The organism is Streptomyces sp. CB01580, assembly GCF_001905795.1.
Classification (GTDB): Bacteria; Actinomycetota; Actinomycetes; order Streptomycetales; family Streptomycetaceae; genus Streptomyces.
In genome coordinates this window covers 265505-322903 of sequence record NZ_LIXJ01000002.1, presented here as the reverse complement: position 1 = coordinate 322903, position 57399 = coordinate 265505, and the positions used below count along the sequence as shown (strand labels likewise).

Sequence of the window (57399 nt, the reverse complement as noted above, 5' to 3'; positions counted from 1 at the left end):
CGTCCGGACGACCCGGGATTGACCACCGTCAGGTGGCGTCGGCGTCGAATGGCGGGTGATCGTCCTTCACGGGCTGCGGACGCTTCTTGAGCAGGTCCGGAGTACCGGCGGACCCGCCCGCACCGCCGATCGCCGAACCGCTCGACGCTCCGCCGCGGGAGTCGGCGGATTCCACGGCCGCGGGCTCCCTGCCGTTCACCGCGTCGGTGACCTCGGACAGGTCCTTGCGCAGGTCGAAGCTCTCGCGGATCTCCTTCAGCCCGAGCTCGTCCTCGCCCGCCATGAGCTGCTTGCGGACGAACGTCTTGGGGTTGAGGTCCTCGAACTCGAAGTCCTTGAACTCCGGCCCCAGCTCCGCGCGGATGTCGTGCTTGGCGCTCTCCGAGAACTCGCGGACCTTGCGGATGAAGCGCGAGGCGTCCTGAATGACCTTGGGCAGCTTGTCCGGGCCGAAGATCAGCATGCCCAGGATCGCGAGCGTCAGCAGCTCCATGACGCCTATGTCATTGAACACCTTGTCGCTCCTCGTGTTCTCCGCGACCAGGGCGGTTGCGGTCCGGACCGGCTCCACGGTACCCGCCGTGACTGCCCGCGCGGTAGCGCCCCACGGCCGTCAGCCGCCGGTTGCCGACCCGAGCGTCACAGAGATGGACAGCTCTCTACCGCCGCGGGTCAGTCCGAGGTCCAGACGGTCGCCGGGCCGGTGCGCCCGGATCTTCACGATCAGTTCCTCACCGCTGTGCACCCGTCGGCCGTCGACCTCGGTGATGACGTCCCCCGGCCTGATCCCGGCCTTGGCGCCGGGCCCACCGGGCGTCACCGCGGGCTTGCCCTCCGCGCCCTCGGCCCCGACCTTGGCGCCGTCGCCGGTGTACTTCATGTCGAGCGTGACACCGATCACGGGGTGAGTGGCCCTGCCGGTGTTGATCAGCTCCTCGGCGACGCGCTTGCCCTGGTTGATCGGTATGGCGAAGCCGAGCCCGATGGACCCCGACTGTCCGCCGTCGGTGCCGGAGCCGCCGTCGGCGGCGCGGATGGCGCTGTTGATGCCTATGACATGTGCGTCGGTGTCGACGAGCGGTCCGCCGGAGTTGCCGGGGTTGATCGGGGCGTCGGTCTGCAGCGCGTCGACGTAGCTGATGTCGCTGCCGTCGCCCTTCTCGCCGCCCGCGGTGATCGGGCGGTCCTTGGCGCTGATGATGCCCGAGGTCACCGTGTTGGACAGCTCGAAGGGGGCTCCGATGGCCACCACGGGGTCACCGACCCGCACGTTGTCGGAATTGCCCAGTGGCAGCGGCTTGAGACCGGACACGCCGGTGACCTTGACCACCGCGAGGTCGTAGCCGCTGTCCTTGCCGACGACCTCGGCGCGCGCGGTCTCGCCACCGCTGAACGTCACGGTGATCCGGCCGGTGGAACCGGCGGGGGCCACGACGTGGTTGTTGGTGAGGATGTGGCCGGACTTGTCGAGCACGAAACCGGTGCCGGTGCCCGCTTCGCTGGTACCGCTGACGTGGAGCGTGACCACGCTGGGCAGGGCGCTGGCGGCGATGCCCGCGACGCTGTCGGGGGCCCGGCCGCCGTCGTTCCGGCCGGCCTGCGGGAGCTCGACGCGGGTGAGGCCGCCGTTGCGCTCGACGTAGGCGCCGATCCCGCCGCCGATCCCGCCCGCCACCAGCGCGAGCAGCAGCGCGCCGACGAGGACGGAACCCCGGCGCTTCTTCTTGCTCCCGCCGTCGGCGCCGAGCGGCGGGCCGGGGTGGGTCAGCGGCTGGCGCGGGGCGCCCCAGGGGTCGTACTGGAGCCACTGCGTCGACTGGGCCGGGGGTGCCGGCTGCGCCGACCGGGCACCGGGCTGCGGGAGCGGGGGCGCCTGGGGTGTGAAGCCGGGCGCCGGTGCGGTACTGATACCCGCGCCGTTCGTCCCCGCGTACGGCGCGGGCACGGGGGTGCCGTGCGCCGGGGTCGGGACCGGCCGCTGCACGGGGGGCGCGGGCGCCCAGGGGCCGGGTTCCCCGTACGGCGGGGTGCTGTACTCGTCGGGCTCGTGCAGCGGCCGCATCGGCTGCGCCGCCGGGGCGGGCGCAGCGGGCCCGGCCCCGGGGGACGCGGTCCCGGTCGTGGAGGGCGACGCCCCGGGCCCGGCCCCGGGGGACGGGGACGCCTCGGGGGACGGGGCCCCGGAGTCGCCCGGAGGGTCCAGGTGCGCCGGGTGCGAAATGTGCGCGGTCTCCGGCGTGTCGGCGGGCGGCGTGGCGTCCTGCGGGGAGGACGGCCCGTCCGGCTCGGGGCGGGTGGCATGCCCCGGCGCGGGCCGGCTCCACCACTTCGCCTTCGGCCCGGTGGACTTCGCGTCTTCCATGTTCTCCCCGCAACTGCCGCGACCGGGCACCGCGCCCCGGGCGGGGCGCCCCTCCCGGAACTCCACCCGGAATTCAACCAGGTTTGCGATTGTCTGCGCAGACCTCGTTCAGCGCCGGGAGGCGTTCACCGTCGGGAGGAGAGCGGCGTGCCCTGGTCCGCGGAGGTCGGGAGAGCCGTGGCCGGAGGAGGCGTCCAGGACGGCGGCACGGACGGCACGGGTGCCGTCGGCGTCGGCGTCGGGGCGAGCCGCCCCAGCACCTGGGCGAACAGCGGGGTGGTCCCGGTCGGACGTATCAGCGGTGGCGCCGACACCTGGGGCAGGGCCTGGACGTCGAGGGTGTTGTGCAGGAGCCCCGGGCCCCCGGAGAGGTCCGAGAGAACCGGGAGGCGGTTGGTGGAGGCGGAGAGCGCGGGAGCGGCGTACGGCGCCGGCGTGGTCTCCGGCACGGTCGGCGGGGCGGCGGGGGTGCCCGCGCGGTCGTACGTCTCCGTCGTGGTGGGGGCGCTCTGACCGCTTCCGCCGCGGCGGAAGCGGTCAGAGCCGCCGCTCTCGCCGCGGGCGGTGTCGGGCGGGGTCACGGTGTTCCCGGCGCCGGCCGCCCTGGCCGGGGTGCTGGTACCGGCCCCCGTCTGGAGGGCGCCGCCGAGGGCGATGGCCGCCAGCGACACGGCACCGGCGGCGGCGAAGGCGAACCTCCGGCCGCGCGATGCCGCCCGGTCCGGCTCACGGCCGGCCTCGTGGATCCGGAAGCCGGTGCGGGCGGACCCGCCGGGCAGCCGGAGATCCGCGCGGGCGGTTGCGCGCGGGAGGACGGCGGTGGAGCCGTGCCCGTCGTCCGGGAGGTAGCCGAAGCCGCCGAGCCCCGGACCGTGCCCGGTGGCCGTACGGCTGCCGGGCCGACGGCTCACGGGCAGGAATCCGTCGGTGAACCGCCCGGAGTCGCCGAACGGTCCTCCCCGGCCGTCGTCGTCATTCCCCGGGCCCCCGGGAAGGCCCTGCAGCCGGGCGAGGAACCCCTCGGACGGCGAGGGCGGGGCCGACTGCGCGAAGACACTCTTCAGGCGGCGCTGGGCCGCCGCCTCGGCCTTGCACTTGGCGCAGGTCGCGAGGTGGGCCAGCACCCGTTCGCGGGCGTCGTGTTTCAACTCGCCGTCGACAAGCGCGGCGAGCCGGTCCCCCAGATGCTGTTCCGCGGGGGTCGGACCCGTGCCGCTCACGCCGTTCCGCCCTCCCCTGCCAGAATCGCGCCCGCCAGCGACGGCTGCTCGACGCGCCGGGCCCCGGGCGAACGGTGCTTCAACGCCTTGCGCAGGTGCGAACGGCCGCGGTGGATGCGGCTGCGCACGGTGCCGAGCTTCACACCCAGCGTCGCGGCGATCTCCTCGTACGAAAGGCCCTCGATGTCGCAGAGCACCACGGCGGCACGGAACTCGGGCGCGAGGGTGTCCAGCGCGTGCTGCACGTCCGCGTCGAAATGGGCGTCGTTGAAGACCTGCTGCGGGGACGGCTCACGGCTCGGCAGCCGCTCGGCGGCGTCGTCGCCGAGGGAGTCGAAACGGATCCGCTGCTTGCGGCGGACCATGTCCAGGAACAGGTTGGTCGTGATGCGGTGCAGCCAGCCCTCGAACGTGCCCGGCGTATAGGTCGACAGCGACCGGAACACGCGGACGAAGACCTCCTGCGTGAGGTCCTCCGCGTCGTGCTGGTTGCCCGTCAGACGGTAGGCGAGACGGTAGACCCGGCCGCTGTGCGTGCTGACGATCTCTTCCCAGGAGGGCGGTGTCCACGCCTGGGAGTCCGCATCTGAGGCGAAGGTCGCGGTCGGCGCGGAGACGGCGGAAGAACGGTCAGCGATGTCGGTCACGGATTTCGGCTCACCCGCCGACCTGAGAAAGCGCTTCAGCACTCCTCCCCGATCCGCAGGCGCAGCCGCACCTCCCCTATCGGCTCTGGTGGTGTCCAGCGGAGCCCCTACCATAACCACCTCGCCCGTTAGCTCCGGATAAGCCTTTTTCCTGCTGGGGGCCGGGGAACTCCCCGGAACCGCGCCCCGTGGCCCCGGCCCGGTCCTCCGGGCCGTTTTCCACGGGCTCTCCCCGCCCCCGTACAACGTCCGGTCCCATCTGCGGGTTCCCGGGCACAGCGGATACAGTCACCGTTGCGCCAACTACGGGGACAGGAGAGGGTCATTACCGCCAACCGGCAGACGAGCTGGGCGTTCGCCGACGCCTTTGTCGCCGAGGACGAAGCGATGCTCTGGGCCAGGGACCGGGCCCAGGAGACGGGGCTCCGCCCGGTGTCACCAGGCACCGGCGCCGCGCTGCGCTTGCTCGCTGCCACGACGGACGCCAAAGCCGTGGCCGAAATCGGCACCGGAACCGGTGTCTCCGGACTCTATCTGCTGTACGGAATGCGGCCCGACGGGGTGCTCACCACCGTCGATCCGGAGCCCGAGCGTCAGCAGTTCGCCCGTGAGGCGTTCCGCGCGGCGGGCTTCGCCGCCAATCGGGCCCGCTTCATCCCCGGGCGCGCCCTGGACGTGCTGCCGCGGCTCGCGGACGGCGGCTACGACCTGGTGTTCTGCGACGGGGACCGGCTGGAGAGCCTGGACTACCTCGCCGAATCGTTGCGCCTGTTGCGCCCCGGCGGGCTGGTCTGCTTCGAGGGCGTCTTCGCGGACGGCCGCACGGTCGACGCCGCGGCGCAGCCCACGGAGGTGCTGCGGCTGCGGGAGCTGCTGCGGGCGGTGCGCGAGAGCCAGGAGCTGATGGGGACGTTGCTGCCGGTGGGCAACGGACTGCTGTGCGCGGTGCGGCGGGGCTGACGAGGCGTACGCGCGGAGCGCGACGGGTCGAGGCCGGAGCGTACGGCCAAGGGGCGCCGGAGCGTGCGACCGCGGACGGTGCGTATCGCCGCGGCCGGATGATGGCGGCGCGGTCGCATGGTGACGGCAGGCCACGCGTTGGTGGCGGCTGCGTGAGGGAGGGCGGAAAACCGGTCACGAAGCGTCACTGCCCCGGCACGGGTGACCGTGCCGGGGCAGTGACGAAGTGTGGGCGCCTCTGCTTCAGCCGACGACCTTCTTGAGGGCGTCACCGAGCGCATCGGCCTCGTCCGGAGTCAGCTCCACGACAAGCCGACCGCCGCCTTCGAGCGGAACGCGCATGACGATGCCCCGCCCCTCCTTGGTCACCTCGAGCGGGCCGTCGCCCGTCCGCGGCTTCATGGCCGCCATGCTCGTTCCCCTTCCTGAAACCAGCTCATCGCAACCGGCGGCCCCATGACAGGCGCTGTGTCACCGGCATCGAACACATTGCTTCCTGGCCATTATCCCGCATCACAGACCCCAATGACCAACATCAGTAGGCATCGCTTGCGCAACGCGCGCTCCCAAAACCACCCAATTCGACGATCAGGCTGCGATACTCCGTCGCTTCGCCCCCTCACCGGAGCGTGGTTGAGCACGATTGTTAGACGCAGGTCACATGTTCGCCGGTGTCCGGGTCGGCCATGCTTTCCCGGACAGCACATCGTCCGAGGCGTAGAAGGAGACAGCGAAATGGCCGACGAGACGGCGAACAGCGTGCTCTACGAGGTGAGCGACGGACTCGCGACGATCACGATCAACCGCCCCGACGCGATGAACGCCCTGGACACCGCGGTCAAGGTCGCGCTGCGCGACGCCCTGCGGTCTGCGGCGGCCGACGCCGCCGTACGGGCCGTGCTGCTCACCGCGACGGGACGCGCCTTCTGCGTCGGCCAGGATCTGAAGGAGCACGTCGACAAGCTCGACGAGGCCCGTGGGTCCGGCGGCGGCAACGCGCTGAGCACCGTGCGGGAGCACTACAACCCGATCGTCCGGGCCATCACCGAAATGCCCAAGCCGGTCGTGGCCGGGGTGAACGGTGTCGCCGCCGGTGCGGGTTTCGGATTCGCGCTCGCCTGCGACTACCGGGTGGTCGCGGACACCGCTTCCTTCAACACGTCCTTCGCCGGGGTCGCGCTCACCGCCGACTCGGGCGTCTCCTGGACGCTGCCCCGGCTGATCGGGCGGAGCCGCGCCGCCGATCTGCTGCTCTTCCCGCGTTCGATCTCCGCGCGGGAAGCCCATGAGCTGGGCATCGTGAACAAACTGGTGCCCGCCGCCGACCTGGCGGCCGAGGCGGTCGCCGTGGCCCGCGCCCTGGCCTCCGGCCCGACGGTGGCGTACGCCTCGCTCAAGGAGTCACTCGCCTTCGGCGCCTCCCACGGCCTGAGCGAGGCGCTGGAGAAGGAGGACGAACTCCAGACGCGGGCGGGCAAGTCCGAGGACCACACGATCGCGGTGCGGGCGTTCCTGAACAAGGAGAAGCCGACGTACCTCGGCCGGTGACCTGCTGAGCCGTCTCCGGCGTACGTACGGGCATACGCGCACGGCCGACGACGCGGGGCGGGGCGGGGCCGGGGCGTCCGGCTCCGCCCCGGCCCCGGTCAGGAAGCGGAGCCGGATGCCCCGCCGCCGCGCGCCACGCAGTCGGCCAGGTGGTCGTCGACCAGGCCGCACGCCTGCATCAGGGCGTAGGCCGTCGTCGGTCCGACGAATCGGAGGCCGCACTTCTTGAGGTCCTTGGCGAGCGCCGTGGACTCCGGGGTGACCGCGGGGACGTCCTGGACGGTGTGCGGGACCGGGCGGCCGACCGGGTCGGGGGCGTGGGACCAGATCAGCTCGTCCAGTTCGCCGTCGCGCCAGCCGGCCAGCACCTTGGCGTTGGCGAGGGTCGCCTCGATCTTCGCCCGGTTGCGGATGATTCCGGCGTCGGCGAGGAGGCGGTCCTGGTCCGCGTCCGTGAACTCCGCCACGGCGGAGATCTTGAACCCGGCGAAGGCGGAACGGAAGCCCTCCCGGCGGCGCAGGATCGTCAGCCAGGACAGACCCGACTGGAACGCCTCCAGGCAGAGCCGTTCGAAGAGGGCGTCGTCGCCGTGGACGGGGCGGCCCCATTCGGTGTCGTGGTATGCGAGGTAGTCCTCGGTGGAGAGCCCCCACGGGCAGCGCGGGCCGCCGTCCGGTGCCGTCATCGTGCCGCCGCTCATCGTCGGGGCTCCTCTCCGGGTCGTTCCGCCCCCCGGGGCTCGTGGCGCCGTGGGTCGCTCTGCTGGGAATCGTGCTGCTGCGGGTCGTGCCAGGGGTCCTGCTCCGGGTCCCCCTCGGGCCCGGTGTCCTGCCGCGAGGTCTCCCACGGCGCCTCGGAACGGTCCTCGGGCCGCTCCGGCGGCTGCCTCGTCACGTCCTCCGGCCGCTCCTGCACCGGATGCGCACCGGCCTCCGGCCGTTCGAGGAGACCGGGGGCGGAGGCCGCGGCCGCCTGCGCGCCTGCCAGCGCCGACTCCAGCTCCACGATCCGCGCGTCCCGCTCGGCGAGCTCGGCGCCGAGCCGGTCGAGCGCCTCGTCGACGTCCGTCATGCGGTAGCCCCGCACGGCCACCGGCAGCCGCAGCGCCTCGACGTCGGCGCGGCCGACCGGGCGCGTCGCGGGCAGCGGGTCCGTCAGCCGCTCGGGAGCAACGTCCTGGAGGACGGCGGCCTTTCCGCCACCGACCACCGCGAGGGTCACCGTGGCCACGACCACCACCATCGTCAGCAGCAAGAACCAGAACACGCGCATCTCCCCTGGAGCGGAAACCTGTCCGCGTCCGATCGTGCCACGCCCCACCGACAACCGGTGCCGCGTGCTTCCCCGTGCGGCGGTGCCACGCCCCACCGACAACCGGTGCCGCGCGCTTCCCCGTCCGGCGGCCCGGCGCATCCTCGCCCGGCGGGCCCGTACCGGGGCGGGGGCACTAGGGTCGCAGGCGACCACGGGCGATCTACCAGAGGAGAAACGCGGGATGCGAAGCGGTGCGCTCAGGCTGGGACGGCGCGAGTTCGACGCGCACGAGCCGGTGATCATGGCGATCGTGAACCGTACTCCGGACTCCTTCTACGACCAGGGCGCCACGTTCCGGGACGAGCCCGCGCTGGCCCGGGTCGAGCAGGCGGTCGCGGACGGGGCGTCGATCATCGACATCGGCGGGGTGAAGGCGGGTCCCGGCGCGGAGGTGACGGCCGAGGAGGAGGCCCGCCGCACGGTCGGGTTCGTCGCGGAGGTGCGCCGCCGCCACCCGGACGTGGTGATCAGCGTCGACACCTGGCGCCACGACGTCGGCGAGGCCGTCTGCGAGGCCGGCGCGGACGTGCTGAACGACGCGTGGGGCGGCGTCGACCCGAAGCTCGCGGAGGTCGCCGCGCGGTACGGCGCCGGTCTGGTGTGCACGCACGCGGGCGGTGCCGAGCCCCGGACCAGGCCGCACCGGGTCGCGTACGACGACGTGATGGCGGACATCCTGCGGGTGACGGTGGGGCTGGCCGAGCGGGCGGTGGAGCTCGGGGTGCGGCCGGACGGGATCATGATCGACCCGGGTCACGACTTCGGGAAGAACACCCGGCACTCCCTGGAGGCGACGCGCAGGCTCGGCGAGATGGCGGAGACCGGCTGGCCGGTCCTGGTCTCGCTGTCGAACAAGGACTTCGTGGGCGAGACGCTCGACCGGCCGGTCAAGGAGCGGGTGATCGGGACGCTGGCGACGACGGCCGTGTCGGCGTGGCTGGGCGCCCGGGTGTACCGGGTGCACGAGGTGGCGGAGACCCGGCAGGTGCTGGACATGGTCGCGTCGATCGCGGGACACCGGGAGCCCGCCGTGGCGCGGCGGGGACTGGCCTGACGGACCGGCCCGACGGACCGGCTCCCGGGTGCGCGGGCCGACGGGTACGACCTGCCCGGCGGCCGCCGGGCACGGGACGCCCCACCGGCGCGGTCGCGCCGTACCGGCACGTCCTACCGGCCGACCTCCTTGGTCACCAGGTCGACGGCCTCGTCCACGTCGTCCGTGACGTGGAACAGCAGCAGATCCTGGTCGGACGCCTTGCCCTGCGCCACCACCGTGTCCCGCAGCCAGTCCACGAGCCCGCTCCAGTACGCGGTGCCGAACAGCACGATCGGGAAGCGGGTGACCTTGCCGGTCTGGACGAGGGTGAGCGCCTCGAAGAGTTCGTCGAGGGTGCCGAGGCCGCCCGGCAGGACGACGAAGCCCTGCGCGTACTTCACGAACATCGTCTTGCGGACGAAGAAGTAACGGAAGTTGACCCCGATGTCGACGTGCGGGTTGAGACCGGACTCGAAGGGCAGCTCGATGCCGAGCCCGACGGAGATGCCCTTGGCCTCCCGCGCACCCTTGTTCGCGGCCTCCATGGCGCCGGGGCCACCACCGGTGATCACCGCGAAGCCGGCCTCGACCAGGGCCCGGCCGATCCGCACGCCCGCCTCGTAGTCCGGTCCGCCGGGCCGGGTCCGGGCCGAGCCGAAGACGCTGATGGCGCTCGGGAGCTCGGCGAGGGCGCCGAAGCCCTCGACGAACTCCGACTGGATGCGCATCACCCGCCACGGGTCGGTGTGCACCCACTCGGAGTCGCCCTCGGTGTCCAGCAACCGCTGGTCCGTGGTGCCGGGCTGCACCTGTTCCCTGCGGCGCAGTACCGGCCCGAGCCGCTGCTCCTCGGGGACGTGCGCTCCTTCGGGGTTGCCCATGACCTGCTCCCTCCGACGACGGTCGACAGCCATCCGTCGTCCGTGATGACCGTCTCTGTCAGGTCAGCCTAGATCCACGGAGGTTACGCGCGGGCGAATCCCTGAGGTCAGCCGGTCAGCCAGGAGCGAAGCCGCTCCTCGCAGTGGGTGATCCGGTCGGTCCGCACGTGCTCGTCGCGCTTGTGGGCGAGGAGCGGGTCGCCGGGTCCGTAGTTCACCGCGGGGACGCCGAGGGAGCCGAAGCGGGAGACGTCGGTCCAGCCGAACTTGGGCCGGGCGGTGCCGCCGACCGCCGCCATGAACGCCTTCGCCGCCGGGTGGGAGAGGCCGGGCATGGCCGCGCCCGAGTGGTCGTCGACGACGAACTCGGCGACGCCGCAGTCCGCGAAGACCTCGCGGACGTGGGCCAGCGCCTCCTCGGCGGTGCGGTCGGGGGCGTACCGGTAGTTGACGACGACGGTGCAGGCGTCGGGGATGACGTTGTTGGCGACACCGCCCTCGATCCGTACCGCGTTCAGGCCCTCGTGATATTCGAGGCCGTCGATGACCGGGCGGCGCGGCTCGTACGCCGCGAGGCGCGCCAGGATCGGGGCCGCGGCGTGGATGGCGTTGGACCCCATCCAGCTGCGCGCGGAGTGGGACCGCTCCCCCTCGGTGCGCAGGAAGACCCGCAGGGTGCCCTGGCAGCCGCCCTCGACCTCGGCGTCGGAACCCTCCAGGAGGACCGCGAAGTCGCCCGCCAGCCAGTCGGGGTGGGCCTCGGCGACGTGTCCGAGACCGTTGAGGTGCGCGGCGACCTCCTCGTTGTCGTAGAAGACGAACGTGAGGTCGCGGTTGGGCTCGGGCACGGTCGCGGCGATCCTCAGCTGGACGGCGACGCCCGACTTCATGTCGGAGGTGCCGCAGCCCCAGAGCACGCCGTCGTCGTCGAGCCGGGACGGCACGTTGTCGGCGATCGGCACGGTGTCGATGTGCCCGGCGAGCACGACCCGCTCGGCACGGCCCAGGTGCGTCCGGGCCACGACGTTGTTGCCGTGCCGGTCGACGGTCAGGTGCGGCAGCGTGCGCAGTGCCGCCTCGATGGCGTCGGCGAGTTCCTTCTCCTGTCCGCTGACCGACGGGAAGTCGACGAGCCGTGCGGTCAGCGCGGGGCCGTCCAGAGTGAGATCAAGGGTGCTTTCGGTCATGGCACCGACCATAGCGACCACGCCCGGCAGCCCCGGCCCTGTGCCCGTCCGGGCCTCGGGCCCCGTTCGGCCGTGCTGCCCGTTCGGCCTGTCCGGCCTGTCTCACCTCGTTCGGCCCGTTCGGCCTGTCCGGCCTGCCCCTCCTGCCCCTCCTGTCCTGCTTGTTCGGGCCGTCCCACTTGTCCGGTGGGCCGATCCGGCGTCTCTCCTGCCCGCTCGGCGAACGATCCCTGGGGCCCTCGGTCCCGGACAGGTACTCCAGTACGGTGGCCCCGTGTCCCGGACCCTCACCCCAGCCCGCCGCCGCACCGGCCTCGGCCGTCTCTTCCGTATCGTGGCCGCTCTCGTCGTGCTCGCCGCCCTGGGCGGCTACGTGCTCATCCAGTACATCACCGGCAGAACGGTCGCCCAAGGGTGCACCGTGGAGTCCACCGACGGCTCGACCGGCGAGAGCCGCACGTACCGGCTGAGCACGGAGCAGGCCTCGAACGCGGCGACGATCTCCGCCGTCGGCACCTCGCGGGGCATGCCCGAGCGCGCGGTGACGATCGCGCTGGCGACCGCGTTGCAGGAGTCCGCCCTGCGCAACATCGAGCACGGCGACCGGGATTCGCTGGGACTGTTCCAGCAACGGCCCTCGCAGGGCTGGGGCACCGAGCAGCAGATCATGGACCCGGTCTACTCCGCGGGCGAGTTCTACCGGCATCTGGCCGAGGTCCCCGGCTATTCGCGGCTGCCGCTGACGGTCGCCGCGCAGCGGGTCCAGCGCAGCGGCTTCCCGCAGGCGTACGCGAAGCACGAGCCGGACGCCGCGCTGCTGTCGGCGGCCCTGACCGGCCGTGCACCGGCCACGCTGAACTGCAATCCGCCGCGGACGACGGCCACGGCCTCCGACGCCACGAAGGTGCGGACGGAGCTGGTACGCGCCTTCGGCAAGGACGTGCTGCCCTCGGCGCAGCCGTCGGCGAAGGACACGCCGGGCGCGGGCGGCGCGCCCTCGACGAGCACGATCGCGGTACCGGTGCGAACGGCCCCCGACGCCGGGGAGGACGACGCGACGCGGCGCGGCTGGGAGCTGGCGCACTGGGCGGTCGCGCAGTCCGCGTCACTCGGCCTGGACGAGGTCACGTACGCGGACCGGGTGTGGAAGGCCGGGGCGGGCTGGCGGACGGAGCACGGGGGCTCCGACGGCGACAAGGACGGCGGCAGGGAATCGAACACGGAGAGGGTCCGGATAAAGCTCGCGCGCTAGTACGGGCGGTCACCCGGAGGTGTCGTCCGGCCGGCTCGTGACGTCACCCCGCGCCCACCCTTTCCCGGCTGCCCGCGACACCCCGAATCACCCTGCCAGCAAAGGGAAGTGACTGGACGTCAGCCCGACGGGGAACAGGGGATCCACCCATGCCTCCCCGGCATGGGGACCGTGGCACGTTACCGATTCTTTACCTCGGCGCACCGCAACCTCTCCCGCCCCCATGACGGTTGTCATTGCGTCCGATCAACGGACAGACAGATTCCTCACTCCGTCGAAGGAGCATCATGTCCCTCCCCCTGACCCGCCGGATCACCCGTGCCGCTCTGCTGCTCGCCGCGGGCGCCGCCCCCGTGATCGGCGCGGCCGGAGCCGCGGGTGCCGCGCCGCTCCCGCAGACGCCGGACCTCGGCGGCCTGACCTCCGTCGACGGCTCCGGCCTCGGCAAGACCGTCGACGGCGCGTCGAAGCAGGGCACCAAGACGGCGAAGGAGACCGGCGGCAAGATCGTCGGCACGACCCTCCCGGCCGCGGGCAAGACCGTCGACAAGGCGGGCTCCGAGACCGTCCCGACCGTGCAGAAGACCGCCGGTGGTGCGGCGGGCACCGCGGGCGAGGTCCTCGGCGGCACCGCGGGCTCCGCGACCAAGGGCGGCCTGCCCACCACGGGCCTGCCGATCGGCTGACTCGACCGGCCGAATCCGGTCGCGTCGACCGATCCGGTCCGTCGTCACCTCACACGCGAGGGGCCGCGGGAGTCACGGCGTACGTGCACTCCCGCGGCCCCTCGCGCGCGCTCCCCGAGCCCTGAGCCCTGCCGGGCGGCCCGCGGCCCGGTCGCGGGCCCGGCCGTGGGTCCGGCCGTGGGTCCGGCCGTGGGTCAGCCGTGGGTCAGCCGCTTGACCGCGGCGGCCACCCGCTCGTCCGTCGCCGTGAACGCCACCCGCACGAAGCGGTCGCCGGCCGGCCCGTAGAAGTCCCCCGGCGCCACCAGGATGCCGAGCTCCGCCAGGTACGCCACGGTGTCCCAGCAGGGTTCGTCCCGCGTCGCCCACAGGTAGAGGCTCGCCTCGCTGTGCTCGATCCGGAAGCCGTGGGCCTCCAGCGCGGTGCGCAGGGCGGCGCGCCGCTCCGCGTACCGGGCGCGCTGCTCGGCGACGTGCTTGTCGTCACCGAGGGCCACGGCCTCCGCCGCCTGGACGGGGGCCGGGGTCATCATTCCGCCGTGCTTGCGGATCAGCAGCAGCTCGCCGAGCACGGACGCGTCGCCCGCGACGAACGCCGCGCGGTATCCGGCCAGGTTGGAGCGCTTGGAGAGCGAGTGGACGGCGACCAGGCCCTCGTACGTACCGCCGCACACGTCCGGGTGCAGTACGGAGACGGGCTCGGCCTCCCAGCCCAGTTCCAGGTAGCACTCGTCGCTGAAGACCAGGACGTCGTGCTCGCGCGCCCACGCGACGATCCGGGTCAGCTCGTCCTTGGTCAGGACGCGGCCGGTCGGGTTGGACGGGGAGTTGAGCCAGAGCAGCCTCAGCCCGGCCGGGTCCAGCTCCGTGGGGTCGTCGTAGGCGACGGGCTCGGCGCCGCAGAGCCGGGCGCCCACCTCGTACGTCGGGTAGGCCAGGCGCGGGTAGGCGACCTTGTCGCCCGCGCCGAGACCGAGCTGGGTGGGCAGCCAGGCCACCAGTTCCTTGGAACCGACGACCGGCAGCACGTTCTCGTGCGTCACCCCGACCGCGCCGAGCCGCCGCCCCACCCAGCCGGTGATCGCGTCACGCAGTTCGGTGGTCCCCCACACCGTCGGATAGCCGGGGCTGTCCGCGGCGTCGACGAGCGCTCGCCGGATCAGCTCGGGCACCGGGTCGACGGGCGTGCCGACCGACAGGTCCACGATGCCGTCCGGGTGTGCGGAGGCCGTCGACTTGTAGGGCGCGAGCTTGTCCCAGGGGAAGGCCGGGAGACGGGAGGAGAGGGAGGAACGGGGGGTGCGGGTGGAGCCTGCGGACACGATCTCTGCTTTCTCGTACGGGGGCCGCTGAAGCCCACGGGAACCGCTGCGACCGCCGGGGCGCGAAAACACCTCGGTCCCGTACGGGACGAGCCGTACGGGACCGGGCGACGCACGTGCGGCCCGCCGATTACTGGTTCTGCGGCGGGAGCGCGGCGATGAACGCGTGGTCGCGCTCGATCAGGCCCAGCTTGGAGGCACCACCCGGCGACCCGAGGTCGTCGAAGAACTCGACGTTCGCCTTGTAGTAGTCCTTCCACTCCTCCGGGGTGTCGTCCTCGTAGAAGATCGCCTCGACCGGGCACACCGGCTCACAGGCTCCGCAGTCGACACATTCGTCCGGGTGGATGTACAAGGACCGCTGGCCCTCGTAGATGCAGTCGACGGGGCACTCTTCGATGCAGGCCTTGTCCTTCACGTCGACACAAGGCTGCGCGATGACGTAGGTCACGCTGTCGTTCCTCCTCGGTAGGGCGTTGGCTCTCGCGCGGGAGCGCGGCGTCGTCGATGCCCACCCCTAGTATCTCCGTTCCCGGGCACGAACCGAACAGGAGGGGCGGGCAGAGCTGTGGAATTCACCGTCGGCGGACGACTCGAAGTCCGAATTGCGCCGATTGACGTGGGCAAACGGGTATCAGTCCGGCGCACTTCGGCGCAGGGGGCGCAGAGCCCGAAGTTCACGGACACGGTAGGTGTTCTCACATCATGGGAACACGGTGTGCTGTCGATCACAACGAAGAACGGTGAGTCCGTCCGCATCGCGGAATCGGATCTCGTCGCGGGCAAGGTCGTCCCCGCCGCCCCGGCACGTCGGCGCGGTGTCCCCGCGGCCTCCTTCGAGGAACTGGCGCGGGTCTGTGCCCGGGCCTGGCCCCCGGTGGAGAGCGAGGCCCTGGGCGACTGGCGGCTGCGGGCCGCGCAAGGGTTCACCCGGCGCGCCAACTCCGTGCTGCCGCTCGGTGATCCCGGCGTTCCGCTCGACGAGGCGCTCCGGTACGTCGAGCGGTGGTACGGCGAGCGCGGACTGCCCGCGTACGTCCAGGTCGCGACCGGTGCCGAGGGCACCCAGGAACGGCTCGGCGCGGCCCTGGAGGAGCGCGGCTGGCGGCGCGAGGCGACGACGGAGGTACGGGTCGGCGCGCTGGCGCCGGTCGCCGATCTCGACGCGGACGTGACGCGGGTGCGGCTGAGCCGGGACCTCGACGAGGCGTGGCTCTCCCGCTACCAGCGCTTCGAGACCCCGGGACGCCCGGGACCGCATGTCCTGGAGGTGCTGCGCGGCGGCCCTTCGGTGTGGTTCGCGTCCGTAGCGGCCGGCGACGCGGACGGAGGTGCCGAAACCTCGGCCGGGGCAGCCGGCGACGCGGGCGGAGGTGCCGAAACCGCGGCCGGGGCAGCCGGAGCTCCTGCGGCGATCGGGCGGTGCGTGGTGGACGGGCGGTGGGCCGGGTTCATGGCCGTGGAGGTGGACCCCGCGCACCGGCGCCGGGGGCTCGCCACCGCCGTGATGACCGCGCTGGCCCGCCGGGCGCTGGACGAGGGCGCCTCGGCGGCGTGGCTCCAGGTGGAGTCGGACAACGAGGCCGCTCGGGCGCTGTATGACGGCATGGGGTTCGCGGTGCACCACCGGTACCACCACTTCCGGTCGGCATGACGGGGCGAGGAGTCCGATGAACGCTCACCGGCCCGGTCCGCACGGGCGGCCCGACGACCCGGACCGCCGGGACGAGCTGTTCCGGCGGTTCGCCGCCGAGGCGCGCGCCGAACGGCCGGACCTGGCCGAGCTCTGCCTGTTGCTGGCCGCCGTGGCCGACCCCGCCCTGAGCGCGACCGGGATCGACATGGCGCAGATCGAGCTGGACGAGCTGGCGGGGCGGCTCCCGTACGGGCTGCGGGACGCCCGGGCATGGGCCTCGGCGCTGGCGGAACTGCTCGGCGAGCGGTGCGGTTTCGCGGGCTCGTCGGCGGACTACCGGCGGCTGGAGTCGTCGCTGCTCCACGAGGTGCTGCGACGGCGGCGCGGGCTGCCGATCCTGCTGTCGGTGGTCTGGATCGAGGTGGCCCGGCGGGCGGGCGGCCCGGTGTACGGAGTGGCGCTTCCGGGTCATTTCGTGGTCGGGTTCGGCGATCCGTCGCAGCGCGTACTGGCCGACCCCTTCGAGGGCGGCCGTCCACTGACCGGGCAGGACGCGGAGCTGCTGGTGGCCGGGACGACGGGGGCGCCGTTGGAGGAGTCGATGCTGACCCCGGCCCGGCCGCTGGAGATCGTGCTGCGGATCCTGAACAACATCAGGGCGTGGGCGGCGGCCCGCCCGGAGCACACGGACGCGGCGCTGTGGGCGGTGGACCTCTCCCTGCTGCTGCCCTCGCATCCGGCCCGGCTGCGTTACGAGCGCGCGCAACTGCTCGTGCAGAGCGGGCAGTTCCTGCGCGGGGCGGCGGAGATGGAGGAGTACGCGGACGTGGTCGCCGGGATCGAGCCCGAGGCGGCCCAGGCGATCCGCCAACGGGCGCGGGCGGCAAGGGCGTTGCTGAACTGAGGGCTGTTTCGCCCGCACCCGCCGTGCCTCCCTCCCCCGCGCCTCCCCGGCCGGGACGTCGGACCGCACACCGACCCGCACGCCGACCCGCCCGTCCCACCGCTCGCCCCGGGCCAAGGGGGCGGAACGGGGCGGGGCAGGTGGTCAGGTCCGGTGCGCCGGGGCGGAGCGGGGCGGGGCCAGGTGGTCAGGTCCGGTGCGCCGGGGTCGTGGTGCCGGTCCAGCGGAGCAGGCCGAACAGGAGCTGCATGGCGCCCGGCTCGGGGCCTGGAGCGTGGACTCGCTGATGCCGACGATGCGGTCGTACGAGCCGTCCACGGCGTCGATCACCGACGGCGACGGGATGATCGCGGTGGCGATCCGCTTCACCGGCCCGGCCGGCGTGAAGGCGCCGGCGCCGATGCCGCGCAGGGCGGTGCGCCGGGACGGCGCCGAGGGCACCTGGAAGGCAGCGGACATGGTCCACCTCCGAAACAAGCTACTTAGGCATGCCTGACCCGACTCAAACGGAATTCGACCTTCCAAGAGGGGCCCACCCTTCCCCCCGGGCCGGTGTGGACCCGCTGACCTCGTTCGCGGAGGGGCTCGGCCGCGCAGAGGCGACGGAGGACGAGCGACCCGGATTCGGTGCGTCTCCCCGGTCCGCGTACGCCGCCAGGTGGAGCCACGGACGGGCCTCACGACGAAACCCACCGGGACACCGCCCGCCCCGCGCCCTCGCCGGCCGCCCACCAAACCGATGGGCAGCCCCCAACAGCCGCTGCCGACCACGGAGTCGACACCTGACACCGAGTCATCCGACACGGCCGCGACCATCCGACCGGGACACGTCGACCCTCGGCAAACGGGTGGAAGGCCGCCGCTCAAACCTCTCGACGCGCCGCATGCAATCCAACGGGTGATTATCGGCGCTTCGCCACCCGATGAGCCCATGACGTCGCTCGAATGCGGCGCTCCCCGATGGCGCGCGACCGCATTAGGGCTGACGGTGGATCACGTCGCCACTGCTCCACACCGAGTCGGCACCCCGTCACTCTTCGCAGTCGCGACTGGAAGGAATGTGTTCAGATGCGCTCTGCCCGCACACTGTTCGCTACGGCCGCTGTCACGGCGGCCTTCGCCATCACCGGTCCCTCCGCCTACGCCGTGACCACGGCGGGGGACACGGCACAGGCGCCCGGCTCCTCGTCCTCGCGCGGCGACGAGCACAAAGGACACGGCTCCGACCATGGCGGTCGCGGGGACGACGACAATGGCGACCGCGGCGGTCGCGGCGGTGACGAAGGTGGCCGAGGCGGCGACGAAGGTGGCCGAGGCGACGACGAAGGCGGTCGCGGCGGTGACGAAGGCGGTCGCGGTGGCGACGAGGGTGGTCGAGGAGGCGACGACAACGGACGCGGCGACGACGAGGGCCGTCCGCAGGGCGGCGTCAACACCGGTGGCGGCTTCATGGCCCAGGTGACCACCGAGGACGGGGGCGGTCGAGGCGGCGACGAAGGCGGTCGCGGTGGTGACGAAGGTGGCCGAGGCGGCGACGAAGGCGGCCGAGGCGGTGACGAAGGTGGCCGAGGCGGCGACGAAGGCGGTCGCGGCGGCGACGAAGGCGGCCGAGGCGGCGACGAAGGCGGCCGAGGCGGCGACGAAGGCGGCAAGCCCCGCGGTGGCATGGACACCGGTGGCGGCTTCATGGCCCAGGTGACCACCGAGGACGAGGGTGGCCGAGGCGGCGACGAAGGCGGTCGCGGCAGTGACGAAGGTGGCCGAGGCGGCGACGAAGGCGGTCGCGGCGGCGACGAGGGTGGCCGAGGCGGCGACGAAGGCGGTCGCGGCAGTGACGAAGGCGGCCGAGGCGGCGACGACTCCGGGCGTGGTGACGACGAGGGCCGTCCGCGCGGTGGCGTCAACACCGGTGGCGGCGGGACGGCGATGACCGGCAGCAGCCTGGCCGCCGGTTCGGCGCTGCTGCTCGGCGGCCTCGGCGTCGGCGCGTACAAGCTGCGCCGTCGTCGGTCGGCGGGTGACGCGGTCGTCTGACCGGGTTGGCCACGGCCCGACCCACTACCCGTCAATCGGTCGCTCATGTTGTCGCGGCCGTCGCCCCTCGGGGCGACGGCCGCGGCGACTTCGTTTCCGCCCCCTCCACTCGGCCCCGTTCCCCGCCCCCGCTCCTTGCAAGCGAAAGGCGCACTCCCATGTCCGCCCCGCAGCCACCCGGTTCCGCCCCCGGCCGCAAGGCCCACGCCTCCCGATCACGCCACCACCACCTGCTGTGGCCCGCCATGGCGGCCGGGCTCGGCGCGATCATGATCTACAACTCCTTCGGCGACGTGGCCGACGGCAAGGTGCCGCCCCCTCCCACCGCCGCCATGGCGCCCGCGATGCCGGCCCCGCCCGAGGAAGTGCTCGGCTCGCACGCGCCGCCGCTCCCCGCTCCCCAGGGCGACGGCCCGGCCATGCTGCGCTCGGTCCCGACGCGGCTGCGCGTCCCGTCCCTCGCGGTCAACGCGCCGTTCACCGAACTGGCCCTCGGCACCGACCGCCGGCTGAACGCGCCACCCCCGAACGACAGCAACCTGGTCGGCTGGTTCAAGGACGGCGTCACGCCCGGCGAACGCGGTACCGCGATCGTGGCGGGTCATGTCGACACGAAAACCGGACCCGCCGTCTTCCTCCAGCTCCGGTTCCTCAAGCCGGGGTCCACGGTCGACATCACCCGCGCCGACAAGTCCGTGGCCACGTTCAAGGTGGACTCCGTCGAGACGTTCAAGAAGGCGAAGTTCCCGGACGACCGGGTCTACGGCGACACCCCCTCCGCCCAGCTCCGCCTGATCACCTGCGGCGGCGTGTACAACAAGAAGGCCAAGGACTACGAGGACAACGTGGTGGTGTTCGCCCACCTCGACTCGTCCAAGAAGGGCTGACGGCCGCGGGCCCTCGACGACTCCCGCCCGGCCCCGTACACCCCGGAAAGGCGTACGAGGACCGGGCGGGGCCCTTGCGTACGGCGACAGTTGACCGCCACCGCCGTGCATCACATCGTCGTCAGTACCGCAGACCGCCGCCGTCGCGCCTGACCGCCGCGACGAAGGGCGTCCACGCCGAAGCCGAGAAAACGACAGCCGGACCATGCGGGTTCTTGCTGTCCCGCACAGGGACACAGGCAGCGCAGCCATCGTTCACTTCAAGGCAGTCACCGCTGGTGCCACCGCTGTACGAAGACTTGCGCCACGCGGGCAGGGACGGGGCGTCCGGGACGATGTGCTTACTGCGCTGCGGAACGTCCCGCGCGGCATGCTCCCCCAGCTCGCCGCGCTCGCCTCGCAGTGGCTGGACATGGAGCACACGGCCGACGACGTACGCGCGGCGGCCCGCCGCAGCCTGCCGGGGATGGACCGGATCATCCACCGGCCCGGCGGCCTTCTGCGGTACGTACTCTGCGACCCATACAGCGTGTGCCGCGGCACTGCCTCCGGGTCCGCCGGAAGTTCCGAGCCGATCCACTGCTCGACACTGCGCCACGGGTCCGGAACAGCTGGACGGAAGCACTCCTTCGGCCCCAGCAACGAGCAGGTCGTGCAGATCCCGGGCGAGCCTCGACCGTTCCTCGCCGGCGGCGAGTCGGGCGACCGTCGCGCGTGCCTCGCGTGCCTCGCGCGGCTCGGCACGTCATGCCGGACACATGACGGCGGATACGGGACCCGCCCCCCCGGCCGGGGGTCCGGACGGGGGGGCGGGTGCGGGTGTGGTCTCCCGGGGCGTACACGAGCCGCCGGGGCGGGGGACGGTCAGCCGTTGCCGTCGAGGCCGATCGTGGCGGTGCGCTCGGCGGGGGTCTTGCCGAGCAGCGCACTCTGCATGGCCGCCGCCACGTCGTCGGCGTTCAGCTGGTGCTTCTTGCCGTCGCCCTTGGTGATCAGGATGCCGTCGAAGACGCCGTCGCACAGGGTGTCGATGGCCTTCTTGTCGTAATGCTGGACCAGCCTTCCGTCCACCGGCACCATCGAGAGGATCTGCGGCAGCGACTTGGCGGGGCCGAACTGGATCTGCTTCGGCCCTGCCTTGATCGTGATCAGGCCGGACATCGCGGGCTGCGCGAACTCCTTCATCGCCCGGTCCAGTTCGGCCTGGGTGATGGTGGGTTCACGGCTGGTGACGGGCAGTTGGATCGTGGACGCCTTGCCGGTCTGCACCTGGGCCCGGTACGCGTCGCGCACCGAGATCATCGACTGGTTGACGTCCAGACCCTTGCCCGCCTTGCCGGGTACGGCGATGGCCTTGTTGGGCTCGAACTTGATCGTGCCGTCGCTCGCCGAGCCGGAGACGCCCGCCAGGTCCGTCAGCGCGACACCCAGCTTCTCCTCGTCGACCGGGATCACCGGGTCGACGACGCGCTTCTGACCGAAGAGGGAACCGATGACGGACATCGGGTTGTAGTCGCTGCCGGCGGCGGCGCGCACGGTCTCCTGGCTGTCCAGGGCGAGTCCGGCCTTGTCCGGCACGAGTTCGGTCTTCTTGCCGTCCACGGAAAGCTGGAGGGGCGCCACGGCACGCTTGCCGAGGGCGGCGTCCAGCTTCGCGACGGCCTCCTCCTTGGTGCCGCCGCCGATGTCCACGCCGAGGACGGTGGTGCCCTTCGGGACGTCGGAGTGGTTCATCAGCAGCCCGGCGCCGTACGCGACGGCGGCCAGACCGACGACGCCCGCGCCGAGCAGCACCAGCTTGGAGCGGCCCTTCTTCTTCGCGGGCGCGGACGCCGGGGCGGAACCGGCGGGGGGAACGGGCGTCGGGGCGGCGGAGCCGCCCGAGCCCAGCGGACCCGTGCCCATCGCCCCGTCCTCGACCCGGGGCGCCGCGTCGGCGCGCCGGGCGGAGAGCCCACCGGGCCCGCCCGCGCTCGGGAACGAGGACGCCGGGCGCGGCTCCGGCGTGATGACCGGAATGCCGCTGGTGAGTGTGTCACCGGAGACGTTGCCGTCGGATCCGGCACGCACCGCGGCGGCGAACTGGGGCGTCAGTTCCGCCGTGTCGTCGGACAGTCGCGGCACCGCGCCGCCACCGGAGCCGGTGCTCGTGGCGGTGTTCGGGCTCAGGGGTGAGGCGCCGCCGGCCGGTCCCGCGGTGAGGCCGACCGGGCCCGCCGCCGGGCCCTCGGGAGCCCGGACACCGAACTCGTCGAGCGCGCTGCCGCCGGAGCGGGGCGCCTCGGGGGCGGGGGTGTGCTGCGGACCGTCGGAGAAGTACGGCGGCTCGACACGGGGCGGGGTGGCCGCGGCCCCCTCCCGGGCGTCCGCGCCGCTCGTCGGGGCACCGGTCGCGGCACCGCCACCGGCCGGGGCGCCTGGCGTGCCACCGGCGACCGGGGTCTTCGGGCCGGTGACCGAGGTGTTCACGGGCGGCTTGCGCGGGGCGAACCAGTCGCTGCTGCTCTTCTCCCTGCCGGCCGGCCTGTCAGAGGCCGGTTCCGAGGGCGTGGCGGCGGACGCCGCTTCGGCGTCGGGCACGGCGTCCGGCACGTCCGCCGCGGGCGAACCGGGGCGCGGGATGCTGCTGGTGCGCTCCATGTCGGCGGCGTCGCCTTCGTTCACGGGCGTGCGCATCACGACGGGCGGGATGGGACGCGAGCCCGGAATGTTGATCCGGATACGCGTCGTCAGCGTCGTCTCGGTCCGCGGCTCCTCGGGCCGCTTCCGGTCCGCGGACTCCGGAGCCCCGTCCTGGGCGTCCTGCGAGGGGTGCGGCGACGGATACTGGCGGGATCCGTACGGCGGCGTCCCCGAGGGGTACGCGGCTCCTCCGCGCCCCTGGGTCCCGGAGGACGAACTGTCAGTTTCACGACTCAAAGCAGGTTCTCCCGATTGGCTCCGCCGCCCGTACTTCCCCCCTGCCGCGGGCCGGGGGACGGCTCGGCGCGCGAACCACCATACTGGCCAGCGCCGACAGACACCCCTCGACCGGGGGAAACGACCGCGTGACCCCCTGACGGGCCAAGGGCATTACGGGGTCGGCCGTGGCACATTACTTGCCAGGTCGGCCGCTGTCGGCTCCCGGATGGGGCGACCGCGACATGGTGGCACAGATCACGGCGATGACCATCCCGCCCAGCAGGAAGAGGGCAAGCCCCACCGCGTCGCCGAAGACATAGTCGCCCTCCGGCCGCCCGCCGAGCAGAAACACGATCGAAATCAGCCAGCCCGCCGCAGGGGCCAGGGCGCCGAGCTGGGTGCCGTGGAGACGCCGCCCACCGTGGAACAGCCCGGCACAGGCCGCCAGGGCGAGCAGCAGCCCACCGGGGAACCAGGCCGCCTGGACGAGTGAACCGGCGATCCCGACGAGCGCGCCGAGGACCGCGAGGCCCACGTAACCGGCGATCCGGCCGGGGTTGAGGGGCGCGGCCAGTCCGGTGGCCGGGACGTCCCGGGAAGGCGCCCCGGAGCGCGCGGCGCGCTGCCTGCCGTCGCTCATCGTCCCGCTCCCGTCCCTGCGCCCGCGCCCGCTTCCGAGCCCGCTCCGGGTTCCGTGCCCGCACGTACGTCCTGCTCCGCGTCCGGCAGGCCGGCGAACAGGTCGTCCTCGCGCTCGCCCCGCGGGGCTCCGGGGACACCGCGCACCAACTCGTAGTACTCGGTGGTGAGAACGGGCTGTCCGAGGCCGTTGGAGAGGGCGAAGAAGTCGCCGTCCACGACGATCTGCGTGGCGTGTGCGCGCATCGCCGCGCGCTTGGCCGCCGCGTGGGCCGAGCCGTCGATCCGCGTGGTGATCCCCGCCTCGTCGACCACGCCCGGCAGGTCCTCCACGGCGGCGATGCCCGGGAAGGCGTCCGGTGCCGTCTCGCGCAGCCGCGCGAAGCCCTCCTCGACGACCGGGCGCGGCACCCGGTTCCAGTAGGTCTTCGCGATGGTGTGCGGGGCGGTCGCGGGGTCGTGGGCCGGGTCGGCGGCCAGCTCCGCCGCGCGCATCGCGACGCGGTGCGCCTGGATGTGGTCGGGGTGCCCGTAGCCGCCGTCGGGGTCGTAGGCGACGAGGACCTGGGGGCGCACCGAGCGGATCACCGTCACGAGGTGGGCCGCGGCCTCGTCCACGTCCGCGGACCAGAAGGAGCCGGGGCGGTCGTTCTGCTCGGCGCCCATCATCCCGGAGTCGCGGTAGCGGCCGGGGCCGCCGAGGAAGCGGTGGTCGGTGACACCGAGTTCCTTCATGGCCGCGGAGAGTTCGCCCCGGCGGTGGGGGCCGAGGATGTCGTCCCGGTCCGCCGCGAGATGGGCGAGGGCAGGCGGGATGACCTCGCCCTCCTCGCCGAGCGTGCAGGTCACCAGGGTGACCAGGGCGCCCTCGGCCACGTACTTGGCCATGGTGGCGCCGTTGTTGATCGACTCGTCGTCGGGGTGCGCGTGCACCAGAAGCAGGCGCCGGGCGGGGTGGTCCGTCATGGGGACCACCCTACGAGCCGAGCGCCTGGAGAGCCGACCGCGCCTGCACATGGCTGTCGGACCGCTGTACCGTCGGACCACCGTGCCGCCGAACCGGGACGCGCCGCCGAGCCGTGCCTCATGGGCCGTACTCGGAAGCCGCTGTCTCGGAACCGTGCCTCAGAAGTCGTGTCTCGGGATCGGACGCCGTGCCCCGGAACCCGCGTCCCGGAGGCCGTGCCTCAGAACTTGAGACTGCCGATCATCCCTGCCACGTTCGTGGTCAGGTTCGCGATGCTGGGCGCGATGGACGAGCTGGCGAGATAGAAACCGAGAAGCGCGCAGACCACCGCATGTCCGGCCTTCAGTCCGGATTTCCGGATCAGCAGGAAGACGACGATCGCCAGCAGCACCACCGCCGAAATCGAGAGTGCCACGGCGGTTCACCTCCATCAGTACGGTCGGGACGGGCAGCACACGTGGAGCCAGCGGGTTCATACCCACCGAGCGCTACGGATCATAACTATCCGTGCCACCGCATTGATCGGGGCACGGCAGCACGAGGGGCGCACGAACGGTGGATCGGGGACTGGGCAGGGGATCGGGGACTAGGTTCGGGCCATGACTTCGCAGCAGATCTCATTTCCTCGCCAGCACGCCAGGACCATGCGCTTCAGTCTGGGCGCTCCGCGCGCGTTCACCATCTCACCCGACGGGAAGCGGGTGGTCTTTCTTCGGTCAGGTTCCGGAACGGAACGGTCGGGCCGGCTGTGGGTGCTGGACCTGCCCGAGGGCGGCACTCCGACGGAACGGGTCGTCGCCGATCCCGAGGCCCTGCTGGGCGGTTCCGCGGAACGGCTGTCGGCCCAGGAGCGCGCCCGGCGCGAGCGGAGCCGCGAGGGCTCCTCGGGGATCGTCGGCTACGCGGTCGACGCGGCGGCCGAGTTGGCGGCGTTCGCCCTCTCCGGGAAGGTGTACGTCGCGGAGTTGCGGGCGGGCACGGCGCGCGCGCTGCCGGTACCGGGCCCGGTGATCGACCCGCGCCCCTCGCCGGACGGGCGGCACATCGCCTACGTGGCCAAGGGCGCGCTGCGCGTCGTGGGTGCCGAGGGCGACGGGGACCGGGCGCTGGCGGAACCGGAGACGGGGAACGTCACGTACGGCCTGGCGGAGTTCATCGCCGCCGAGGAGATGCAGCGTTCGCGGGGCTTCTGGTGGTCGCCGGACTCGGACCGGCTGCTGGTCGCCCGGGTCGACGACAGCCCCGTGCGGCGGTGGTGGATCGCCGACCCCGCGCACCCGGACCGCACGCCCGCCGAGGTCGCCTACCCGGCGGCGGGGACGCCCAACGCCGAGGTGGGGCTCTTCCTGGCCGATCTGGACGGTGGCCGCACCGAAGTGGTCTGGGACCGTGCGCACTATCCGTACCTCGCCCAGGTGCACTGGTCGTCGGCGGGGGCTCCGCTGCTCCTGGTGCAGGCCCGTGACCAGCGCAGTCAGCTCCATCTCGCGGTGGACACGGAGACCGGCGCCACGCGGACGGTGCACGTCGACGAGGATCCGATTTGGCTGGAAATCTTCCCCGGGGTACCCGCCTGGGCACCGGACGGGCGCCTGGTGCGGATCGCCGACGAGGGCGGGGCACGCGTGCTCGCGGTCGGCGACCGACTGCTGACCGGCGCCCAGTTGCAGCTCCGAGCGGTCCTGGACATCGGCGATTCGGACATTCTGGTGTCGGCGTCGGCGGGCGAGGAGGCTGCGGAAGCGGAGATCGGCGAGACTCATGTGTACCGGGTCAACGAGCTGGGCGTCGAACGGATCTCCGAAGAGGCCGGGGTCCATTCGGCCGTCCGCGCGGGCGACGTGACGGTGCTGGCCTCCCAGTCGCTCCAGTGGCCGGGGGTGCGCGCCGAGGTGCTCCGCGACGGCAAGCGGATCGCCACCATCGCGAACTTCGCCCAGGAACCGGTGCTTTCGCCGCGGGTGCAGTTCACCGAGGGGGGCGCACGGCGGATTCCGTGCGCCGTGCTGCTCCCCCGGGACTACAAGGAATCGGATGGTCCGCTTCCGGTGCTGATGGATCCGTACGGCGGACCGCACGCCCGCCGGGTGCTCGCCGCGCACCATGCGCACCTGACCTCGCAGTGGTTCGCCGATCAGGGCTTCGCCGTGGTCGTCGCGGACGGACGGGGCACCCCGGGCCGTTCACCGGCCTGGGAGAAGGCCGTCAAGGACGATCTCGCGCTCACCCTGGACGACCAGGTCGAGGCGCTTCACGCATTGGCCGAAAATTACCCCCTGGACCTCGGCAGGGTTGCAATCCGCGGCTGGTCGTTCGGCGGATATCTGTCGGCGCTCGCGGTGCTGCGGCGGCCGGACGTCTTCCACGCGGCGGTGGTCGGCGCACCCGTGACCGATCTGCGGCTCTACGACACCCACTACACGGAGCGCTATCTCGGTGACCCGGCCGAGCAGCCGGAGGTGTACGCGCACACCTCGCTGCTGACGGACGAGGGGCTCTCAAAGGCAGCGGAACAGGTACGTCCGATGATGATCGTCCACGGTCTGGCGGACGACAACGTGGTGGTCGCGCACTCGCTCAGGCTGTCGTCCGCGCTGCTGGCGGCGGGGCGCCCGCACGAGGTGCTGCCGCTCAGCGGGGTGACGCACATGACGCCGCAGGAACAGGTGGCGGAGAACCTGCTGCTGCTCCAAGTGGACTTCCTGAAGCGGTCGTTGGGGCTGCGCGACTGAGGGTCTGACGGATGGCCTTCGACCGGAAGGCGGACGCGGCACGGCGCGTGCGATTCCAAGGCGTCGGAATGTCCTCGTAGTGGAGCCAACAGGACATCCCGGCAACGCCGGAGGGAGTCCCCCCTGGCCCTTACGGCCTTGGGGGGAGTGCGCGCCGGGGCGTGGCCGCCCGGTCGGAGGTCGCCCGACAGGTCCGAACCGGGCCGGGCACCCCGCCGGGGTGCCCGGCGGCCGTTTCGCCGTTCACCGCTCCCGCACCGACCCGCCTGCGAACCTTCACCGGCCCGCCTTCGGCCTTTCACCGGCTCCTCACCGGACGTCCTCCGATGTTTCATCGGATCGTCACCAGCCCGGCGGCGGCTGGGACGGCGGAGGCGGCGGCTGATGCGGAGGAAACGGCGGCGGCCGGTCGGGCGAGGGCGGTGCCCCGAACGGGCTCGGGCCGGAGCCGGGGTAGCCGTAGCCCTGTCCGGGCACAGGTCCAGGTCCGGTTCCGGGGCCGGGGACCGGGCCGTACCCGTAGCCCTGCTCGTAGCCCGGGTCGTACCCCTGATACGGCTGGGCGAGGTGGCCGGCCGGGCCCCGGACGGCCAGCGCGATGAGCACGACCAGAGCGGCGATCGCTTCGAAGGTCCAGCTCAGCACGAGGAGTTGACTCTCGGTGGGCAGTTCGCCGAAGTGCCCCAGCACGCCCTGGTCCAGGGAGCGGATCAACGCACCCGCCGCGCCCGGCAGCAGTAACCCGGCCGCGATCAGGCCGAACGGCCGGGCGTACGCGGCGCGGCCGAGCGCGCTCCCGCCCGCAAACAGACAGAGCAGTGCGTTGACGGCACCGGCCCAGCCCAGCGGGGGGTCGATCAGCCCGTGCGAGGCCTGTTCCCCGCCCAGGTACCAGTCGGAGAAGATCTCGGGAAACCGCACCACCGTCCGGATCTGCCACGCGGCGATGGTCGCCGCCGAGGCACCCAGCAGCAGGAAGGTGAGCACGCCCGCGCCCTGACCCGGCCGGATCGGGACCTGTTCGGAGAAGTCGGCCGGCGGGCGGCGCCCCGCGCCCGCCGTGATGATCAGCGCGACCGCCACCGCGATGACCACGAAGGCGCAGACCAGAGCGCGGGTGCGCAGCTCGTCGGAGTACATGCCGTCCATGGGGGACGTCCCGATGTTCCAGAGTCCCGGGAGCCGGAGGGCGAGCGTGAGGACCCCGGTCGCGACCAGCGCGGAGGCGGCCGCCGAGACCCGCATGACCGTGAGGGCGACGACGAGATACATCACGAACAGGACCAGGTCGTCGATCGAGGTGGTGGGCACCTCCGGCAGGCGTGCGTCCTCGTAGTCGGTCCAGTACCGCAGCAAATGACCCGGTCCGTCGACCGCTCCCAGGTCCCGTACGATCCAGCCCGCGACGATCAGCGCGAGCAGGGCGCAGAGAACGGCGCCCGTGATCCTTGCCCCCCGTGTGAGTATCACCCGAGCGATACTCCACCGTCCTCCGGCACCGGGCAAGGGGATCGCCGGGGTGTTGCGCGAACGGGCAAGCGGACGATCAACGGGCGACCGGCCGGGGGGAGTTGGCGCCCCGGCCGGTCCATGGCACCCGCACGGCCGTGCTCCGCCCATGCTGCCGCAGCCGTGTGTCGGAGGCACGACGGCCGCGTTGCCCACGCGTTGCAAGAGCCCCCGAACCCCGCCACCGGGCCCCGCCACCGGGTCCCGCCCGTGCGCCTCGCGGTCAGGCCGACCGGCCGCTCCCGGAAGGCGGCGTCCCGTCCTCCCCGCCCTCCTCGCCCTCCCCGCCCTCCTCGTCCGGTCCAGCCGGTCCGTCCGGTCCGTCCGATGCCACCACTCGCTTCTCCTCCGCGAAGTGGCAGGCCGAGGGGTGCTCCGCCGGGCCGTCCGTCCCCCGGAAGACCTCCGGGACCGCCGTCAGCGGCACCTCCCTGGCGCACCTCTCCCGCGCCTTCCAGCAACGGGTCCGGAAGCGGCAGCCGGAGGGCGGATCGGCGGGCGAGGGGATGTCCCCGTGCAGGATGATCCGCTCCCGCCGCGCGCGGACCGCCGGGTCCGGCACCGGCACAGCGGACAGCAGCGCCTGGGTGTACGGGTGGGTGGGGTGGTCGTAGATCTGCTCGTCGGTGCCGGTCTCCACGATCCGGCCCAGGTACATCACGACCACCCGGTCGGAGATGTGCCGGACGATCGACAGGTCGTGCGCGATGAAGACGTAGCTCAGCCCGAACTCCCTCTGGAGCCGGTCCAGCAGGTTGACGACCTGTGCCTGGACGGAGACGTCGAGGGCGGAGACGGGCTCGTCGGCGACGATGATCTCCGGGTTCAGGGCCAGTCCGCGGGCGATGCCGATGCGCTGGCGCTGACCGCCGGAGAACTGGTGCGGGTAGCGGTTGACGTACTCCGGGTTCAGGCCCACCACGTCCAGCAGTTCCCGCACCCTGCGGCGGCGGTCGCCCTTCGGGGCCGCCTCGGGGTGGATCTCGTACGGCTCCCCGATGATGTCGCCGACGGTCATGCGCGGGTTCAGCGAGGTGTACGGGTCCTGGAACACCATCTGGATGTTGCGGCGCACCGCCTTCAGGGCGCGCCCCGACAGCCTGGTGATGTCCTCGCCCTTGTACCTGATCGCACCGGCCGTCGGGCGCTCCAGATGCACCAGCATCCGGGCCACGGTCGACTTGCCGCAGCCCGACTCCCCCACGATGCCGAGCGTCTCCCCGGCCGCGAGGTCGAAGGAGACGCCGTCGACGGCCCTGACCGCGCCGATCTGCTTCCTGAACAGCACGCCCCGGGTCAGCGGATAGTGCTTGACCAGGTCGCGGACCTGGAGGATCGGTTCGCCGCGGTCGCTCACCCCAAGAGGGGCGCTTCCCGGGGACGGACCGCTCCCCCGGTCGGCGGGCGTCGCGTGATCAGCGCGCATCGAGCGCCTCCTCCCAGAAGTAGCAGGCGCTCTCGCGGTCCTCGGCCACCTGGAACAGCGGTGGCACCTCGCCCCGGCAGACGTCCCGGGCCAGCGGGCAGCGCGGATGGAAGGCGCAACCGGGCGGGACGCGCAACAGGTTGGGCGGCAGACCCTTGATCGCGTACAGCTCCCGGCCCTTCTGGTCCAGGCGCGGGATCGACCGGAGCAGGCCCTTGGTGTACGGGTGGGCCGGGGCCCGGTAGATGTCGTGGACGGGGGCCGATTCGACGATGCGGCCGGCGTACATCACGGCGATCCGGTCCGCGACGTCGGCGACCACACCGAGGTCGTGGGTGATCAGGATCAGGCCCATGTCGTACTCGCTCCGGAGCTCCGCCAGCAGGTCCATGACCTGTGCCTGGACCGTCACGTCGAGAGCGGTGGTGGGCTCGTCCGCGATGATCAGGTCGGGCTCCAGGGCCAGCGCCATGGCGATCATGATGCGCTGGCGCATGCCGCCGGAGAACTGGTGCGGGTAGTCGCGCACGCGCTGCCCCGCCGCCGGGATGCGGACCCGGTCCATGAGCTCGACGGCCTTCGTCCGGGCGTCCTTGCGGGACATCCCCCGGTGGACGACAAACATCTCACCGAGTTGTTCCCCCACGCTGAGCACGGGGTTGAGGGAGGAGAGCGCGTCCTGGAAGATCATGGCCATCTCCTGGCCGCGGATCCTCCTGCGCTCCTCCTTGCCCATCCTCAGCAGGTCGCGGCCCTTGAAGAGGATCTCGCCACCGCCGATCCGTCCGGGGGGCGTGTCGAGGATGCCCATGACTGCCTGGGCGGTGACGGACTTGCCGGAGCCGGACTCGCCGAGCACGGCCAGCGTCTCGCCCGCGTCCACGGCGCAGGTGACTCCGTTGACGGCTTTGGCGACACCTTCGCGGGTGCGGAACTCCACGTACAGATCGCGCACTTCGAGCAGCATGGCGGGCTCCTCAGCGCAGCTTGGGGTCGAGGGCGTCGCGCACCGCGTCGCCGAGCATGATGAAGGCGAGCACCGTGACCGCCAAGGCCCCGGCGGGCCAGAGCAGCATGTGCGGGGCGTTGCGGATGTACGGGGAGGCGGCGGAGAGGTCGATGCCCCAGGAGACGGCGGGCGGCCTCAGCCCGACGCCGAGGAACGACAGGGTCGCCTCCAGCGCGATGTACGTACCGAGCGCGATGGCCGCGACGACGATCACCGGCGCGACGGCGTTCGGGGCGATGTGGCGCAGCAGCATCCGGGGGTGGGAGGCGCCGAGCGCCCGGGCCGCCTGCACGTAGTCGTTCTGTTTGACGGTGATCACGGCGCCCCGGGCGATGCGGGCGATCTGCGGCCAGCCCAGCAGCACGATGAAGCCGATCACGGGCCAGACGGTGGAGCCGGTGACGACGGACAGGAAAACCAGCCCGCCGAGGACCACGGGGATGCCGAAGAAGACGTCGGTGACGCGCGAGAGGACGGCGTCCCACCAGCCGCCGAAGTATCCCGCCAGACCGCCGAGGAGTCCGCCGAGCAGGGCGACGCCGAGGGTGGCGCAGATGCCGACGGTCACCGAGTTCCTGGCTCCGTGGACGGTACGGGTGTAGACGTCGCAGCCCTGTCCGTCGAAGCCGAAGGGGTGCCCGGAGCGGGGGCCGTCCTGGGCCCGGGCGAGGTCGCAGTCGAGGGGGTCCTGGCCGGCGATCAGCGACGGCCAGATCGAGATGACCACCAGGAAGAGGATGATCAGGGCGGAGACGAGGAAGACCGGGTCGCGGCACAGGTCCCGCCGGGCGTCGGACCACAGGCTGCGCGGTTTCCCGGCGGGTCCGGTGCCCCCGGGGCCGCCGAGCGCCTTTTCGAGGGTCGTGCCCTCCTCCAGGGCGAGGCCCGTCGCTCCGCCCGCGCCGCCCGGTGAGATCGCCTCGTCCGGTGTCTGCTGCTCAGGCATAGCGGATCCTCGGGTCGAGTACGGCGTACAGCAGGTCGACAAGCAGGTTGGCCGTCAGGAAGACGAGGACCAGGACGGTGACGAAACCGACGACGGTCTGGGAGTTCTGGCGCAGGATGCCCTGGTAGAGCTGGTAGCCGACGCCGTGGATGTTGAAGATCCGTTCGGTGACGATCGCGCCGCCCATGAGGGCGCCGATGTCCGTGCCGATGAACGTGACGACGGGGATCAGCGAGTTGCGCAGCAGGTGCCGGACGACGACGCGGCGCCGGGGAAGCCCCTTGGCGACGGCGGTGCGGACGTAGTCGGCGCGGGCGTTCTCCGCGATCGAGGTCCGGGTGAGCCGGGTGACGTACGCGAGGGAGACCGAGGCGAGGACGAGCCCGGGGACGATGAGCGCGTCGACGGGCGCCCCCGGCGGGACGGAGGGCTTGATGACGCCCCATTCGACGCCCAGGAGGAGTTGCAGAAGCAGGCCGGTGACGAACGTCGGAACGGAGATGACGATCAGGGTCAGGACGAGGGCGGTGGTGTCGACGGGGCGTCCGCGGCGCAGTCCGGTGACGACACCGAGGCTGATGCCGATGACGATCTCGAAGACGATCGCGACGGCGGTGAGCCGGATCGTGACGGGGAAGGCCCTGGCCATCAGCTCGGTGACCTTCTGCCCGTTGAACGCGGTGCCGAAGTCGCCGGTGAAGACGTTGCCCATGTACGTCGCGTACTGCTGCCACACGGGCTTGTCGAGGCCGAGCTCCGAACGGAGCCGGGCGGCGGTGGCCGGGTCGCACCTGCGCTCGCCGCAGAGGCCCGCGACGGGGTCGCCCATCACGTTCACCATGAGGAAGATGAGCAGCGTGGTGCCGAAGAAGACCGGGATCATCTGCAGCAGCCGCCGGATCACATAGCGTCCCATCAGGGCTCCCGGGGGGTGGTTCCCGGTGGCCGGGGGCGACGGTGCTCGGCGGGATGCCGGTCCCGGCGGGTCACTTGACCCGGATCCCCTCGTACACCGGGACGCTGAACTGGTTCAGCGCCACGTGGCTCACCCGTTCCGAGTAGCCCGCGCTGCCGTTCTGGTACCAGAGCGGGATGACGGGCATCTGCTCGGCCAGGACCCTCTCCGCGTCCTGGAACGTCGAGACGGCCCCGGCCCGGTCGGACTCGGCGTTGGCCCGGTCGACCAGGCCGTCGAACTTCTTGCTGCTCCACTTGCCGTCGTTGGACGAGGCGTCGGTGTAGTACAACGGCTGGAGGAAGTTCTGGATCAGCGGGTAGTCCATCTGCCAGCCCGCCCGCCAGGCGCCGGTGAGCCGCTGCCGGGTCACCTGTCCGCGGAAGTCGGCGAACGTGCCGACCGGGGTGCCGATGCACGCCTTGTTGTCGTCCATCACCCGGTTGATGCTGTTGCAGACGGCGTCCACCCACTCCTTGTGGGAACCGGTGTCCGCGTTGTACGTGATCGTGAGCCGGCCTCCCGGGATGCCGCCGCCCTCCTGGATCAGCTTCCTGGCCCGGGCGGCGTCGAACTCGCAGGGCGCGCCGCACAGCCCTTCCTCGAAGCCGCCGTGCGCGCCGAGGACCGGGGAGGTCCAGTCGGAGGCGGGGGTGCGGGTCTCCCGGAAGATCTGGTGGGTGATCTGCTCCCGGTTGATGGCCATGGACAGGCCCTGACGGACCTTGGCGGCCTCCCGTGCGGCCCATTTCCGGTCGTAGAAGGGGAAGGCGAGGGTCTGGATGATGCCGGCCGGAGTGTTGATGTAGCGGGGGCCGAGGTCCGCCTCGACGTTCTTCAGCTGTGCGGCGGGCACGTCGTCGACGAGGTCGAGGTTCCCGGCCATCAGGTCGGTGTAGGCGGTGTTGCTGTCGGTGTAGACCTGGAGGTCGATGCCGCCGTTGCGCGCCTTGTCGGGGCCGGGGTACGCGTCCCATCTGCGCAGGCTCATGGCGGCGCCCTGGGTGTACGAGTCGACGGTGTACGGGCCGTTGCCGACGGGCTTGGCCAGCCAGCCGGCATGGTCGGTGAAGAAGGCCCGGGGCAGCGGGGCGAAGGCGGGGTAGCCGAGGGTGTCGGGCCAGAGGGAGAACTTCTGCGACAGCCTGACCGTGAAGGTGCGGTCGTCGACGACCCGGAGGCCGGAGAGCGTCTTCGCGGTGGCGGGGCCGGCGGCCGGGTGGACCTTGGCGTACCCGTCGATGTAGCCGAAGAAGTAGGCGTTCTTCTGGTTGTTCTTCAGCAGGGCGCCGTAGTTCCAGGCGTCCACGAAGGACCTCGCGGTGACCTTCTCGCCGTTGCTGAACGTCCAGCCGTCCTTCACGGTGACCGTGAAGTTCTGGTTGTCCCTGGTCCCGATCCGCTCGGCGAGCATGTCGGTGGCGGCGCCGGTCCTCGGGTCGTAGCGCTTGAGCCCACGGAAGATCATGTCGAGGACCTTGCCGCCCTGCACCTCGTTGGTGTTCGCCGGTTCCAGCGGGTTCTGCGGGTCGCCCCAGGAGGACCTCACGATTCCGTCGGGACCGCCGCGGAGCTCCTCGCCGCCTCCGCATGACGTCGCCGTCAGGGCGACGACCACCGAGCAGGCGATCCCCCCGGCCCGTGTGGCTCCGCGCATGGAGTGCCTCCTCCTCGTACTCGGTCGCATCGCTCCGTGTCACCACTCCCTCACCCGGTGTCACCTCCAGTCGAATATCACCTCCCCCCGCGACCCATGCACCTTGTCCGCGGCCGTACGTGTGCACCCGTCACCTCTCCGACGGAGATCCGGGCAGCCCCGCCCGACGGAGGTCCAGGGGGCCCTGGACGGCGATCTGACGGCCCGACGCCATGCGGGAGCCCCCTTCCCCTCCCGGGGCGCCGCCCGGAAGCGTCCACGGGTCCGCCGCGACAGATGCGCCACCGAGCGCGCACGCAGCACCGAGCGGGCACTCACCGGACGGCGCGCCACCGACGGACAGACACCGCCGGACGGGCGCGCGTTACCGGACCGGCACCTTCCCGCAACAAAGAAACGATCACGTCCGCGCCCGGCCACCGAACCTCGACAGTCACTCAAGTCCCGTACTGCAACAGCGGCCTGACTGCCAGAGTGTGACGCGTCCCCAACAAAACGCCTGGGATCCGGAGGATCTACGTGAAGCGTGTCATGAGCACCGTTCTCTCCACCGCTCTGCTGAGCGCCGGAGTCGTAGCGGTCTCCGCCGCACCCGCCTCGGCCGGCGCCATATGCGACGGGCCCCCGGTCTACTCGATCGGCGACAAGAAGACCGTCTGGGTTCCGACCAACGTGCACAGCGACTGGGCGAAGCCGGGCGTGACCATCAGTTACGCGAAGAACAAGACCGGCTCCTGGACGGCCACCGGCACCGCCACGGTCGGCAGCGAGGCGGGCGTCGTCTTCGCCAAGGCATCGGCCTCGTTCAGCGTCTCCCTGGGCAAGACCTGGACGAAGTCCGACACCTGGACCTACGCGGCCAAGGTCCAGAAGAAGAAGGGCAAGAGCCGGGGCCGCCTGATGATGTACCACGAGGCGAAGGGCTTCAGCGTCACCAAGTACACCTTCCAGGCGAAGCCCGGCGGTAGCTGCAAGAAGGTGAAGGCCTGGAAGAAGTCCAACAACATCGCCCCGGTCAAGAAGAGCAGCAACCTGTGGGGCATCCAGTACAAGTGATCCGCAGGACGGACGGGTCGACGCACCGTCGGACGAGCGGAGGGTGACGGAGCGTCGGGCACCGCGGTGAGTGTCCGTGCGGCCGTGCGGCCGGACACCGACTCGACGGCCAGGACGGCCGGACACGACGGACGGCCCGGAACCCCTGGGGTTCCGGGCCGTCCGTGTCACACACGTCGCGTCATACGTGCCGTGGCACGCGCCGGGTCACGAAGCCGCGCCGACGACGTCCTTCTCCTCGGCGAAGTGGCAGGCCGACTCGTGCGCGGCCGGCGAGTCCGACGACTTGAAGCGCTCGGGCACCGCCAGCAGCGGCGTCTCCTCGGCGCACTTGTCCTGCGCCTTCCAGCAACGGGTGCGGAAGCGGCAGCCGGACGGCGGGTTCGCCGGGGACGGCACGTCGCCGGTGAGGATGATCCGCTCGCGGTTCTCGCGGGCCTCCGGGTCCGGCACCGGGACCGCCGACAGCAGCGCCTGCGTGTACGGGTGCGTCGGGTGGTCGTAGATCTGCTCGTCCGTGCCGATCTCGGCCATCCTGCCCAGGTACATCACACCGACGCGGTCGGAGATGTGCCGGACGATCGACAGGTCGTGCGCGATGAAGAGGTAGGAGAGGTTGAACTCGTCCTGGAGCTTCTCCATCAGGTTGATGACCTGCGCCTGCACCGACACGTCGAGCGCGGAGACCGGCTCGTCGCAGATGATGATCTCCGGGTTGAGCGCGAGACCGCGGGCGATGCCGATGCGCTGGCGCTGACCGCCGGAGAACTGGTGCGGGTAGCGGTTGATGTACTCCGGGTTCAGGCCCACCACGTCCAGCAGCTCCTGGACCTTGCGGCGGCGGTCGCCCTTCGGTGCCACCTCGGGGTGGATCTCGTACGTCTCGCCGATGATGTCGCCCACCGTCATACGGGGGTTGAGCGAGGTGTACGGGTCCTGGAACACCATCTGGATGTTCCGGCGGACGGCCTTGAGGGCCCTGCCGGACAGCTTGGTGATGTCCTGGCCCTTGTAGAAGATCTCGCCGGAGGTGGCGGTCTCCAGGAGCATCAGGAGCTTCGCGACCGTGGACTTGCCACAGCCGGACTCGCCCACGATGCCGAGCGTCTCGCCCTGGTACAGGTCGAAGGAGACCCCGTCGACCGCCTTGACCGCGCCGATCTGCTTCTTGAACAGGATGCCCTGGGTCAGCGGGAAGTGCTTGACCAGGTTGCGCACCTGGAGGATCGGCTCGCCCCGGTCCACCTCGGCGTCGAGGGCGGCGACCGCCTCGGCCTCCGTGGCGACATCGGCCGTGTCCACCTCGGTGACGTTGGGGGTGGCGTCCACGGCGTCGGTCTTCTTGCTGTCCTCAGCCATGGATCTGCTCCTTCCAGAAGTGGCAGGCGCTGCTGCGGCCGGCCAGCTCGGTGCCGTCCGTCTCGGTCACCGGCAGCAGGGCCGGGACGTCGGTGCGGCAGATGTCCTGCGCCTTGGGGCAGCGCGGGTTGAAGGCGCAACCGGACGGCGCCTTCAGCAGGTTGGGCGGCAGGCCCTTGATCGCGTAGAGCTCGTGGCCCTTCTGGTCCAGACGCGGGATCGAGTCGAGCAGGCCGCGGGTGTACGGGTGCGCGGGGCGCTTGTACAGCTCGTGGATCGGGGACTGCTCGACGATCCGGCCCGCGTACATGACCGCGATCTTGTCCGCGACGTCGGCGACCACGCCGAGGTCGTGGGTGATCAGGATCAGGCCCATGTTGTACTCGCGCTGCAGCTCCGCCAGCAGGTCCATGACCTGTGCCTGGACCGTCACGTCGAGCGCCGTGGTGGGCTCGTCCGCGATGATCAGGTCGGGCTCCAGGGCCAGCGCCATGGCGATCATGATGCGCTGGCGCATACCGCCGGAGAACTGGTGCGGGTAGTCGTTGACGCGGCTGCCGGCGGCCGGGATCTTCACCCGGTCCATCAGCTCGATGGCCTTGGCCTTGGCGTCCTTCTTGGACATGCCCTGGTGGACCCGGAACATCTCGCCGAGCTGGTTGCCGACCGAGTAGACCGGGTTCAGCGCGGAGAGCGCGTCCTGGAAGATCATCGCCATCTTCGGGCCGCGCAGCTTGCGCCGCTCGTTCTCCGGGAGCTGGAGGATGTCCTGCCCCTGGAAGAGGATCTCGCCCTTGGCGACCCGTCCGGGGGGCGAGTCGAGGATGCCCATGATCGCCTGCGCGGTCACGGACTTTCCGGAGCCGGACTCGCCGAGCACGGCGAGCGTCTCACCGGCACGGACGCTGTAGTTGACGCCGTTGACGGCCTTGACGATGCCTTCGCGGGTCTTGAACTCGACGTGCAGGTCGCGCACTTCGAGGACGGGCGTGTCGGCATCGCCGGAGCGCCTGCCCGGCGCCTGTGCGGTGACGTGTGAAGTAGTCATGTCGTGGTGCCGCCCTCTCAGCGCAGCTTCGGGTCAAGGGCGTCGCGCAGCCCGTCACCGACGAAAACGAAACCAAGGACGGTCAGGACGATCGCGATGGAGGGATACACCCAGAGGTAGTCCTTCACACCGAGGAAGTCCTTGGCGGCCGACAGCATGTTGCCCCACTCCGCGACCTCGGGGCTGACGCCGACGCCCAGGAAGGACAGTGCGGCCTCGGCCACGATCGCGCTGCCGACGCTGAAGGCGGCGTACGCCATCACGGCGGCGATCGAGTTGGGAATGATGTGCCGGATGATGATCCGCGAGGTGCTGGCGCCCAGCGCGCGGGCGGCGAGCACGTAGTCCGCCTCACGGACCGACAGGATCGAGCTGCGCAGCAGTCGGGAGACGGTCGGCCAGGAGAAGACCGCCAGCGAGATGATCACCGGGGCGACGCCGCGGCCCATCGCGATGATGATGACGATGGCACCGATCAGCAGCGGGAAGGCGAAGAAGACGTCCGCGATGCGCATGAGCACCGAGTCGGTGGCCTTGCCGAAGTAGCCGGCGAGGGAACCGATGACGACGCCGATGAGGCAGGCCAGGAAGATCGAGGCCAGACCGATGATGACGGCGATGCGGGCGCCGTAGATGATGCGCGACAGCTGGTCGCGGCCGAGCGCGTCGGTGCCGAGGAGGTGGTCGCCGCCCGGCGCCTGGAGGGTGTTGTTGAGGTTCTGCGCCAGCGGGTCGTACGGCGCCAGCAGCGGCGCCAGCGCGGCGGTCAGGAACAGCAGGACGACCAGCACCAGGCCGACCACGGCCAGCTTGTTGGCCATGAAGCGGTGGCGGATCTCGCCCCACTGGGTGACGCGGGCGATCGCCGGCTCGGCCTCGGCCGGAGCGGCCGCCTTCTGAGCGGTCCCCGCCTCCGCTGTGCTCTTGGTGAGCTCAGTCATGGGTGTGACTCCTAGAACGGGCTGCCTGGGGTCAGGCGAGACGGATGCGCGGGTCGAGGACCGCGTACAAGAGGTCGACGATCAGGTTGAGCAGGACGAACACGGCGACGCCGAAGGTCACCACGCCGATGATGATCGGGTTGTTCTGCTGCTGGACCGCCTGCACCAGGGCGAGCCCGATACCGTCCCAGTTGAAGATCGCCTCGGTGATGAGCGCACCACCGAGCAGGCTGCCGAAGGAGATTCCCAGGTAGGTGACGACCGGGATGATCGAGTTGCGCATCACGTGCTTGACGAGAACCGTGCGCCGGGGCAGGCCCTTGGCGACGGCCGTCTTCACGTAGTCGGCCCGCAGCACCTCCAGCATGGTGCCGCGCATGAGTCTCGCCACCAGTGCCGCGTCGAGGATCGCGAGAGTGAAGGCGGGCAGGACCAGGGAGTTGAAGGAGCCGTCGGAAATCAGCGGGAACCACTGGAGGTCCACCACGAAGAACTTCTGCAGGACCATACCGATGATGAAGGATGGGAATCCGACGGCCAACGTGGTCAGCAGTGTGATCAACACGTCCCAGAATGAATATCTGAACAATGCGGCGATCAGACCCGCGAAGACGCCGATCGCGATGTCGATGACGATGGCCGCGACGGCCAGCTCGGCGGTGTTCGCGAGCTTCGGCTTCAGGATCTCGGTCACCGGACGGCGCTGGGTGAAGTCCTCACCGAGGTCGCCCTTGGCCAGATTCTGGACGAAGTGCCCGTACTGGACCGGCAATGGGTCATTGAGTCCGTAACGTTCCCGGAGCTCGGCCACGACGGCCGGATCACGGGCCTTGTCGCCGCCGAGCGAACCCACGGGGTCGCCGGGCAGGATGAACAGACAGCAGAAGAGAACAATGGTCGCACCGAAGAGGACGACGATCATCTGCCCGAGCCGGCGGATCACATATCTGCCCACGATGCCTCCTTCACATACTGAGTGTGGGGATGGGCGGCATCATCCGATCGGGAGAGCGGCCGCCGCCGGGCGCCGTCAGAGGGGTGCGCCCGGTACTGGGCGAAGGCCGTGGAAGCCGAAGAAGTTACTCCGACTCCACGGCCTTCGCCTACCTGCTGAAGAAGGCTCTTACTTGAGCGTGATCTCCGCGAGGTCCGGGTCCTCGAAGAAGTTCATCTTGAAGTTGGCGAACTTCTTGGTGTTCACCAGACGGTACTGCGAACGCTGCCAGAGCGGGATGACACCCTGGTCCTCGTCGAGCGCGATCTTCTCGGCCTGCTTGTACAGGTCGGCGCGCTTGGCGGCGTCCTTCTCGGAACGGGCCTGGTCGAGCAGCTTGTCGAACTTGGGGTTCGAGTAGCGGCCGCGGTTGTCGCCCTGCGCCTTGCCGGTCGACGGGTCCTCACCGATACCGGCGGTGCTCAGCAGCGGGGCGAGGAAGTTGTCCGCGGTCGGGTAGTCGGCGGTCCACGCCGAACGCCACAGACCACTGGCGCTCTTCTCCTGCTGCGCGGCCAGGGCCTCCTTGAACGGCTTGCCGTCCAGCTTGACGTTGAGGCCGAGGACCTCCTTCAGCTGCGCCGCGATGGCCTGGACCCATTCCTCGTGGCCGGCACCGGTGTTGTAGCCGAAGTCGATGGTCGTGCCCGGCTTCAGGCCGCCCTTCTCGGCGAGCTCCTTGGCCTTGGCCTTGTCCTGCTTGACGCAGGAGGTGCAGACACCGGCCTGGTAGGTGTCGGCGAAGGACGGCGGCAGGAACGCGGTGGCCGGCTTCTGCATGCCCTGGAAGACGGACTTGGCGATGGCCTCGCGGTCGATCGCGTACGAGATCGCCTTGCGCGCGTCGGCGTTGTTCAGCGGCTTGTTCTTGTTGAACGCGACCAGGTAGTTGATGCCGGAGAACTCGGCCGAGTACCACTGGCCCTGCGGCTCGTACTTGGCCTTGGCGACCGAGAGCTGCGGCGTGGGCATACGCGCGAAGTCGAACTGACCCGACTGGAAGCCCGTGTACTCGAGCTGGGAGCTGTTGCTCGGGTTCAGGATCTTGATCTCGACCTTGTCGAGCTTGGCCTTGTTCAGGCCGTAGTCGTCGTTGCGGGCGAGCGTGATCGACTTGTTGTGCTCCCAGCTGCCCTCCATCTTGAAGGGGCCGTTGCCGATCGGGGCGTCGTTGTACTTCTTGTTGTCACCGGCGCCGGCGACCTTCGGGACCGGGCTGAAGGCCGCGTGGGCGGTCTTCTTGTCGAACTCGAAGTCGACCTCGGTCAGCTCGACCTTGAGGGTGTTGGCGTCCGGAGCGGACAGACCGGCGAACTTGTCGCTCTTGCCGCTCTTGAGGTCGTCGTAGCCCTTGATGCCGGCCATGTGGTACGAGACGTCGGAGGCCGACGCCTTCGCGGCGACACGGGTCCAGCCACGGATGAACGACTCGGCGTCGACGGTCTCACCGTTGGTGAACTTCGTGCCGGCCTTGATCTTGAACGTCCAGGTCTTGCCGTCCTCGGACGTACCGGACTCGGCGAGCTTCGGGACGAGCTTGCCGTCCGTGGCCACGTCGTAGAGCTGGGTGAAGATGGCCCGGGCGACGAGCATGCCCTCGGACTCCTGGGCGTTCACCGGGTCGATGGAAACGGGCTCGGTGATACCGAGCCGGAACGTGCCGCCATTGCCCCCCTTACCGGCGCTCTCCTTGTCGTCGCCGTCCCCGCCGCCACAGGCGGTCGCGGCCAGGGCGATGATTGCCGCTCCCGCGACCCACTTGGCGCTCTTGGCACCACGCATGGGTTTCCTCCTCATGAGTCCACTTTTGACTACAAGAAGGGCACTGGAGTGATACACCGACACCCCTGACGGCGATCGTTCAGTGCCCCGAGTGTGCTCGTGAGTCGGCACTCCCCACAGTGCGTGACCCATTGACCCGAGCTCATCGAGCCAACTATTAAGGACGGCTGGGCCGTAAACCACACCTAAAGGGTCTCGTTTTGGCAACATCAACCGCACGCGTAGACCCGAAATACGGACAAAGCGATCCTAGACAGACACCCCCGAAACGGACCGTTAATACATGTTCCGGAGAGCGACGCCCGATAACCGGACATCCGATCGAAGAAAACGGGTTGAACGTCCGTGGAACGCGCGCACCCGGTTCCCGAGGGCCCGCTGACGCGGCGCCACCGGCCGTCCCGGGGGCCGTCGCGGGGTGCCACCGGACCGTCACAAGACGTTTCCCGGAAGCGGCCCGGCCCCTCCGCACCGTGTGCGGAGGGGCCGGGCCGAAGAGGGACTGACAAGGGCCGAAAGGTACTGACCGGCGTCAGCGCTTGGCGCGCGAGGCGGTACGGGCGCGCTCGCGGGCGTCCAGGTTGACCTTACGGATCCGGACGGCCTCCGGCGTCACCTCGACGCACTCGTCGTCGCGGCAGAACTCCAGCGACTGCTCCAGGGAGAGCTTGCGCGGCGGGACGATCGCCTCGAACGAGTCGGCCGACGAGGACCGCATGTTCGTGAGCTTCTTCTCCTTGGTGATGTTCACGTCCATGTCGTCGGAGCGCGAGTTCTCGCCGACGATCATGCCCTCGTACACCTCGGTGCCGGGCTCGGTGAACAGCACACCGCGCTCCTGGAGGTTGGTCATCGCGAAGGCGGTGACCGCACCGGCGCGGTCGGCGACCAGGGAGCCGTTGTTACGGGTCTGCAGCGGGCCGAACCAGGGCTCGTGGCCCTCGTGGATCGAGTGGGCGATGCCCGTGCCGCGGGTCTGGGTCAGGAATTCCGTACGGAAGCCGATCAGGCCGCGGGACGGGACGACGAACTCCATGCGGACCCAGCCGGAGCCGTGGTTCGACATGTTGTCCATGCGGCCCTTGCGGACACCCATGAGCTGGGTGACGGCGCCCATGTGCTCTTCGGGCACGTCGACCGTCATGCGCTCGACCGGCTCGTGGACCTTGCCGTCGACGTCCTTGGTGACGACCTGCGGCTTGCCGATGGTGAGCTCGAAGCCCTCGCGACGCATCTGCTCGACCAGGATGGCGAGCGCGAGCTCACCACGGCCCTGGACCTCCCAGGCGTCCGGGCGCTCGGTGTCGAGGACACGGAGCGAGACGTTGCCGATCAGCTCGCGGTCCAGGCGGTCCTTCACCTGGCGGGCGGTGACCTTGCGGTCCTTGACGACGGACTTGGCGTCCGCGCCCTTGCCGGTGCCACCGCGGCCGACCATCGGCGAGGTGTTCGTACCGATCACCATGGAGATCGCCGGCTCGTCGACCGTGATCAGCGGCAGCGCGATCGGGTTCTCCGGGTCGGCCAGCGTCTCGCCGATCATGATGTCGGGGATGCCGGCGACGGCGCAGATGTCACCGGGGCCCGCCACCTCGGCCGGCTTGCGGGTGAGCGCCTCGGTCATCATCAGCTCGCTGATGCGGACGTTGTGGACCGAGCCGTCGCGCTTGATCCAGGCGACCGTCTGGCCCTTGCGCAGCTCACCCTGCTCGACACGGAGCAGCGCGATACGGCCGAGGAAGTTGTCCGCGTCCAGGTTGGTGACGTGGGCCTGCAGCGGGGCCTCGTCGTCGTACTGCGGGGCCGGGATGTGCTGGAGGATCGTCGAGAAGAATGGCTCCAGGCTGGTCGAGTCGGCCGGGACGGTGCCGTCCTGCGGCTTGGTCAGCGAGGCGATGCCGTCACGGCCGCAGGCGTAGACGATCGGGAACTCGATCTGGTCCTCGTCCGCGTCCAGGTCGAGGAAGAGGTCGTACGCCTCGTTCACGACCTCGTCGATGCGGGAGTCGGGACGGTCCGTCTTGTTGATGCACAGGATGACGGGGAGCCGGGCCTGGAGGGCCTTGCGCAGCACGAAACGCGTCTGCGGGAGCGGGCCCTCGGAGGAGTCCACCAGCAGCACCACGCCGTCGACCATCGACAGGCCGCGCTCGACCTCGCCACCGAAGTCGGCGTGGCCGGGGGTGTCGATGATGTTGATCGTGATCGGGTCCCCGCCGTCCTTGGGGTGATACTTCACCGCCGTGTTCTTGGCGAGGATCGTGATGCCCTTCTCACGCTCCAGGTCGTTCGAGTCCATGACGCGGTCGTCCACGGAGTCGAGCTGGTGCGCGCCGAAGGCACCGGCCTGCTTGAGCATGCCGTCGACGATGGTGGTCTTGCCATGGTCGACGTGGGCGACGATGGCTACGTTACGGATGTCATGGCGCGTGGGCATGTGTGGCTTGAGCTTCTCTCGGATCGTGGGATCAGGCGTCTCAGTCGCTCTCGGGTCCTCGTACGCCCGCCGGGCGTACGCGCCACGGCTACCCACCATCGTAAAGGGCCGACGCCGTAGCGGCTTCCCCGGCGAATTCCCGCAGCCCCCGGAACGGAGGTCGCGGCGGGCTCCGGACGGGGCCGGGGTCCGGTGTCCCGCCCGCCGGGCCGCGGCGGATCCGTGCTCGCCGCGGCCCTGATCGGTGCCGGCCGCCCGCTCCCGTCGTCCCCGTCGGCGTACGCGCTCACCGCGTCGCGGCGCGGTGCTCGTTCGCATCACCGTGGCCATGTCTTCCGACGGATTTCACCGAAGGACACGGCCACGGTCCCCGGTGGGACGTCTGACACGGGACTTGAGCGGCTCCGGAGGTGGGGCTCCACAGCGGCTGGGCTCCGGGACGAGGCCCGGAGGTGGGGGGAGTGAGCGGCCACCCGGGTCAGCGGGTGCTCACGACCTTGCCCGCCGGGAAGCCGGGCAGGCAAGGGACTTGAGCTGGTTCTGAGCTTCCGGCGCCGCTCTGACCTGCTGCTCCTCCAGCGCTTGTACGTCTTGTCCTCGTACGTCTCACGGCCGGTCCTCGTATGTCTCGTGGCCGGTCCTCGTACGTCCCGCACCCCGGCACGGTGTGGCCGTGGTCGGTGCTTGCGGCTACTGCTTGCGTTGCGCCGGGGGCCCTGCGGGCTGCGGGCGCTTGAAGCCGATGTCCTGGTAGTGGGGCGTCCCGAAGCCGAAGGCCCCGACGTTCACCAGTCGCTCGTCGGCCGCCACGAGCTGCGGCCTCTGGTAGAGGGGGATCGAGCCCGCGGCGGCCCAGATCCTGGCGTCCGCCTGGTTCATCAGGTCCCGGGCCGCCCCCTCGTCGAGCTCGGAGACCGCCTTGTCGAACAGCTGGTCGATGTGATCCGTCCCGACGCGGGTGTAGTTCTGCTCGACCACCAGCGAACCGTCACCGGCCGGCACCGGCTTGGCGTAGATCGGGCGGTTGTCGGTCGCCGGGTAGGCGGTGGCGGGCCAGGAGTAGAGCGCCAGGTCGTAGTCGCCGGCGGCGATGTGGTCCTGGAAGTAGCTGTCGTCGGAGACCCTGGTGATCGACGTGCCGATGCCGATCGAGTCGAGCATCGCCGAGATCTTGCCGCCGACCGCGCGCAGCGGCTCCGACCCGGGCCCGGACGGCAGGACGAAGCGCAGGTTCAGCGGCTGGCCGTCCTTGCCGAGCGGACCGCGTCCGGTCTCCGGGGCCGGGGCGGCGGTCCCGGCGGGGGCGTAGGCACCGGCCGCACCGCCGGGCCGCTGGTCCTGGGCGGCAATCGTGGCGGTGGCGTCCTTGAGGATGCCCGTTCCGGCCAGGTGCCCCGCCTGCCGCAGAAGGGCGGCGCTGTGGGCCGCTGCGGCGGGGGCGAGGATCCGCAGGCCGGTGGTGGTTCCGTCCGTGTCACCGGGTTTGCCGTCATCCCCCACGATGTCCAGACCGTCGCCGTGGCCGCCGTTCCTTCCGTCGTCGCCGTTCGCGCCCTCGACGCCTCTTGGGCCCTCGTTGCCGCTCCGGCCGTTCTTGCCGTCCTTGTCGTCCTTGTCGTTCTTCTTCTCGGCCTCGCTGCCCGCCTTCGCATTGCCCGGCTTCTTGATCGCGCCCTCGCGGGTCCAGCCCGCGTCGGCCAGCAGGGCCCGCGCCTCTTCCTTGTCCTCGCCGCCGAGCGCGCCGCTGCCGTCCTGGTACCCGGGCTGTCCGGCCAGGGCGACATGGCTGCCGAGCGGCACGGCGGGCAGGCCGAGCGGCTTGAGTACGGTGTCGACGAGTTCCTGCCGGTTCAGGGCCCGGGCGACCGCGCGCCGCACCCGCTCGTCGGAGAGCGGCCCGGACCCGCCGTTGAGCGCGAGCTGGGTGTACGCGGGCTCCAGCGACTTGCGGACCGCGTACGAGCGCAGCGCGTTCTGCTCGGCCGTGTACGCCTCCGCGGCGGCCCGGGCCTTCTCCCTGGCCGCTCGCGCGGCAGCCGCCTCCGTCTCGTTCGAGCCGTACGCCATGGCCCAGGAACGCATCGCGGCGGCCGGGTCGTCCGCGGCCCCGGGCCCGTGGGCGAGGGGCTGTCCGTTCGGACCGTTGCCGCGGGCCGCGGAGGCGACCCGGTTGGCCGTGCCGACGTCGATGTCGGCGACCTCCACCTTGCGCTCGGTCAGGGCCTGGAGTCGGTCCTTCGGCGCGACGGCGCGGAAGACGAGTGATTCGAGCTTGGCCGGCTTCCCCCACCAGCGCGGCTCACGGACGAGAGTGACCTCGCCCGCCTTCGCGTCCACACCGCTCAGCCGGAACGGCCCGGCCGTGGCCGCCAGGGTGGTCCGCGCGCCGTCGTTGAAGTTGTTCGGGGCGCCGGTCACCTCCTTCGGGTACAGCGGGGAGAACAGCGAGCGCCAGTCCGCGTACGGCTTGGCGAAGGTGACCCGGACCTCCAGGTCGTCGGCGCCGCGCTCGATCTTCGCGATGCGGTCGTACCCGGCGTTGCGCGCGGTCCAGTACGCCGAGTTCCTGCCGCTCAGCGCCCGCCACTGGGCGACGAAGTCGGGCGCCCCGATCTCCCGGCCGTTGCTCCACACCGCCTTCTGGTTGAGTTTGTAGCGCACCACCTGCCGGGGCTCGCGCTCGATCACCTTCGCGGACTCCAGGTAGTCCGGGTTGAGCTGCGGCCTGCCCCGGGCGTCCAGCGGGAACAGGGTCGGCAGCACGGCGCCGGTGATGCGGGTGGTGGAACCGTCGGCGTCGGCCTGGAACGCGTTGAGGGTGGCGGGCACGGAGTCGATCGCCCAGTGGACCGTCCCCCCGGCGGCGACCGAGCCCCGGCCCGTGGCCGCGACGTCCTGGGGAGCGGCGGCGGCCGTCGCCGATCCGCTGTCGTCGGCGGTGCAGCCGGCCAGTACGGGGAGCGTCAGCACGCCCGTCGTGAGGAGCGCGAGCGAACGGCGCTTACGGGCCGTCCCCCACGGGACGCCGACGTGGGACATGGCTGATACCTCCGGGGCCGGCCCGACCCACCCGCACCGAGACGGGCCGGATTTGTGCGTTTTGGATGGCATATGCAGTTGATCACACTGGTTCGCTCATCCACTGAAAGCGCACACGCGCGTGAGGCGGCGCAGACACGGCGGGGGCTTCCCGAAGCTCACCCGCGCAGCGCAATACCGGGGAGTCGCACGCGCCCGCGCACCCGGGGCTCACGTGTCATGCTCCGCATCCCGTGGCTCCACGCCCCCGTGTTCAGTGGTTCCCACGGCCCGAGTTCCGCGTTCCATGCCCGGCACGCTCCGCACCCCGTCCTCCGCGGCCCACGGCTCCACGGCCTGATTTCCGCGGTTTCAACGGCCCTCGTTCCGTGCGCCTGCGGCCGTCGGCCGCCGAGCGGACGGCGTCGACGGTTCCGGAGGTCGACGCACGAGGGGCGGCGGCGGGCGCAGGCGGCGGCTGAACGGCCCGCGACGGGCGCGGCGGCGCGGCGAACCGTTCCGGGGCGTCCTCCTTGGCGGGCCCCCGCTCACCCCCCGGCCAGCCGGTCGAGCAGCTCCGCGGCCTCGGCGACCGTGCGACGCTCCTCGTCGTCGAGTTCGGCGGCCAGCGCCTCGGCGAGCCAGTCGTTCTTGGCGGTCCGGAGCGTGGTCAGCACTTCCAGCCCGGTCCGCGTGATCGACACGACCGACTTGCGGCCGTCGGCCGGATCCGGCGCCCGCTCGACGAGCCCCCGGCTCTCCAGCGCGCCGACGGTGAGCCGCATGGACTGCGGACGCACGTACTCGGCACGGGCCAACGCAGCCGTGGTCGCCGGCCCCTCCCGGTCCAGCCGGGCGAGCACCGCTCTCTGCGTCGGCGTGAGCAGGCCCTCCGACGACGTGGAGCGCATGCGTCGCAGCAGCCGGCCGAGCACGGCACTCAGCCGCAGCGCGACCTGCTCCGGCTCCGGCTCCGGCTCCGGCTCCGGGGACGATGCGGCAGGCAGTTCGGCGGGCGGGTTCCCAGTCGGTTCCGGCATGGCGCCAACGTAAAGATGCACAGGCCACCTTGCAAGGCCGCCTGTCAATTATTGGGATGCTCTTGCCCCTTGCGTGACCAGCGATCTAGGGTGAATGCGCTTTCAAACGAGGGTCGGCACGTGCGGCGGCAGGGACGTACGGGCGCGAGAGGGAACGGACGGACGGTCGATCGAGTGAGCGCCCCAACGGTGTATGACGTCGCCGAGCGGTCGGGCGTCTCCATTGCCACGGTCTCCCGGGTCTACCGCACCCCCGATTCGGTACGCGCCCAGACCCGTGAGCGGGTCCTCGAAGCCGCCCGCCAGCTCGGTTACGTACCCAGTGGGAACGCCCGGGGCCTGGCCAGCCGGACCACCGGCGTGCTCGGTCTCTGCTTCCCCGACATGGCCGACCCCGACGCCGAGGCCGACGCGGAGGCGGACAGCGACGCCGACGACGCGGTGATGCTCTACTCCGACCAGATCATCCGCGGCATGGAGCGGGCGGCGCGCCGACACGGGTACGCGCTGCTGATCGCCGCGTCGCTGGAGGGCGGACCGGAGAGCGTCGCGAAGGTGGCGGGCCGGGTCGACGGGTTCGCCGTGCTGGCGCGGACCGTGCCGACCGAGGACCTCGAAGTGATCTCGCGGCGGCTGCCGGTGGTGATGCTCGCCGGGCCGCGTGAGATCGACCATCTCGACCACATCGTCGTCGCGAACGCCGACGGGGAGCGCGAATTGGCCCGCCACCTGATCGAGGACCACGGGCTGCGCAGGCTCGCCTTCGTCGGTGGCGAGGTCGAGTCGCCGGACGCCGAGGCGAGGTTCCGCGGCTTCCGGGAGGCGTGCCGCGACGCCGGGCTGCCGGTGCCGGACGCGCCGGACCTGCGGGCAGAGATCATGACGCAGGCGGAGGGCGCGCGGACCGCCGAGGCGCTGCTGGACCGGGAGGGCGAACGGCCCGAGGCCATGCTGTTCGCCAACGACCAGATGGCGGTGGGCGCGCTGCGGGCGCTGGAGCGGCGCGGGGTGCGGGTGCCGGAGGACATCGCGGTGACCGGGTTCGACGGAATTCCGCTGAGCCGGATCGTCCGCCCCTCGCTGACGACCGTGCGCCAGCCGATCCGCCAACTCGGCGAGCAGGCGGTCGAGTTGCTGGTGCAGCGACTGGGCGACAGCGGGCGGGAACCGGTGTCGCTGATGCTGCCGGTGTCCGTGGTCCGCCGCGCCAGCTGCGGCTGCGTCTGACCGGTACGAGCACCGGAACCAGTACCCGCACCCGCACGAGTACGACGCGCGAGCCGCGGTCACCCGGAGCGGCGTCCGCCGGGACCGGCCCGCGGGAACTCGCCCCGGACCGACCCGCCGGAACCGCCCACGGCCCGATCCCTCCCCCGACGCGGGCCGGGCTGCCGGAACGCGCCCACCGGCCCCGTCGGCCGGAGCGAGTCGCCGGGCGGGCCTCACCGGACCCGCCCGCCGCCGTCACGCCTTCAGATGCGCCCCGAAGAACCGCCGCCGGGCCGCGTACAGCTCCTCCGTCTCCGCCGCCCGCCCCGGGTGCTCGAAGTGCCCCGCGCTCAGCACCTGGAGTTCGCGCTCACCGGGCAGGGCGTTGTACACGGCGAACTGTCCCGGCGGCGGCACCGACGGGTCGAAGAGCGCCGCTGCCACCAGCACCGGCAGCTCCAGCCGGGTCGCGGCCGTGGCGGCGTCGAAGTACCGCAGCACCTCGGTGACCTCCGGGTGCGTGCGGTGGTGTCCGCGCACCGCCTCCCCGCTCCCCGCGCAGGGCAGGGTGAGCCGCAGCGGGTGGTTGCCGAACGTGGGCACCGTCAACTGCCCGGCGCCGAACCGGTCGTCCCACGGCAGGGCCAGCGCGCCGAGCCCGCCGCCGAAGCTCTCGCCGAGGTAGCCGAGCCGCGGGCCGCCCGCCCGGGGGTCCGTCTCCGGGACCAGTTCGTTCAGCGCCGACGCGGCGCACCACAGGTCCGCCACGCAGTCGCCTATGACGTACGTGTCGCGCGAGGCGATGCCGTGCAGGACGTGCCGGGCGGAGGCGTCCGGTACGCCCTCCCGCAGACCGCGCGTGGGCAGACCCCGTACGCACGGCAGGATCGCCGCCGACCGGGGCAGCGGCAGCGGCACGTCGGGGCCGGGCTCCTCGCGGCCGCCGTACCCGTGCCCGATGACGAATCCGTATTCCGCCGACGCCCCCTCGGCGGGCAGCGCGACCCAGCCGCCGAGCCGCACCCCTCCGACCGACGTGAACGTCACCCCGTGGATCCGTACGCCGTCGCGTTCCTCCTCCAGCGGGCCCAGCTCCGGCTCCGTGGCGACCGCGCGCGCCTGCGCGTACCGGGCCCGCCAGAAGGCGTCGAAGTCGTCCGGGGCGGTGGCCGGGGCGGGGACGCGGAGCAGGTCGTCGAGCGTGCGCCCGTAGGACGGATCGAAGGGGAAATCGTGTTCGAACGAAGTCATGGCCGCGACAGTACCGAAGCCGCCACCCCGCACCCCCGCACAATCCGTGACCCATTATGCGCAATCCGTCATATTCATCCGCCAATCGGTCACATCATTACCAATTCCACAAACAGTGCATCTAACGTGCCAAGTCGAACGTCCAGGCGTCCGGCGCGTTGCACGAGTGTGACCTAGCACCCTCTTGCGGAACTCCGAATTCCTGTCGCAGAGTGATGTATGCGCTTACAGGCAGCGCATACATCCGGATTGCTCAAGGAGGAGCCCTCCATGCCCCGCACCACCAGAACCGTCTCGATCGGGATCGCCGTCGCCGCCGCGCTCACCTTCGGTGTCACCGCGTGCGGCAGTTCCGGTGGCGACGGCGTCGCGGCGGACGAGAAGCAGACGATCACCGTCTGGGCCATGGGCGCCGAGGGCGAGAAGCTCACGGATGTGGCCAAGGAGTACACCAAGGCCAACCCGAACGTGACCGTGAAGGTCACCCCGGTCGGCTGGGACGTCGCCCACCAGAAGCTGGTCTCCGCCGCTGCCGCCGGCACCCTGCCGGACGTGGCGCAGATGGGCGGCAGTTACATGGGCGAGTTCGCCGAACTCGGCGTCCTGGAGCCGGTCGACACCAAGAAGTTCGACGAGAAGGACTTCTTCCCGTCCGGCTGGAAGCAGGGCGAGGTGGACGGCCAGGCGTACGGCGTGCCGTGGTACGTCGACACCCGCGTCCTCTACTACCGCACCGACCTGGCCGAGAAGGCCGGTGTCACCAAGGCTCCGACCAACTGGAAGGAGATGCAGGACCTCGCCACGGCCTACCAGAAGAAGGCCGGGACCAAGTGGGGTCTGTCCATCCAGCCGAGCGGCCTGGACACGGTGCAGAACTTCTACTCCTTCCTCTACTCCGCCGGCGGCGAGATCGTCGACGCCAAGGGCAAGGCCGTCATCGACAGCCCCGAGGCCGTCAAGGCGCTCAAGGAGTACGGCTCCTACTTCGACAAGGGCCTGTCCAACAAGTCCGTTCAGCCCGGCTACGACGTGGTGAAGGACTTCGGCAACGGCCGTGTCCCGATGTTCTTCGGAGGCCCCTGGCACGTCACCCTGCTGAACGAGAGCCAGCCGCAGATCGAGGGCAAGTGGGCGGTGGCGAACGTGCCCGCCGACAAGTCCTCCGTCTCCATGGCCGGCGGCTCGTCCCTGGTGATCTCCAAGGACAGCGAGCACAAGGCCGCCGCCACGGAGTTCATCAAGTACCTGACCGACACCAAGGGCCAGGCCGACTGGTACAAGCGCACCAAGGACCTGCCGGCCAACACCTCCGCCTGGACCTCCGGCGACCTCGCCGACGACACCTCCCTCCAGGTCTTCAAGAAGCAGATGGACACCGCGAAGGCCTCCCCCTCGCTGTCCAACTGGACCGAGATCACCGACAAGGTCGACCAGGCCATCGGCAAGGTCACCCAGGGCAAGGCGTCCGCCGAGGACGCGCTGAAGACGGCTCAGTCCGAAATCGAAGCTCTCGTGAAGTAACCAAGATCTCGTGAAGTAGGAGTCATGCGCACCATGACCTCAAAGGCCGCGGAGTCGGCCACGGTGCAGGCCGGGCCGGGGGCCTCCGGGTCCCCGGCCACCGGGCCCGCGGGTCGCCGGGACGGCAGGAAACGCTCGATGAGCGTGCAGAACGTGGCCGGCTGGCTGTTCTCCACGCCCTTCCTGGTCCTGTTCCTCGTCTTCATGGCGTTCCCGATCCTGGCGACGCTGGCGATGAGCTTCACGGACTTCGGGCTGCGCAACGTCACGCACCCGTTGGACGCGGAGTTCATCGGCTTCGACAACTACGTCAAGCTGTTCGGCGACGACAAGTTCCTCAAGTCGCTGTTCAACACGGCGTACTTCGTGGTGATCGGGGTCCCCCTGACGATCTTCCTGGGGCTGATCGTCGCCGTACTGCTGAACAACGGCATCGACCGGGCCCGGACCTTCTTCCGCGTCGGCTTCTACGCCCCGGTGGTGACCACCATCGTCGCGGTCGCCGTGGTCTGGCGGTTCGTGCTCGACCCGACCGACGGACTCGTCGCGGGCCTCTTCTCCGAGGTGGGTCTCACCGCGCCCGACTTCCTGGGCTCCGAGACGCTCGCCATGCCCTCCATGATCGCGATGGCGGTCTGGCGCAACCTCGGTACGGTCATGGTGCTCTTCATCGCCGGTCTCCAGGCCATCCCCACCGAGGTGCGGGAGGCCGCGCGGCTGGACGGGGCCGGCGTGTGGCAGGAGTTCAAGGGCATCACCGTGCCCCTGCTGCGGCCCACACTCCTCTACGCCACGGTGATCACCACCATCGGCTACCTCAACGTCTTCGAGGAACCGTTCGTGATGACCCAGGGCGGCCCCTCGGACTCCACTCTCACCGTCTCGCTGAACATGTACCGCGAGGGCTTCAACTTCTTCCACATGGGCTATGCGAGCGCCATGGCGTATGTCCTCTTCGTAGTGATCATGGGCATCACCGTGCTGCAGCTCCGACTGCTGAAGGACAACACGAAATGAGCGCCACCAGTGCACCGGGCGCCGTTCCGACGGCGCCGGAGAAGAAGTCCGGGGATCCGCTGCCGTCGAGGTCCGGGGGCTCGCGGCGGTCTGCCGGCAAGGACCGGACCGGCGGCCCCGGGCGCGTCCTCGTCTACGTCCTGCTCTCCGTCGGCCTGCTGGTCATGTCGGCGCCGTTCCTCTGGATGGCGGTCTCCGCCTTCAAGACGCAGCAGGACCTGACGGCCAGCCCGCCGGTATGGCTCCCGACCGAGTGGACCCTGGACAACTTCCGGAACCTGCTCGACAAGCTCGATCTGCCGCTGTACTTCATGAACTCGGTGATCGTGGCGGTGCTGGTCACCGTCTCGAACCTGGTGTTCTGCTCGATGCTCGGGTACGCCCTGGCCAAGCTGAACTTCGCCGGACGCAACAAGATCTTCGGGCTGGTCCTCGGCGCGCTGATGGTGCCCGGCAACCTGATGCTGCTGCCGTTGTTCGTGCTGATGAGCAAGCTCCAGCTGATCGACTCGTACGCCGGTCTGGTGCTTCCGTTCGCCGCCGGGGCGTTCGGGGTCTTCCTGATGCGGCAGTTCATGCAGTCGATCCCGGACGAGTTGCTGGAAGCGGCCCGGATGGACGGCGCCGGAGAGTGGTACATCTTCTGGCGGATCGTCATGCCGCTGGTGAAGCCCGCCCTGGCGACGCTCTCGATCTTCACGTTCCTGGGCTCCTGGAACAACTTCGTCTGGCCGCTCATCGCGACCAACGACCCCGACAAGTACACCCTCCCGGTCGCGCTGGCCACCTTCGCCACCGATCCCAACAAGGCGGGCGGCTCCAACGGCATGCTGATGGCCGGCTCGTTCCTGATCGTGCTGCCGGTCCTGGTCGTCTTCATCGCGCTCCAGCGACACTTCACCCAGGGCATCGCCACGGCAGGCATGAAGTAACGGCCCGCCTCTCCGAAGACCGCTTCGAAGACCGCTTCGAGGACCGCCTCGGGGAGATCGCCCCGGGCGGGCCTTCCCCGGGCGGCCGGTTCCATGAGCCGGTTCATGGGACCGGCGCACGGAACCGGCGCACGCGAACCGGTTCAACGGGCCGGTCCGCAGCACCGGCCCGCACGAGACCGCCGCCCCACCGAAACGTACGAGGCCGCGCACCCCACACCCCGCGTCGGCCACACCCCTTTCACGCACCAGAAGGACATTCCGCGATGACTCACACCCAGGTCCCGTTCCCCGAAGGCTTCCTCTGGGGCGCCTCCACCGCCGCCCACCAGATCGAGGGCAACAACACCAACTGCGACTGGTGGGTCAAGGAGCACACCGCGGGCACCCACATCCAGGAGCCCAGCCTGGACGCCTGCGACAGCTACCACCGCTGGCGCGAGGACATGGACGTGCTGGCCGCCCTGGGCTTCACCGACTACCGGTTCTCCATCGAGTGGGCGCGCATCGAGCCCGCCGAGGGACGCTTCTCCCGCGCCGAACTCGCCCACTACCGCCGCATGGTCGAGGGCGCCGTCGAACGCGGCCTGCGCCCCATGATCACGCTGCACCACTTCACGGTGCCGCAGTGGTTCGAGGCGCGCGGCGGCTGGACCGCCGAGGGCGCGGTCGATCTCTTCGCCCGTTACGTCGCGGCCTGCGCACCGGTGATCGCCGAGGACGTCACGCACGTCTGCACCATCAACGAACCGAACATGATCGCCGTCATGGCGGGCCAGGCCAAGCGCGGCGACAACAGCTTCCCGCCCGCGGGCCTGCCGACCCCCGACGACGAGACCACCGAGGCCGTCATCGCCGCCCACCACGCGGCCGTCAAGGAGGTCCGGGCGATCAACTCCGGCATCCAGGTCGGCTGGACCATCGCCAACCAGGTCTACCAGGCCCTGCCCGGCGCCGAGGAGGTCACCGCGGCCTACCGGTATCCCCGCGAGGATGTCTTCATCGAGGCCGCCCGCGGCGACGACTGGATCGGCGTGCAGTCCTACACCCGGACCAAGATCGGCCCCGAGGGCCCGATCCCGACGCCGGACGACGCCGAGCGCACCCTCACCCAGTGGGAGTACTACCCGTCCGCCGTCGGCCACGCGCTGCGCCACACCGCCGAGGTCATCGGCAAGGACATGCCGCTGATCGTCACCGAGAACGGCATCGCGACCGACGACGACAGCCGCCGGATCGACTACTACACCGGCGCGCTGAACGAGGTCGCCCGTGGCCTGGAGGACGGCCTGAACATCCATGGCTACCTGGCGTGGAGCGCGCTCGACAACTACGAGTGGGGCTCCTACAAGCCGACCTTCGGACTGATCGGCTGGGACCCGGAGACCTTCGAGCGGCTGCCCAAGCCGTCCGCCCGCTGGCTGGGCGAGATGGGCCGCACGCGCGCCCTGCCGCGCATCGCCGACTGACCACAGGGCCCGCCGACCCGTCTCGGCCCCGGCCGGCCTCGGCCCACCGACCGACCTCGGCCCACAGGCCGTTGTCGGCCCGAGACCGGGAGCGATCCGACGACGCTCCCGCCCGTACGGGAACCCGGAGGCACCTGACGACCGCCCGGTTCCCGTACGACCCCGCCCGTGCGGGCGACGCGCGTGTCCAGCCCCGCCGACGCGCGTCGCCCGCTCGGGTGCCGTACGCACCACGGCGCCCCGCGCCCTCAGCACGACCGACGAACGAAATCCGTCCACCGTCCACAGTCGGTGGCTCTTCTTCGAAGGATTCTGATGGACCGTCGCACGTTTCTCACCGCCGCGGGAACAGGGGCAGCCGCCCTGTCGCTCGGCGCGGTGTCCGTATCTTCCGCGAGCGCCGTACCCGCCGCGAACACCGTCGGCACCACCGGCACCACCGGTGCCACCGGTGCCACCGGCGCCGCCCGGCTCGCGCACGGCTCGAACGCGGCGCTGCTGCGGCGCTGGTTCCGCGACACGTACCGCTCCATGGAAGCGATGACGACCGACTTCGGTCTCGCCGTCGACAAGATCGACGTCAGCGGCCCCGGCGCACCCGTCCAGTCGCGCCAGACCTCGCCGACCAACATCGGCTGCGGCCTCTGGTCGACCGTCGCCGCGGCCGGACTCGGCGTCATCGACGGCTCGACGATGGAACGCCGCCTGGAGCGCGCCGTCCGGGCCGTCGAGAAGCTGGAGCGCCACCACGGCTTCTGGCTCAACTGGTACGACGCGCACGACGGTTCGGTCATCACCGAGTGGCCCGGCACCAACGACCCGGTGCGACCGTTCCTGTCGTCCGTCGACAACGCCTGGCTGGTCACCGGTCTGCGGATCGCCGCCGACGCCGCGCCCGCCCTGCGCCCCCGCATCGGCCGCATCCTGGCCACCGCGGACTGGTCGTACTACTACACCCCATACGACCCGGCCGACCCCGTCGCCGGACCCGGGCAGCTGCGCGGCGGCTTCTGGACCGACACCGGGGAACCCACCGGCCACCACTACGGCGCGCTCAACACCGAGCCGCGCATGGCCAGTTACCTCGGCATCGCGGACGGCTCGCTGCCCGCCGACCACTACTGGCACCTGCTGCGCACCATGCTCCCCGAGCACGAGCAGGAACAGCACCCGCAAGGCGCCTACGTCGCCATGGACGGCGTACGCGTCTGGCAGGGGCATTACACCCACCGGGGCCGCAAGATCGTCCCCAGCTGGGGCGGTTCCATGTTCGAGGCGCTGATGGTGCCGCTGTTCGTGCCGGAGGCGGAGTGGTCGCCGCGCTCCTGGGGCCTCACGCACCGGCGCTACGTACGGGGCCAGATCGAGCACGGCATGGAGGAGGCCAGGTACGGGTACTGGGGCTTCTCCCCCGCCAACATCCCCGAGGGCGGGTACCAGGAGTACGGCGTCGACGCGCTCGGCATGCAGGTCGACGGGTACGCCTCCAACACCGACCGCACGTACACGACGGACGGCGCCCCGCTGCCGCCCCCGTCGGCGTTCACGAACGGTGTGGTCACCCCACACGCCTCGTTCCTCGCCCTGCCCTACGCGCCGGACGAGGCGATCGCCAACCTGCGCGCGCTCGACCGCGACTTCGGCGCCTACCACGCCGGATACGGGTTCCGGGACTCCGTCAACGTGAGCACCGGGCGGGTCAGCGAC

At 71.1% G+C, this 57399-nt stretch carries 51 protein-coding genes and 1 pseudogene (1 of these 52 running past the window's edge); 20 read left to right on the top strand and 32 right to left on the bottom strand.

Translation table 11 applies throughout. The annotated features are described in order from the left end of the window. Window positions 1–28: 28 nt before the first annotated feature. From AMK22_RS03945 to sigE, 4 genes are all read right to left on the bottom strand, one after another. Entirely contained in the window at window positions 29–514 is a 486-nt protein-coding gene (locus tag AMK22_RS03945; protein WP_073781989.1) for a sec-independent translocase, read from the bottom strand. Between the two features lie 99 nt (window positions 515–613). Beyond that, window positions 614–2362, bottom strand: coding sequence for a trypsin-like peptidase domain-containing protein (locus AMK22_RS03940; protein ID WP_199883110.1), 1749 nt, complete (start codon window positions 2360–2362; stop codon window positions 614–616). Window positions 2363–2487: 125 nt separating this feature from the next. After that, complete coding sequence (locus tag AMK22_RS03935) at window positions 2488–3582, bottom strand: zf-HC2 domain-containing protein (protein ID WP_073781798.1); 1095 nt, start codon at window positions 3580–3582, stop codon at window positions 2488–2490. Beyond that, a complete protein-coding gene (gene sigE, locus AMK22_RS03930; protein ID WP_199883109.1) occupies window positions 3579–4343 on the bottom strand; it encodes an RNA polymerase sigma factor SigE in 765 nt (254 codons plus the stop codon). Before sigE ends, AMK22_RS03935 begins: the two co-directional genes overlap by 4 nt. Window positions 4344–4523: 180 nt before the next feature. Between sigE and AMK22_RS03925 the strand changes: the two genes are divergently transcribed. Further along, complete coding sequence (locus AMK22_RS03925) at window positions 4524–5189, top strand: O-methyltransferase (RefSeq protein ID WP_073781796.1); 666 nt, start codon at window positions 4524–4526, stop codon at window positions 5187–5189. 243 nt (window positions 5190–5432) lie between these two features. On the opposite strand, the gene AMK22_RS03920 is transcribed toward AMK22_RS03925, so the two are convergent. Then, on the bottom strand, window positions 5433–5600 hold the full coding sequence (locus AMK22_RS03920; protein ID WP_003966491.1) for a DUF3117 domain-containing protein: 168 nt from the start codon (window positions 5598–5600) through the stop codon (window positions 5433–5435). Between the two features lie 324 nt (window positions 5601–5924). Between AMK22_RS03920 and AMK22_RS03915 the strand changes: the two genes are divergently transcribed. After that, window positions 5925–6737 carry an enoyl-CoA hydratase/isomerase family protein gene (locus tag AMK22_RS03915; RefSeq protein WP_073781795.1) on the top strand — a complete coding sequence of 271 codons (813 nt, stop codon included), beginning with the start codon at window positions 5925–5927 and terminating at the stop codon, window positions 6735–6737. A gap of 98 nt (window positions 6738–6835) precedes the next feature. Here the strand turns inward: AMK22_RS03915 and AMK22_RS03910 are convergent, their stop codons facing one another. Together AMK22_RS03910 and AMK22_RS40550 are read right to left on the bottom strand one after the other, a co-directional pair. Next, window positions 6836–7438 carry a DNA-3-methyladenine glycosylase I gene (locus AMK22_RS03910; protein WP_073781794.1) on the bottom strand — a complete coding sequence of 201 codons (603 nt, stop codon included), beginning with the start codon at window positions 7436–7438 and terminating at the stop codon, window positions 6836–6838. Between the two features lie 262 nt (window positions 7439–7700). After that, window positions 7701–8010 (bottom strand): annotated as a pseudogene (locus tag AMK22_RS40550) (DivIVA domain-containing protein); the annotation flags it as partial. Between the two features lie 223 nt (window positions 8011–8233). Between AMK22_RS40550 and folP the strand changes: the two are divergent. Then, window positions 8234–9106, top strand: a complete 873-nt coding sequence (gene folP, locus AMK22_RS03900) for a dihydropteroate synthase (protein WP_073781793.1) — start codon at window positions 8234–8236, stop codon at window positions 9104–9106. A 113-nt stretch (window positions 9107–9219) separates the two neighbouring features. On the opposite strand, the gene AMK22_RS03895 is transcribed toward folP, so the two are convergent. After that, the gene (locus AMK22_RS03895; protein ID WP_073781792.1) at window positions 9220–9969 is read right to left on the bottom strand and encodes a TIGR00730 family Rossman fold protein; all 750 of its coding nucleotides are present in this window, start codon (window positions 9967–9969) and stop codon (window positions 9220–9222) included. Between the two features lie 107 nt (window positions 9970–10076). Beyond that, window positions 10077–11156, bottom strand: coding sequence for a succinyl-diaminopimelate desuccinylase (dapE, locus tag AMK22_RS03890; RefSeq protein WP_073781987.1), 1080 nt, complete (start codon window positions 11154–11156; stop codon window positions 10077–10079). A 274-nt stretch (window positions 11157–11430) separates the two neighbouring features. On the opposite strand from dapE, the gene AMK22_RS03885 reads away from it, so the two are divergent. Together AMK22_RS03885 and AMK22_RS03880 are read left to right on the top strand one after the other, a co-directional pair. Further along, window positions 11431–12408 (top strand): hypothetical protein, encoded by a 978-nt coding sequence (locus AMK22_RS03885; protein ID WP_079185907.1) that lies wholly within the window; start codon window positions 11431–11433, stop codon window positions 12406–12408. A 287-nt stretch (window positions 12409–12695) separates the two neighbouring features. Then, on the top strand, window positions 12696–13094 hold the full coding sequence (locus AMK22_RS03880; RefSeq protein WP_073781791.1) for an ATP-binding protein: 399 nt from the start codon (window positions 12696–12698) through the stop codon (window positions 13092–13094). A 194-nt stretch (window positions 13095–13288) separates the two neighbouring features. On the opposite strand, the gene dapC is transcribed toward AMK22_RS03880, so the two are convergent. Continuing rightward, window positions 13289–14416: a succinyldiaminopimelate transaminase gene (gene dapC, locus AMK22_RS03875; RefSeq protein ID WP_073781790.1), complete on the bottom strand. Its 1128-nt coding sequence runs from the start codon at window positions 14414–14416 to the stop codon at window positions 13289–13291. 130 nt (window positions 14417–14546) lie between these two features. Then, window positions 14547–14867: a ferredoxin gene (fdxA, locus tag AMK22_RS03870; protein WP_018956287.1), complete on the bottom strand. Its 321-nt coding sequence runs from the start codon at window positions 14865–14867 to the stop codon at window positions 14547–14549. Between the two features lie 117 nt (window positions 14868–14984). Between fdxA and AMK22_RS03865 the strand changes: the two genes are divergently transcribed. Together AMK22_RS03865 and AMK22_RS03860 are read left to right on the top strand one after the other, a co-directional pair. Further along, window positions 14985–16070 carry a GNAT family N-acetyltransferase gene (locus tag AMK22_RS03865; RefSeq protein WP_073781789.1) on the top strand — a complete coding sequence of 362 codons (1086 nt, stop codon included), beginning with the start codon at window positions 14985–14987 and terminating at the stop codon, window positions 16068–16070. Between the two features lie 16 nt (window positions 16071–16086). Next, complete coding sequence (locus AMK22_RS03860) at window positions 16087–16956, top strand: transglutaminase-like domain-containing protein (protein WP_073781788.1); 870 nt, start codon at window positions 16087–16089, stop codon at window positions 16954–16956. 144 nt (window positions 16957–17100) lie between these two features. Here AMK22_RS03860 and AMK22_RS40545 read toward each other — a convergent pair whose 3' ends face one another. Next, entirely contained in the window at window positions 17101–17415 is a 315-nt protein-coding gene (locus tag AMK22_RS40545) for a hypothetical protein (RefSeq protein ID WP_242433821.1), read from the bottom strand. Between the two features lie 769 nt (window positions 17416–18184). Between AMK22_RS40545 and AMK22_RS40540 the strand changes: the two genes are divergently transcribed. The 5 genes from AMK22_RS40540 to AMK22_RS03835 all read left to right on the top strand — a co-directional run bounded on the left by AMK22_RS40540 (window position 18185) and on the right by AMK22_RS03835 (window position 19877). Then, the gene (locus AMK22_RS40540) at window positions 18185–18418 is read left to right on the top strand and encodes a hypothetical protein (RefSeq protein ID WP_073781786.1); all 234 of its coding nucleotides are present in this window, start codon (window positions 18185–18187) and stop codon (window positions 18416–18418) included. 45 nt (window positions 18419–18463) lie between these two features. After that, window positions 18464–18655, top strand: coding sequence for a hypothetical protein (locus tag AMK22_RS40535; RefSeq protein ID WP_073781785.1), 192 nt, complete (start codon window positions 18464–18466; stop codon window positions 18653–18655). Between the two features lie 15 nt (window positions 18656–18670). After that, window positions 18671–18886: a hypothetical protein gene (locus tag AMK22_RS40530; protein WP_143203518.1), complete on the top strand. Its 216-nt coding sequence runs from the start codon at window positions 18671–18673 to the stop codon at window positions 18884–18886. Next, window positions 18883–18990, top strand: coding sequence for an MYXO-CTERM sorting domain-containing protein (locus tag AMK22_RS40525; protein ID WP_242433820.1), 108 nt, complete (start codon window positions 18883–18885; stop codon window positions 18988–18990). The genes AMK22_RS40530 and AMK22_RS40525 overlap by 4 nt, the downstream gene beginning before the upstream one ends. A gap of 158 nt (window positions 18991–19148) precedes the next feature. Then, window positions 19149–19877 (top strand): class F sortase, encoded by a 729-nt coding sequence (locus AMK22_RS03835; protein WP_073781783.1) that lies wholly within the window; start codon window positions 19149–19151, stop codon window positions 19875–19877. Between the two features lie 121 nt (window positions 19878–19998). Here the strand turns inward: AMK22_RS03835 and AMK22_RS03830 are convergent, their stop codons facing one another. The 5 genes from AMK22_RS03830 to AMK22_RS03805 form a co-directional block, all read right to left on the bottom strand. Next, window positions 19999–20298 (bottom strand): DUF397 domain-containing protein, encoded by a 300-nt coding sequence (locus tag AMK22_RS03830; protein ID WP_338014132.1) that lies wholly within the window; start codon window positions 20296–20298, stop codon window positions 19999–20001. Between the two features lie 443 nt (window positions 20299–20741). After that, entirely contained in the window at window positions 20742–22796 is a 2055-nt protein-coding gene (locus tag AMK22_RS03825; protein ID WP_199883108.1) for a hypothetical protein, read from the bottom strand. Between the two features lie 175 nt (window positions 22797–22971). Then, window positions 22972–23418 (bottom strand): DUF6113 family protein, encoded by a 447-nt coding sequence (locus AMK22_RS03815; protein ID WP_073781782.1) that lies wholly within the window; start codon window positions 23416–23418, stop codon window positions 22972–22974. After that, on the bottom strand, window positions 23415–24383 hold the full coding sequence (gene mshB, locus AMK22_RS03810) for an N-acetyl-1-D-myo-inositol-2-amino-2-deoxy-alpha-D-glucopyranoside deacetylase (RefSeq protein WP_073781781.1): 969 nt from the start codon (window positions 24381–24383) through the stop codon (window positions 23415–23417). The genes AMK22_RS03815 and mshB overlap by 4 nt, the downstream gene beginning before the upstream one ends. Before the next feature lie 221 nt (window positions 24384–24604). Next, entirely contained in the window at window positions 24605–24799 is a 195-nt protein-coding gene (locus AMK22_RS03805) for a hypothetical protein (RefSeq protein ID WP_073781780.1), read from the bottom strand. Between the two features lie 184 nt (window positions 24800–24983). On the opposite strand from AMK22_RS03805, the gene AMK22_RS03800 reads away from it, so the two are divergent. Continuing rightward, window positions 24984–27116, top strand: a complete 2133-nt coding sequence (locus tag AMK22_RS03800; RefSeq protein WP_073781779.1) for a S9 family peptidase — start codon at window positions 24984–24986, stop codon at window positions 27114–27116. A gap of 342 nt (window positions 27117–27458) precedes the next feature. Here AMK22_RS03800 and AMK22_RS39390 read toward each other — a convergent pair whose 3' ends face one another. The 6 genes from AMK22_RS39390 to AMK22_RS03770 all read right to left on the bottom strand — a co-directional run bounded on the left by AMK22_RS39390 (window position 27459) and on the right by AMK22_RS03770 (window position 34618). Continuing rightward, complete coding sequence (locus AMK22_RS39390; protein ID WP_073781778.1) at window positions 27459–28586, bottom strand: hypothetical protein; 1128 nt, start codon at window positions 28584–28586, stop codon at window positions 27459–27461. Window positions 28587–28848: 262 nt separating this feature from the next. Next, entirely contained in the window at window positions 28849–30051 is a 1203-nt protein-coding gene (locus AMK22_RS03790) for an ABC transporter ATP-binding protein (RefSeq protein ID WP_073781777.1), read from the bottom strand. Beyond that, complete coding sequence (locus AMK22_RS03785; protein WP_073781776.1) at window positions 30041–31018, bottom strand: ABC transporter ATP-binding protein; 978 nt, start codon at window positions 31016–31018, stop codon at window positions 30041–30043. Before AMK22_RS03785 ends, AMK22_RS03790 begins: the two co-directional genes overlap by 11 nt. 10 nt (window positions 31019–31028) lie before the next feature. Beyond that, window positions 31029–32006, bottom strand: a complete 978-nt coding sequence (locus AMK22_RS03780) for an ABC transporter permease (protein ID WP_073781775.1) — start codon at window positions 32004–32006, stop codon at window positions 31029–31031. Next, a complete protein-coding gene (locus tag AMK22_RS03775; RefSeq protein WP_073781774.1) occupies window positions 31999–32922 on the bottom strand; it encodes an ABC transporter permease in 924 nt (307 codons plus the stop codon). Before AMK22_RS03775 ends, AMK22_RS03780 begins: the two co-directional genes overlap by 8 nt. Before the next feature lie 70 nt (window positions 32923–32992). Continuing rightward, window positions 32993–34618, bottom strand: a complete 1626-nt coding sequence (locus AMK22_RS03770) for a peptide ABC transporter substrate-binding protein (RefSeq protein ID WP_073781773.1) — start codon at window positions 34616–34618, stop codon at window positions 32993–32995. A gap of 531 nt (window positions 34619–35149) precedes the next feature. Between AMK22_RS03770 and AMK22_RS03765 the strand changes: the two genes are divergently transcribed. Continuing rightward, window positions 35150–35674, top strand: a complete 525-nt coding sequence (locus AMK22_RS03765) for a hypothetical protein (protein ID WP_242433819.1) — start codon at window positions 35150–35152, stop codon at window positions 35672–35674. A 207-nt stretch (window positions 35675–35881) separates the two neighbouring features. Here the strand turns inward: AMK22_RS03765 and AMK22_RS03760 are convergent, their stop codons facing one another. From AMK22_RS03760 to AMK22_RS03725, 8 genes are all read right to left on the bottom strand, one after another. After that, entirely contained in the window at window positions 35882–37033 is a 1152-nt protein-coding gene (locus tag AMK22_RS03760; RefSeq protein WP_073781771.1) for an ABC transporter ATP-binding protein, read from the bottom strand. Beyond that, window positions 37026–38081 carry an ABC transporter ATP-binding protein gene (locus AMK22_RS03755; RefSeq protein ID WP_073781770.1) on the bottom strand — a complete coding sequence of 352 codons (1056 nt, stop codon included), beginning with the start codon at window positions 38079–38081 and terminating at the stop codon, window positions 37026–37028. The genes AMK22_RS03760 and AMK22_RS03755 overlap by 8 nt, the downstream gene beginning before the upstream one ends. 17 nt (window positions 38082–38098) lie before the next feature. Continuing rightward, window positions 38099–39022 carry an ABC transporter permease gene (locus tag AMK22_RS03750; protein WP_079185906.1) on the bottom strand — a complete coding sequence of 308 codons (924 nt, stop codon included), beginning with the start codon at window positions 39020–39022 and terminating at the stop codon, window positions 38099–38101. Window positions 39023–39053: 31 nt separating this feature from the next. Then, the gene (locus tag AMK22_RS03745) at window positions 39054–39977 is read right to left on the bottom strand and encodes an ABC transporter permease (protein WP_073781769.1); all 924 of its coding nucleotides are present in this window, start codon (window positions 39975–39977) and stop codon (window positions 39054–39056) included. Between the two features lie 168 nt (window positions 39978–40145). After that, the gene (locus AMK22_RS03740; RefSeq protein ID WP_073781768.1) at window positions 40146–41798 is read right to left on the bottom strand and encodes a peptide ABC transporter substrate-binding protein; all 1653 of its coding nucleotides are present in this window, start codon (window positions 41796–41798) and stop codon (window positions 40146–40148) included. A 532-nt stretch (window positions 41799–42330) separates the two neighbouring features. After that, complete coding sequence (typA, locus tag AMK22_RS03735) at window positions 42331–44235, bottom strand: translational GTPase TypA (protein WP_073781767.1); 1905 nt, start codon at window positions 44233–44235, stop codon at window positions 42331–42333. 690 nt (window positions 44236–44925) lie between these two features. Further along, a complete protein-coding gene (locus tag AMK22_RS03730) occupies window positions 44926–47274 on the bottom strand; it encodes an ABC transporter family substrate-binding protein (protein WP_073781766.1) in 2349 nt (782 codons plus the stop codon). Between the two features lie 527 nt (window positions 47275–47801). After that, complete coding sequence (locus AMK22_RS03725; RefSeq protein ID WP_073781765.1) at window positions 47802–48293, bottom strand: MarR family winged helix-turn-helix transcriptional regulator; 492 nt, start codon at window positions 48291–48293, stop codon at window positions 47802–47804. 174 nt (window positions 48294–48467) lie between these two features. Here AMK22_RS03725 and AMK22_RS03720 point away from each other — a divergent pair, with 174 nt between their 5' ends. Next, a complete protein-coding gene (locus AMK22_RS03720; RefSeq protein ID WP_073781764.1) occupies window positions 48468–49520 on the top strand; it encodes a LacI family DNA-binding transcriptional regulator in 1053 nt (350 codons plus the stop codon). 237 nt (window positions 49521–49757) lie between these two features. Here the strand turns inward: AMK22_RS03720 and AMK22_RS03715 are convergent, their stop codons facing one another. After that, window positions 49758–50753 carry an acetylxylan esterase gene (locus tag AMK22_RS03715; RefSeq protein ID WP_073781982.1) on the bottom strand — a complete coding sequence of 332 codons (996 nt, stop codon included), beginning with the start codon at window positions 50751–50753 and terminating at the stop codon, window positions 49758–49760. A gap of 270 nt (window positions 50754–51023) precedes the next feature. Here AMK22_RS03715 and AMK22_RS03710 point away from each other — a divergent pair, with 270 nt between their 5' ends. The 5 genes from AMK22_RS03710 to AMK22_RS03690 all read left to right on the top strand — a co-directional run. Beyond that, a complete protein-coding gene (locus AMK22_RS03710; protein WP_073781763.1) occupies window positions 51024–52274 on the top strand; it encodes a sugar ABC transporter substrate-binding protein in 1251 nt (416 codons plus the stop codon). 24 nt (window positions 52275–52298) lie between these two features. Continuing rightward, window positions 52299–53291 (top strand): carbohydrate ABC transporter permease, encoded by a 993-nt coding sequence (locus tag AMK22_RS03705; protein WP_073781762.1) that lies wholly within the window; start codon window positions 52299–52301, stop codon window positions 53289–53291. Continuing rightward, window positions 53288–54223, top strand: a complete 936-nt coding sequence (locus tag AMK22_RS03700) for a carbohydrate ABC transporter permease (RefSeq protein ID WP_073781761.1) — start codon at window positions 53288–53290, stop codon at window positions 54221–54223. Before AMK22_RS03705 ends, AMK22_RS03700 begins: the two co-directional genes overlap by 4 nt. Before the next feature lie 266 nt (window positions 54224–54489). Continuing rightward, window positions 54490–55692, top strand: coding sequence for a glycoside hydrolase family 1 protein (locus tag AMK22_RS03695; RefSeq protein WP_073781760.1), 1203 nt, complete (start codon window positions 54490–54492; stop codon window positions 55690–55692). A gap of 315 nt (window positions 55693–56007) precedes the next feature. Beyond that, window positions 56008–57399: the 5' portion of a glucoamylase family protein gene (locus AMK22_RS03690; RefSeq protein ID WP_073781759.1), read on the top strand. 144 nt of this gene lie beyond the right edge of the window; only the first 1392 of its 1536 coding nucleotides appear in the window; its start codon is at window positions 56008–56010; its stop codon lies off the right edge, out of view.

Bases quoted from the DNA above. Each gene is read 5' to 3' on its own strand.
- AMK22_RS40525 (WP_242433820.1), top strand. From the start codon at position 18,883: ATGACCGGCAGCAGCCTGGCCGCCGGTTCGGCGCTGCTGCTCGGCGGC.
- folP (WP_073781793.1), top strand. From the start codon at position 8,234: ATGCGAAGCGGTGCGCTCAGGCTGGGACGGCGCGAGTTCGACGCGCAC.
- AMK22_RS03760 (WP_073781771.1), bottom strand. From the start codon at position 37,033: ATGGCTGAGGACAGCAAGAAGACCGACGCCGTGGACGCCACCCCCAAC.
- AMK22_RS03880 (WP_073781791.1), top strand. From the start codon at position 12,696: ATGTCCCTCCCCCTGACCCGCCGGATCACCCGTGCCGCTCTGCTGCTC.
- AMK22_RS03725 (WP_073781765.1), bottom strand. From the start codon at position 48,293: ATGCCGGAACCGACTGGGAACCCGCCCGCCGAACTGCCTGCCGCATCG.
- AMK22_RS40540 (WP_073781786.1), top strand. From the start codon at position 18,185: ATGGCGGTCGCGGGGACGACGACAATGGCGACCGCGGCGGTCGCGGCG.
- AMK22_RS03790 (WP_073781777.1), bottom strand. From the start codon at position 30,051: ATGCGCGCTGATCACGCGACGCCCGCCGACCGGGGGAGCGGTCCGTCC.
- AMK22_RS03915 (WP_073781795.1), top strand. From the start codon at position 5,925: ATGGCCGACGAGACGGCGAACAGCGTGCTCTACGAGGTGAGCGACGGA.
- AMK22_RS03705 (WP_073781762.1), top strand. From the start codon at position 52,299: ATGCGCACCATGACCTCAAAGGCCGCGGAGTCGGCCACGGTGCAGGCC.
- AMK22_RS03775 (WP_073781774.1), bottom strand. From the start codon at position 32,922: ATGGGACGCTATGTGATCCGGCGGCTGCTGCAGATGATCCCGGTCTTC.
- AMK22_RS03695 (WP_073781760.1), top strand. From the start codon at position 54,490: ATGACTCACACCCAGGTCCCGTTCCCCGAAGGCTTCCTCTGGGGCGCC.
- AMK22_RS03920 (WP_003966491.1), bottom strand. From the start codon at position 5,600: ATGGCGGCCATGAAGCCGCGGACGGGCGACGGCCCGCTCGAGGTGACC.
- dapE (WP_073781987.1), bottom strand. From the start codon at position 11,156: ATGACCGAAAGCACCCTTGATCTCACTCTGGACGGCCCCGCGCTGACC.
- sigE (WP_199883109.1), bottom strand. From the start codon at position 4,343: ATGGTAGGGGCTCCGCTGGACACCACCAGAGCCGATAGGGGAGGTGCG.
- AMK22_RS03710 (WP_073781763.1), top strand. From the start codon at position 51,024: ATGCCCCGCACCACCAGAACCGTCTCGATCGGGATCGCCGTCGCCGCC.
- AMK22_RS03940 (WP_199883110.1), bottom strand. From the start codon at position 2,362: ATGGAAGACGCGAAGTCCACCGGGCCGAAGGCGAAGTGGTGGAGCCGG.
- typA (WP_073781767.1), bottom strand. From the start codon at position 44,235: ATGCCCACGCGCCATGACATCCGTAACGTAGCCATCGTCGCCCACGTC.
- AMK22_RS03785 (WP_073781776.1), bottom strand. From the start codon at position 31,018: ATGCTGCTCGAAGTGCGCGATCTGTACGTGGAGTTCCGCACCCGCGAA.
- AMK22_RS03910 (WP_073781794.1), bottom strand. From the start codon at position 7,438: ATGAGCGGCGGCACGATGACGGCACCGGACGGCGGCCCGCGCTGCCCG.
- AMK22_RS03715 (WP_073781982.1), bottom strand. From the start codon at position 50,753: ATGACTTCGTTCGAACACGATTTCCCCTTCGATCCGTCCTACGGGCGC.
- AMK22_RS03780 (WP_073781775.1), bottom strand. From the start codon at position 32,006: ATGCCTGAGCAGCAGACACCGGACGAGGCGATCTCACCGGGCGGCGCG.
- AMK22_RS03860 (WP_073781788.1), top strand. From the start codon at position 16,087: ATGAACGCTCACCGGCCCGGTCCGCACGGGCGGCCCGACGACCCGGAC.
- AMK22_RS40545 (WP_242433821.1), bottom strand. From the start codon at position 17,415: ATGTCCGCTGCCTTCCAGGTGCCCTCGGCGCCGTCCCGGCGCACCGCC.
- AMK22_RS03730 (WP_073781766.1), bottom strand. From the start codon at position 47,274: ATGTCCCACGTCGGCGTCCCGTGGGGGACGGCCCGTAAGCGCCGTTCG.
- AMK22_RS03740 (WP_073781768.1), bottom strand. From the start codon at position 41,798: ATGCGTGGTGCCAAGAGCGCCAAGTGGGTCGCGGGAGCGGCAATCATC.
- AMK22_RS03750 (WP_079185906.1), bottom strand. From the start codon at position 39,022: ATGACTGAGCTCACCAAGAGCACAGCGGAGGCGGGGACCGCTCAGAAG.
- AMK22_RS03895 (WP_073781792.1), bottom strand. From the start codon at position 9,969: ATGGGCAACCCCGAAGGAGCGCACGTCCCCGAGGAGCAGCGGCTCGGG.
- AMK22_RS03700 (WP_073781761.1), top strand. From the start codon at position 53,288: ATGAGCGCCACCAGTGCACCGGGCGCCGTTCCGACGGCGCCGGAGAAG.
- AMK22_RS03770 (WP_073781773.1), bottom strand. From the start codon at position 34,618: ATGCGCGGAGCCACACGGGCCGGGGGGATCGCCTGCTCGGTGGTCGTC.
- AMK22_RS03835 (WP_073781783.1), top strand. From the start codon at position 19,149: ATGTCCGCCCCGCAGCCACCCGGTTCCGCCCCCGGCCGCAAGGCCCAC.
- AMK22_RS03815 (WP_073781782.1), bottom strand. From the start codon at position 23,418: ATGAGCGACGGCAGGCAGCGCGCCGCGCGCTCCGGGGCGCCTTCCCGG.
- AMK22_RS03800 (WP_073781779.1), top strand. From the start codon at position 24,984: ATGACTTCGCAGCAGATCTCATTTCCTCGCCAGCACGCCAGGACCATG.
- AMK22_RS03765 (WP_242433819.1), top strand. From the start codon at position 35,150: ATGAGCACCGTTCTCTCCACCGCTCTGCTGAGCGCCGGAGTCGTAGCG.
- AMK22_RS03755 (WP_073781770.1), bottom strand. From the start codon at position 38,081: ATGACTACTTCACACGTCACCGCACAGGCGCCGGGCAGGCGCTCCGGC.
- mshB (WP_073781781.1), bottom strand. From the start codon at position 24,383: ATGACGGACCACCCCGCCCGGCGCCTGCTTCTGGTGCACGCGCACCCC.